The 54927-nt window shown below is 70.6% G+C and carries 54 protein-coding genes and 1 pseudogene (1 of these 55 only partly in view); 16 read left to right on the top strand and 39 right to left on the bottom strand.

Annotated features, from left to right (window positions below; genetic code table 11):
• Positions 1–119: 119 nt before the first annotated feature.
• From rlmM to PIQ37_RS13220, 7 genes are all read right to left on the bottom strand, one after another.
• The gene (rlmM, locus tag PIQ37_RS13190; protein ID WP_342073828.1) at positions 120–1184 is read right to left on the bottom strand and encodes a 23S rRNA (cytidine(2498)-2'-O)-methyltransferase RlmM; all 1065 of its coding nucleotides are present in this window, start codon (positions 1182–1184) and stop codon (positions 120–122) included.
• Between the two features lie 20 nt (positions 1185–1204).
• A complete protein-coding gene (locus PIQ37_RS13195) occupies positions 1205–1765 on the bottom strand; it encodes a nucleoside deaminase (RefSeq protein WP_010340017.1) in 561 nt (186 codons plus the stop codon).
• The gene (locus PIQ37_RS13200) at positions 1765–2178 is read right to left on the bottom strand and encodes a hypothetical protein (protein WP_342073829.1); all 414 of its coding nucleotides are present in this window, start codon (positions 2176–2178) and stop codon (positions 1765–1767) included. Before PIQ37_RS13200 ends, PIQ37_RS13195 begins: the two co-directional genes overlap by 1 nt.
• Before the next feature lie 59 nt (positions 2179–2237).
• Positions 2238–2621: an STN domain-containing protein gene (locus tag PIQ37_RS13205; protein WP_342073830.1), complete on the bottom strand. Its 384-nt coding sequence runs from the start codon at positions 2619–2621 to the stop codon at positions 2238–2240.
• A gap of 47 nt (positions 2622–2668) precedes the next feature.
• Positions 2669–3628: a DMT family transporter gene (locus tag PIQ37_RS13210; protein ID WP_342073831.1), complete on the bottom strand. Its 960-nt coding sequence runs from the start codon at positions 3626–3628 to the stop codon at positions 2669–2671.
• Between the two features lie 39 nt (positions 3629–3667).
• Entirely contained in the window at positions 3668–4444 is a 777-nt protein-coding gene (locus tag PIQ37_RS13215) for a helix-turn-helix transcriptional regulator (protein WP_342073832.1), read from the bottom strand.
• Positions 4445–4733: 289 nt separating this feature from the next.
• Complete coding sequence (locus PIQ37_RS13220) at positions 4734–6488, bottom strand: glutamine--tRNA ligase/YqeY domain fusion protein (RefSeq protein WP_342073833.1); 1755 nt, start codon at positions 6486–6488, stop codon at positions 4734–4736.
• A 256-nt stretch (positions 6489–6744) separates the two neighbouring features.
• Here PIQ37_RS13220 and PIQ37_RS13225 point away from each other — a divergent pair, with 256 nt between their 5' ends.
• Positions 6745–6972, top strand: a complete 228-nt coding sequence (locus PIQ37_RS13225; protein WP_017912582.1) for a putative signal transducing protein — start codon at positions 6745–6747, stop codon at positions 6970–6972.
• Between the two features lie 83 nt (positions 6973–7055).
• Here PIQ37_RS13225 and PIQ37_RS13230 read toward each other — a convergent pair whose 3' ends face one another.
• The 3 genes from PIQ37_RS13230 to PIQ37_RS13240 are packed head-to-tail and all read right to left on the bottom strand — an operon-like array spanning position 7056 to position 10134.
• Positions 7056–7529 (bottom strand): response regulator, encoded by a 474-nt coding sequence (locus tag PIQ37_RS13230; protein WP_342073834.1) that lies wholly within the window; start codon positions 7527–7529, stop codon positions 7056–7058.
• Complete coding sequence (locus PIQ37_RS13235; protein ID WP_342073835.1) at positions 7526–9436, bottom strand: ATP-binding protein; 1911 nt, start codon at positions 9434–9436, stop codon at positions 7526–7528. The genes PIQ37_RS13230 and PIQ37_RS13235 overlap by 4 nt, the downstream gene beginning before the upstream one ends.
• The gene (locus PIQ37_RS13240) at positions 9433–10134 is read right to left on the bottom strand and encodes a helix-turn-helix transcriptional regulator (RefSeq protein WP_342073836.1); all 702 of its coding nucleotides are present in this window, start codon (positions 10132–10134) and stop codon (positions 9433–9435) included. The genes PIQ37_RS13235 and PIQ37_RS13240 overlap by 4 nt, the downstream gene beginning before the upstream one ends.
• 126 nt (positions 10135–10260) lie before the next feature.
• Here PIQ37_RS13240 and PIQ37_RS13245 point away from each other — a divergent pair, with 126 nt between their 5' ends.
• Together PIQ37_RS13245 and msrA are read left to right on the top strand one after the other, a co-directional pair.
• Entirely contained in the window at positions 10261–10782 is a 522-nt protein-coding gene (locus PIQ37_RS13245) for an SgcJ/EcaC family oxidoreductase (RefSeq protein ID WP_017915099.1), read from the top strand.
• Positions 10783–10885: 103 nt separating this feature from the next.
• Positions 10886–11536, top strand: coding sequence for a peptide-methionine (S)-S-oxide reductase MsrA (msrA, locus tag PIQ37_RS13250; protein WP_342073837.1), 651 nt, complete (start codon positions 10886–10888; stop codon positions 11534–11536).
• Here msrA and PIQ37_RS13255 read toward each other — a convergent pair.
• The 8 genes from PIQ37_RS13255 to ahpC all read right to left on the bottom strand — a co-directional run bounded on the left by PIQ37_RS13255 (position 11482) and on the right by ahpC (position 19574).
• Positions 11482–12222 (bottom strand): hypothetical protein, encoded by a 741-nt coding sequence (locus PIQ37_RS13255; RefSeq protein ID WP_342073838.1) that lies wholly within the window; start codon positions 12220–12222, stop codon positions 11482–11484. The two genes, msrA and PIQ37_RS13255, sit on opposite strands and share 55 nt — an antisense overlap.
• A 108-nt stretch (positions 12223–12330) precedes the next feature.
• On the bottom strand, positions 12331–13545 hold the full coding sequence (locus tag PIQ37_RS13260) for a hypothetical protein (protein ID WP_342073839.1): 1215 nt from the start codon (positions 13543–13545) through the stop codon (positions 12331–12333).
• Between the two features lie 190 nt (positions 13546–13735).
• Complete coding sequence (locus tag PIQ37_RS13265; RefSeq protein WP_342073840.1) at positions 13736–14305, bottom strand: type 1 glutamine amidotransferase family protein; 570 nt, start codon at positions 14303–14305, stop codon at positions 13736–13738.
• Between the two features lie 289 nt (positions 14306–14594).
• Complete coding sequence (gene tal, locus PIQ37_RS13270) at positions 14595–15563, bottom strand: transaldolase (RefSeq protein ID WP_342073841.1); 969 nt, start codon at positions 15561–15563, stop codon at positions 14595–14597.
• A 46-nt stretch (positions 15564–15609) separates the two neighbouring features.
• Complete coding sequence (gene rnk, locus PIQ37_RS13275; protein WP_048490010.1) at positions 15610–16041, bottom strand: nucleoside diphosphate kinase regulator; 432 nt, start codon at positions 16039–16041, stop codon at positions 15610–15612.
• Between the two features lie 110 nt (positions 16042–16151).
• The gene (locus PIQ37_RS13280) at positions 16152–17105 is read right to left on the bottom strand and encodes a LysR substrate-binding domain-containing protein (RefSeq protein WP_267095773.1); all 954 of its coding nucleotides are present in this window, start codon (positions 17103–17105) and stop codon (positions 16152–16154) included.
• Between the two features lie 149 nt (positions 17106–17254).
• Positions 17255–18847 carry an alkyl hydroperoxide reductase subunit F gene (gene ahpF / locus PIQ37_RS13285; RefSeq protein ID WP_342073842.1) on the bottom strand — a complete coding sequence of 531 codons (1593 nt, stop codon included), beginning with the start codon at positions 18845–18847 and terminating at the stop codon, positions 17255–17257.
• A 160-nt stretch (positions 18848–19007) separates the two neighbouring features.
• Positions 19008–19574 (bottom strand): alkyl hydroperoxide reductase subunit C, encoded by a 567-nt coding sequence (gene ahpC, locus PIQ37_RS13290; protein WP_010341941.1) that lies wholly within the window; start codon positions 19572–19574, stop codon positions 19008–19010.
• A 237-nt stretch (positions 19575–19811) separates the two neighbouring features.
• Here ahpC and prmC point away from each other — a divergent pair, with 237 nt between their 5' ends.
• Positions 19812–20645, top strand: a complete 834-nt coding sequence (gene prmC, locus PIQ37_RS13295; RefSeq protein ID WP_342073843.1) for a peptide chain release factor N(5)-glutamine methyltransferase — start codon at positions 19812–19814, stop codon at positions 20643–20645.
• 132 nt (positions 20646–20777) lie between these two features.
• Entirely contained in the window at positions 20778–21719 is a 942-nt protein-coding gene (gene pip, locus PIQ37_RS13300; protein ID WP_342073844.1) for a prolyl aminopeptidase, read from the top strand.
• Positions 21720–21792: 73 nt separating this feature from the next.
• Here pip and PIQ37_RS13305 read toward each other — a convergent pair.
• From PIQ37_RS13305 to PIQ37_RS13325, 5 genes and pseudogenes are all read right to left on the bottom strand, one after another.
• A pseudogene (locus PIQ37_RS13305) lies at positions 21793–22683 on the bottom strand (transglutaminase-like domain-containing protein).
• A 469-nt stretch (positions 22684–23152) separates the two neighbouring features.
• A complete protein-coding gene (locus PIQ37_RS13310) occupies positions 23153–23950 on the bottom strand; it encodes an N-formylglutamate amidohydrolase (RefSeq protein WP_342073845.1) in 798 nt (265 codons plus the stop codon).
• On the bottom strand, positions 23943–24494 hold the full coding sequence (locus PIQ37_RS13315) for an NUDIX hydrolase (protein ID WP_017909232.1): 552 nt from the start codon (positions 24492–24494) through the stop codon (positions 23943–23945). The genes PIQ37_RS13310 and PIQ37_RS13315 overlap by 8 nt, the downstream gene beginning before the upstream one ends.
• A 268-nt stretch (positions 24495–24762) precedes the next feature.
• A complete protein-coding gene (locus PIQ37_RS13320) occupies positions 24763–25686 on the bottom strand; it encodes a 5'-3' exonuclease (protein WP_342073846.1) in 924 nt (307 codons plus the stop codon).
• The gene (locus tag PIQ37_RS13325; RefSeq protein ID WP_342073847.1) at positions 25683–26258 is read right to left on the bottom strand and encodes a nitroreductase family protein; all 576 of its coding nucleotides are present in this window, start codon (positions 26256–26258) and stop codon (positions 25683–25685) included. Before PIQ37_RS13325 ends, PIQ37_RS13320 begins: the two co-directional genes overlap by 4 nt.
• A 155-nt stretch (positions 26259–26413) precedes the next feature.
• On the opposite strand from PIQ37_RS13325, the gene PIQ37_RS13330 reads away from it, so the two are divergent.
• The 3 genes from PIQ37_RS13330 (at position 26414) to PIQ37_RS13340 (ending at position 32807) form a co-directional block, all read left to right on the top strand.
• On the top strand, positions 26414–28645 hold the full coding sequence (locus PIQ37_RS13330) for a DUF1631 family protein (protein ID WP_342073848.1): 2232 nt from the start codon (positions 26414–26416) through the stop codon (positions 28643–28645).
• Positions 28646–28868: 223 nt separating this feature from the next.
• Entirely contained in the window at positions 28869–31184 is a 2316-nt protein-coding gene (locus PIQ37_RS13335) for a DUF1631 domain-containing protein (RefSeq protein WP_342073849.1), read from the top strand.
• Between the two features lie 543 nt (positions 31185–31727).
• A complete protein-coding gene (locus tag PIQ37_RS13340; RefSeq protein WP_342073850.1) occupies positions 31728–32807 on the top strand; it encodes an NAD(P) transhydrogenase subunit alpha in 1080 nt (359 codons plus the stop codon).
• Between the two features lie 301 nt (positions 32808–33108).
• Here the strand turns inward: PIQ37_RS13340 and PIQ37_RS13345 are convergent, their stop codons facing one another.
• Genes PIQ37_RS13345 through PIQ37_RS13355 form a run of 3 tightly spaced genes read right to left on the bottom strand, consistent with a single transcriptional unit; the run spans position 33109 to position 34594 of the window.
• Positions 33109–33609: a DUF3106 domain-containing protein gene (locus tag PIQ37_RS13345; RefSeq protein ID WP_342073851.1), complete on the bottom strand. Its 501-nt coding sequence runs from the start codon at positions 33607–33609 to the stop codon at positions 33109–33111.
• Positions 33610–33614: 5 nt separating this feature from the next.
• Positions 33615–34022 (bottom strand): hypothetical protein, encoded by a 408-nt coding sequence (locus PIQ37_RS13350; RefSeq protein WP_342073852.1) that lies wholly within the window; start codon positions 34020–34022, stop codon positions 33615–33617.
• A complete protein-coding gene (locus PIQ37_RS13355; RefSeq protein WP_017909518.1) occupies positions 34019–34594 on the bottom strand; it encodes an RNA polymerase sigma factor in 576 nt (191 codons plus the stop codon). Before PIQ37_RS13355 ends, PIQ37_RS13350 begins: the two co-directional genes overlap by 4 nt.
• Before the next feature lie 164 nt (positions 34595–34758).
• Here PIQ37_RS13355 and PIQ37_RS13360 point away from each other — a divergent pair, with 164 nt between their 5' ends.
• Positions 34759–35070, top strand: a complete 312-nt coding sequence (locus PIQ37_RS13360; RefSeq protein ID WP_017909519.1) for an NAD(P) transhydrogenase subunit alpha — start codon at positions 34759–34761, stop codon at positions 35068–35070.
• A gap of 131 nt (positions 35071–35201) precedes the next feature.
• On the top strand, positions 35202–36644 hold the full coding sequence (locus tag PIQ37_RS13365) for an NAD(P)(+) transhydrogenase (Re/Si-specific) subunit beta (RefSeq protein WP_087963684.1): 1443 nt from the start codon (positions 35202–35204) through the stop codon (positions 36642–36644).
• A gap of 137 nt (positions 36645–36781) precedes the next feature.
• On the opposite strand, the gene PIQ37_RS13370 is transcribed toward PIQ37_RS13365, so the two are convergent.
• Positions 36782–37201, bottom strand: a complete 420-nt coding sequence (locus PIQ37_RS13370; protein ID WP_342073853.1) for a hypothetical protein — start codon at positions 37199–37201, stop codon at positions 36782–36784.
• 105 nt (positions 37202–37306) lie between these two features.
• Between PIQ37_RS13370 and sufT the strand changes: the two genes are divergently transcribed.
• The 4 genes from sufT to PIQ37_RS13390 all read left to right on the top strand — a co-directional run bounded on the left by sufT (position 37307) and on the right by PIQ37_RS13390 (position 43501).
• Positions 37307–37858, top strand: coding sequence for a putative Fe-S cluster assembly protein SufT (gene sufT / locus PIQ37_RS13375; RefSeq protein ID WP_017909071.1), 552 nt, complete (start codon positions 37307–37309; stop codon positions 37856–37858).
• 109 nt (positions 37859–37967) lie between these two features.
• Positions 37968–39068 carry a branched-chain amino acid aminotransferase gene (locus tag PIQ37_RS13380; RefSeq protein ID WP_010341242.1) on the top strand — a complete coding sequence of 367 codons (1101 nt, stop codon included), beginning with the start codon at positions 37968–37970 and terminating at the stop codon, positions 39066–39068.
• A 589-nt stretch (positions 39069–39657) separates the two neighbouring features.
• Positions 39658–41430: a S8 family peptidase gene (locus tag PIQ37_RS13385; protein ID WP_342073923.1), complete on the top strand. Its 1773-nt coding sequence runs from the start codon at positions 39658–39660 to the stop codon at positions 41428–41430.
• 379 nt (positions 41431–41809) lie between these two features.
• Positions 41810–43501: a S8 family peptidase gene (locus tag PIQ37_RS13390; RefSeq protein WP_342073854.1), complete on the top strand. Its 1692-nt coding sequence runs from the start codon at positions 41810–41812 to the stop codon at positions 43499–43501.
• Positions 43502–43507: 6 nt separating this feature from the next.
• On the opposite strand, the gene ybaK is transcribed toward PIQ37_RS13390, so the two are convergent.
• From ybaK to wrbA, 4 genes are all read right to left on the bottom strand, one after another.
• Positions 43508–43981, bottom strand: a complete 474-nt coding sequence (ybaK, locus tag PIQ37_RS13395) for a Cys-tRNA(Pro) deacylase (RefSeq protein WP_342073855.1) — start codon at positions 43979–43981, stop codon at positions 43508–43510.
• A 9-nt stretch (positions 43982–43990) separates the two neighbouring features.
• On the bottom strand, positions 43991–44476 hold the full coding sequence (locus PIQ37_RS13400) for an asparaginase domain-containing protein (protein WP_017909075.1): 486 nt from the start codon (positions 44474–44476) through the stop codon (positions 43991–43993).
• A 79-nt stretch (positions 44477–44555) separates the two neighbouring features.
• Positions 44556–44915: a DUF2069 domain-containing protein gene (locus PIQ37_RS13405; protein ID WP_342073856.1), complete on the bottom strand. Its 360-nt coding sequence runs from the start codon at positions 44913–44915 to the stop codon at positions 44556–44558.
• On the bottom strand, positions 44912–45508 hold the full coding sequence (gene wrbA, locus PIQ37_RS13410) for an NAD(P)H:quinone oxidoreductase (protein WP_342073857.1): 597 nt from the start codon (positions 45506–45508) through the stop codon (positions 44912–44914). Before wrbA ends, PIQ37_RS13405 begins: the two co-directional genes overlap by 4 nt.
• 76 nt (positions 45509–45584) lie before the next feature.
• Between wrbA and PIQ37_RS13415 the strand changes: the two genes are divergently transcribed.
• Both PIQ37_RS13415 and PIQ37_RS13420 read left to right on the top strand, forming a co-directional pair.
• Positions 45585–46859: a YihY family inner membrane protein gene (locus PIQ37_RS13415; RefSeq protein WP_342073924.1), complete on the top strand. Its 1275-nt coding sequence runs from the start codon at positions 45585–45587 to the stop codon at positions 46857–46859.
• Entirely contained in the window at positions 46856–47497 is a 642-nt protein-coding gene (locus tag PIQ37_RS13420; protein ID WP_342073858.1) for a TlpA family protein disulfide reductase, read from the top strand. Before PIQ37_RS13415 ends, PIQ37_RS13420 begins: the two co-directional genes overlap by 4 nt.
• A gap of 492 nt (positions 47498–47989) precedes the next feature.
• Here PIQ37_RS13420 and ppk2 read toward each other — a convergent pair whose 3' ends face one another.
• The 8 genes from ppk2 to hemA all read right to left on the bottom strand — a co-directional run.
• Positions 47990–48778: a polyphosphate kinase 2 gene (ppk2, locus tag PIQ37_RS13425; protein ID WP_342073859.1), complete on the bottom strand. Its 789-nt coding sequence runs from the start codon at positions 48776–48778 to the stop codon at positions 47990–47992.
• Entirely contained in the window at positions 48775–49119 is a 345-nt protein-coding gene (locus PIQ37_RS13430) for a helix-turn-helix domain-containing protein (protein WP_017911650.1), read from the bottom strand. Before PIQ37_RS13430 ends, ppk2 begins: the two co-directional genes overlap by 4 nt.
• A gap of 13 nt (positions 49120–49132) precedes the next feature.
• Entirely contained in the window at positions 49133–49651 is a 519-nt protein-coding gene (moaB, locus tag PIQ37_RS13435) for a molybdenum cofactor biosynthesis protein B (protein WP_342073860.1), read from the bottom strand.
• A gap of 214 nt (positions 49652–49865) precedes the next feature.
• A complete protein-coding gene (locus tag PIQ37_RS13440; protein ID WP_342073861.1) occupies positions 49866–50474 on the bottom strand; it encodes a hypothetical protein in 609 nt (202 codons plus the stop codon).
• Positions 50475–50813: 339 nt separating this feature from the next.
• Positions 50814–52529, bottom strand: coding sequence for an O-linked N-acetylglucosamine transferase, SPINDLY family protein (locus PIQ37_RS13445; protein WP_342073862.1), 1716 nt, complete (start codon positions 52527–52529; stop codon positions 50814–50816).
• Positions 52530–52569: 40 nt separating this feature from the next.
• On the bottom strand, positions 52570–53022 hold the full coding sequence (locus PIQ37_RS13450; protein ID WP_342073863.1) for a GNAT family N-acetyltransferase: 453 nt from the start codon (positions 53020–53022) through the stop codon (positions 52570–52572).
• The gene (prfA, locus tag PIQ37_RS13455) at positions 53019–54104 is read right to left on the bottom strand and encodes a peptide chain release factor 1 (RefSeq protein ID WP_342073864.1); all 1086 of its coding nucleotides are present in this window, start codon (positions 54102–54104) and stop codon (positions 53019–53021) included. Before prfA ends, PIQ37_RS13450 begins: the two co-directional genes overlap by 4 nt.
• A protein-coding gene (hemA, locus tag PIQ37_RS13460) for a glutamyl-tRNA reductase (protein WP_342073865.1) crosses the window boundary here: on the bottom strand, positions 54082–54927 show its 3' portion. 438 nt of this gene lie beyond the right edge of the window; 846 of the gene's 1284 nt are visible here — the last part of the coding sequence; the start codon falls outside the window, past its right edge — the gene reads right to left on this strand; the stop codon is at positions 54082–54084. The genes prfA and hemA overlap by 23 nt, the downstream gene beginning before the upstream one ends.

Here is a 54927-nt window from a genome sequence, read left to right on the forward strand (position 1 = left end):
GGGGGGGGCGACGCCAAGGCGCTGTGGTTTGTGGGGCATCCCGCGGGTTTGGGTTCCCTTGAAACCACTGGGGGGCTCACCCCGCCCCTACGAAACACCGGATGTGGACGCGCGACCGCTCAGCCCGGGATCGCCAGCACCGTGATCTCTTCGCGGTCGTGGTAGAGCTGCTTGGCGCGCAACTGCAGCGGGCGCTCGGCACGCTCGGCGAACAGGTCCAGGCACAGCCGGGTCTCGTCCCAGCGCTTCTTCATCGGCAGCTTCAAATTGAAGATCGCGTGCCGGCACCAGCCCTCGCGGAACCAGGTGGCCATGCGCTCGGCGACGCGGCGCGGTTGCTCGACCATGTCGCAGACCATCCAGTCCAGCGGCTGCGGCGGTTTCCAGTGGAAGCCGTCGGCGCGCAGGTGGTCGACCAGGCCGCTGTCGAGCACGTGCTGGCGCAGCGGGCCGTTGTCCACGCTGGTCACGTGCAGGTGCTGGCGGGTCAGCACCCAGGTCCAGCCGCCCGGGGCGGCGCCGAGGTCGGCGGCGCGCATGCCCGGGCGCAGCAGCGTCTCGCGCTCGTGCGGGGTCAGCAGCGCCAGCAGCGCTTCTTCCAGTTTCAGGGCCGAGCGCGAGGGCGCCTCCGGCAACAATTTGAGGCGCGGGATGCCCAGCGGCCACGGCGCGCTGTCCTCGCCGTCGGCCACCGCCAGCAGGGCGTGGGTGCCGGTCACGAAGCACACGTGCAGGCGCGGCAGCCGCGGCTGCGGCTTGTCGCTGAGCAGGCCGGCCTTGCGCAGCGCCGGGCGCAGCGCGTTGCCGAAGCTGCGCGCCAGCCCCGACAGCGGTTTGCCGGCATCCGAGTCCGGATGTTCGACCCACAGGTCGCCGAAGCGCGGCTGCCCGGTCAGGGCCTGCAGGATCGGCGCGATGCGGTCGCTGGCCGGCAGCTCGCGCAGTTCGGCCAGCAACTGCAGCTTCTGCCGGGCGAAGATCAGCCCGCGCCAGGGCAGCGCCTGCGCCGGCACCGCCGTGTCGCTGAGCAGCAGCGCGTAGCCGCTGTTGCGCTCGGTGCGGGCGTAGGCGGCCAGCCCGGCATCGCCGGCGCGGGCGTTGAGTTCGGCCGCGAGCTCGGGTTCGAAGCCGGGCCGGCAGTAGCACAGCAGGCCATGGACCAGCGGGCCGTTCTCGAAGGACATGGGCAAGCCTTCCGGCGGGGTCAGTAGCGGGGGCTGTCGAGTTCGCCGTAGCGGCGCAGCACCGCGCAGGCGGCGTCGCGGTGCAGGCCGCGCACCACCTCGATGCCGCGGCGCTGCAGCTCGCCGACCCAGTCCGCCGGCAGCGGGCCTTCGTCGAACGGGGTCAGCGCCATCACGTCCTCGGCGCTGGCGCCGATCAGCAGACGGTCGATCCCGGCCCAGATGGTGGCGCCGTAGCACTGGCAGCATGGCTGCGAGGAGGTGGCCAGGGTCACCGGCGACAGCACCGCGTTCAGCCGCGGGGTCTGCAGGCGCTGCTGGGCCAGCATGTAGGCCATGTTCTCGGCATGCGCCAGCGAGGTGGTCTGCGGCACCACGCGATTCACGCCGACGGCGATGATGCGGTGGTCCGGGCCGAACACCGCCGCGCCGAACGGGCCGCCGCTGCCGGCGTCCACGTTCAGCCGCGACAGTTCCACCGCCAGCGCGACCTTGTCGGCGTCGCTGGCGTAGACGGCCTGCGGATCGACCGCGTCGTGGATCCAGGCGGGCAGGGTGAGGTGGACTTGCGCGTAGAGCATCAGCGGACGGTTTCGGCAGGCTGGGGGGCGCGCAGTGTATCGGCTTGCGCGGGGCGCGCGCTGCATTGTCCGGCCACGCAGGAGCAGCCGGCGATCGCGCGCGAGCCGCACACGCTCATGCGCCCGCTGGCCTGGCACTGCGCCATCACCCCCTGCGGATCGGTGGGGCTGTCGCGATTGACGCAGGCCGGCATCGCCCCGCAGCAGTTGCCGACGTTCTTGACCGTGCAGTCGGCATCGGTGCGGCAACTGCTGTCGACCTTCACCGGCAGGCCGGGCGCGGATGCCGTGGGTGCCGGCGCCGGTGTCGGCTCCGACGGCTTGGCGGTTTCGCTGCGCGCGCAGGCGCTGGACAGCAGCATGCCGGCGAGCAGGCACAGGGAGCACAGCAACGACGCGAAATGGCGGGGCATGGCGATCTTCCGTGCTATGGAGTGCGGCCATGGTAGCAACCCACCGCGCCGCCGCCGGGTCAGCGGCGCACGATGGTCATCGCATCGGCGTCGTCCTGCGCGATCCGCAGCGCCGTGCCGTCCAGCGCCTGATGCAGCGCCTGGCGGATGCTGACCTGTCCCTTCACCGCGTTGACCGGCAACGACGCGAGGCCGGGATCGCGGTACACGACCATGCAGCCGGTGGCGTGGGCCAGTTGCTGCGACACCTCATCGAAGCGCCCGGCCGGCAGGTCGTAGGGATGGTCGGGGACGGCGTCGCACTTGCCGGTCGCCACCGGCGCGCTCGTGGCGGCGGCCGAATCCGGTGTCGCGTCGGACGGTGCGGTGGAGGCGTTGCTGCAGCCGGCGAATGCGATGACCAGCGCGAGAGCGGGGCAGCAACGGCGCAGGACGCTGTGCATGGCGCGATTCCCGTGAGGAGGATCTGCGCCAGTCTAGGCAGCGCGGCTTAACCGGGCTTGGCTTCGTGCGCAGCGGGCTGCGGCCGCGCGTGCACCAGGGTGCACCACAAGACGCCGCCGAGCAGGCAGGCGATCGCCAGCAGTTCCAGCGCGGTCGGCCAGCGCTGCTCCCAGAGGAAGCCGTACAGCAGCGCGAACACGGTCTCGAACACGATCATCTGCCCGACCAGGGTCAGCGGCAGCAACCGGCTGGCGTGGTTCCAACAGGCGTTGCCGATGACCGAGGCGAACAGCGCCAGCACCAGCGCCATGCCCCAGAAGCGCATCCAGTCGGCGCCGGCATGGACCGTGCCGGCCAGGGCGAAGGCCGGCAGCGCCAGGGTCAGGGCCAGCGCGCCGGTGACCACGCCGGTCAGCAGCGACCAGTCGCGGCCGGACAGGTCCGCGCGCCGCCGCAGCCAGCGCGCGTTCTTGATCGAATAGGCGGTCCAGCACGCCAGCGCGCCGACCGCACAGGCCAGGCCGGCTGCGCGCAGGCCGAGGCTGGCCGGAATGTGCGGCCGCGCCACGGCCAGGGTCTGCACCGCGACCAGCGCCACCCCGAGCACGCACAGCGCGCAGGGCGCGGCCAGCCGGCGCAACCGCACCGCGCCGGCCGCGCGCGAGCCGATCACGGTGACCGCCGCCGGCAACAGGCCGATGATCAGCGCGGTGGCGGCGCCGCCGGCCCACTGCACGGCGCTGCCCAGCAGCACGTAGTAGACGATGTTGCCGAGCAGGCTCAGGCGCACCAGCGCCCACCATTCGGCGGCGCCCAACGGCGTGGTCGCGGCGCGCCAGCGCGGCAGCAGCACCACCGCGGCGATGGCGCCATAGGCCAGGTAGCGCGAGACCGCCAGTTGCAGCGGCGAGAAGGCGCTGAGCAATTGCGGCGCCAGGAACACCAGGCCCCACAGCGCGCCCGCGGCCATGCCGCTGCCGACCCCTGCCCATAGACGTTCGCGCATGCGGTTCGTTTCCGTATCGGTCGTGTCAGCCGTGACGGCTCAGCATGCCGGCGCCTGCGGGCGCCGGCTTGTCCCAGACTCCTGTCCTGGCGCCGGGCGATGGCGGCGGCGGTAGGCGGCCGGGGTCTGCCCGGTGCTGCGCTTCAGCGCGCGGGTCAGCGCGCTCTGGTCGGCATAGCCGCTGTCCTGGGCCAGCGATGAGATCGGTCGGTCGCCGTGCGCCAGTTGCCGGCGCACCCAGTCCAGCCGCCGTGCGGCGACCCAGTCCTGCGGCGTGCGCCCCAGCGCGGCGCGAAACAGCGCGTGCAGGCGGCTCGGGCTCAGGTGCGCCAGCTGCGCCATGCGCCGCACCGGCCAGTCCTGGCCGGGCGCGGCTTCGATGCATCGGCACAGCGCCTGCAGTCGCTGCCAGCCGCGCGGCGCGGTGTCTGCCTGCAGCCAGGCCAGCACGGCGGCGCCGGCCTGGGCATGGGCCATCGCGAGGTTGGGATGCGGAGCCTGCGCGGCGAGCAGCTGCTGCAAGGGTGGGGGCAGGTCGAGGAAGGGCCGCCGCCGCAGGCGCTCCAGCGCGTCGTCGCCGAAGGCATCGGTGGGGCAATCGACGACCAGGAAGCGGTTGGCGTCCAGCGCGGATTGCGCATGCCGCGTCTGCGGCGCGACCACCGCGGCGCGGAAACGGTCCAGATAGCCGCCGCGGCCGTCCACTTCCAGTTCCAGCGTGCCGTGCAGCGGCAGCACCAGTTGCACGTGGCCATGCTGATGGGCGGCGCCATCGCGGCCGTAGCTGCGCAGGCTGAAGGACGGGGCGGGGGACATGCCCGTTACGCTAGCGCGCGGCTGGTGGCGGGGGAAGGGCCGGGATTGGGGATTCGGAATTCGAGATTCGCAACAGGCGGATGGGGTGCTGTCGTCGTAGGAGCGGCTTCAGCCGCGACCCTGGGTTCCCGGTAAGGCCCCTCGCGGCTGAAGCCGCTCCTACAGACGCTTCAAGCGTTTCATCGAGGCGGGTGCCGGCGATGCGGTGCGGAGACCTGGTGCCGTATCGGCCGGCGCTGGCCAACGGGGCGCTGGCGCGTGCGGCCGCAAGGACCGCACGCGCACTGCGTCAGGCGCCGCCCTGGCCGCCGCTCCACGTATCGCGCAGGGTCACGCTGCGGTTGAACACAGGCGCGTCGGCGCGGTGGTCGTAGCGGTCGGCGACGAAATAGCCGGTGCGCTCGAACTGGAACGCCTGCTCCGGCGCGGCCTGTGCGGCGGCGGGTTCGACGTAGCCGCGCACGCTGCGCTTGGAGTCGGGGTTGAGGTGGTCGCGGTAGGTCTTGCCGTCGGACTCGTCGTCGGGCTTTTCCACCGAGAACAGGCGGTCGTACAGGCGAATCTCGGCCTCCACCGCGTGCGCGGCGCTGACCCAATGGATGGTGCCCTTGACCTTGCGGTTGGCGCCTTCCATGCCCGGACGCGATTCCGGGTCTAGCCAGCCGCGCAGTTCCACGATCTGCCCGGCGTCGTTCTTGATCACCTCGTCGACGCGGGCGATGCCGGCGCCGCGCAGGCGTACTTCGCCGCCCGGCACCAGCCGCTTCCAGCCCTTGGGCGGGACTTCGGCGAAATCCTCGCGCTCGATCCACAGTTCGCGCGAGAACGGCACTTCGCGCGTGCCGAAGCTCTCGTCCTTGGGATGGTTGGAGAAGGTCAGCGTTTCGCTGTGGCCTTCCGGCAGGTTGCTCAGCACCAGCTTCAGCGGCTCGATCACCGCCATGCGCCGCGCGGCGTGCGCGTCCAGGTCTTCGCGCAGGCAGCCTTCGAGCACCGAGAAATCGATCACCGAGTTCTGCTTGCTGATGCCGACGCGGTCGACCAGCAGGCGCAGTGCGGCCGGCGTGTAGCCGCGGCGGCGCAGGCCCTGCAGCGTGTACATGCGCGGGTCGTCCCAGCCGTCGACCAGGCCTTCGGTCACCAGTTGGGTCAGCTTGCGCTTGCTCATCACCGTGTAGTTGATGTTGAGCCGCGAGAACTCGATCTGCCGCGGCTTGGCCGCTTCGCGCGGCAGGCCCTTGTCCAGCAGCGGCTGCAGCAGCTCCGGGTGGCCGGCCAGGTCGACCTTGTCCACGCACCAGTCGTACAGCGGGCGGTGGTCCTCGAACTCCAGCGTGCACAGCGAGTGGGTGATGCCTTCCACGGCATCGCCCAGCGAGTGCGCGAAGTCGTACATCGGGTAGATCGGCCAGGCGTTGCCGGTGTTCTGGTGCTCGACGTGCTTGATCCGGTACAGCGCCGGGTCGCGCAGGTTGATGTTGCCGCTGCTCATGTCGATCTTGGCGCGCAGGGTGCGTGCACCGTCCGGGAACTCGCCGGCGCGCATGCGCCGGAACAGGTCCAGGTTCTCCTCGACGCTGCGGGTGCGGTAGGGCGAGTCGCGGCCCGGCTCGGTGAGGGTGCCGCGGTACTCGCGCACCTGCTCGGCGGAGAGGTCGCAGACGAAGGCGTGGCCGTCGCGGATCAGCTTCTTGGCGGCCAGGTAGTACACCTCGAAATAGTCCGAGGCGTGGCGCAGCTCGGCCCAGTCGAAGCCCAGCCAGCGCACGTCGTCCTGGATCGCGGCGACGAATTCGGGATCTTCCTTGGCCGGGTTGGTGTCGTCGAAGCGCAGGTTGCAGCGCCCGCCGAACTCGGCGGCGATGCCGAAGTCCAGGCAGATCGCCTTGGCGTGGCCGATGTGCAGGTAGCCGTTGGGCTCGGGCGGGAAGCGGGTGCGGATGGCCGTGTGCTTGCCGCTGGCCAGGTCCTCGCGGACGATCTGGCGGATGAAGTCTTTCTTCTCGGCCGGGGCGGAGGCGTCGGTGGCGGGGGTGTCGGACATGCGCGCGTCGGAGACTAAGTAAAGCGCAAGTTTATAGTAAGTAAAGCGCTGCTTTAGCTTGGCCGGGCTGGTCGGCGGCCGTCCTGGCGCGTAGGCTGCGGAACAATTCACCCAAGAGAAGCCCGCATGCCGGCGTTCCGTCTTGCCCTTGGCGTCATGCGTCCTTCTCGGTCGGCGTACCCGTATACGGGCCTGTTTTGCTTGTCTTCGCTCCAGGTCATGCCTGGGGCCGCGGCTCACGGTTGAGAGACCGACCATGCAGATCGCCTACCGCGCCCAGCACCTGATCGATGCGCACCTGGCCAAGCACGCGCTGGAGGATGCCGGCATCACCGCCTTCGTGTTCGGCGAGGCCCTGCTCGGCGGCGCCGGCGAACTGCCGTTCGGCGTGGTCCAGGTCTGCGTGGCCGACGAACTGCTGGAAAAGGCCCAGGAAGTGCTGATGACGCTGGGCCTGGGCGGGCAGGTGACGCGGGCGATGTAGTTTGGGGGGCTGGGATTGGGGAGTCGGGATTGGGGATTGGCAAAAGCGGGGGGCTGCCGTTGCGAATCCCCAATCCCCAATCCCTAATCCCCAATCCCGGCTGTCAGCCACCCCGGCGGCGCGGCATCCGCCACGGCCAACGCGCGCAGGCGCTTGAACAGCACCACGGTCTCGGCCACGTTCCAGACGCGCAGGGCCACTTCGAAGGTGTCCAGCGGCTTGGTCAGGAAATCCTTGGCGCCCAGGCCGAGGGCGCGGTGGCGGGCGCTGCGGCTGGGGTCGGCGGTGAGCACGATCACCGGCAGGAAGCTGGACGGGCTGGCCAGCCGCGCCAGTTGCTCCAGGATCGCGTAGCCGTCCAGCTCCGGCATCATCAGGTCGAGCAGGATCAGGTCCGGTGCAAACGCCGCGACCAGGCCCAGCACCCGTTGCGGGTCGGTGGTCGCCACCACCTGGCGGAAGCCTTCGCGCTGCAGCAGTTCTTCCAGCAGGCGCACGTTGGCCGGTTCGTCGTCGACGATCAGGATGCGCGCGGCGAGGACATCGTTGCGGGTCATGCGAGGTGTCGGTCCAGAACGGAGAAGAAGTCGGCCACGTCCAGCGGCTTGGTCAGGTAGGCGCGCACCGGCTCGCCTTGCACGCGCGCCAGCGTGGTCGCGGTGGCATCGGCGCTGATCACCACCACCGGGATCGCCGCGGTGTGCGGCTGCGCGCGCAGCGCCTGCAGCAGATCCTCGCCGTTGCCGTCGCTCAGGTGCAGGTCGAGCAGGATCAGGTCGGGCGTGGCCTGCTGCAGATGCGCGTGCGCCTGGGCCAGGCTGGCGGCCTCGTGCAGGCGCCAGTGCGGGCGGCGTTCGACCAGGGTGCGGATCAGCGCCTGGTTGGACGGGTTGTCCTCCACGCTCAGCAACTGGCGCTGGATCCCGCTCGCCGTCGTCGCCATCACGGCCGGGTCAGGCAGTGCCGCTGCCTGTGGGCGGTCCAGCGGTAACGCGATGGTGAAACGCGATCCGTCCGGGCCGCTGTCCACGGCGATGCGCCCGCCCATCGCCTCGGTCAGGCGCTTGCTCAGCGCCAGGCCCAGACCGGTGCCCTCGATCGCCGAGCGCTCGGCGCCGAGCCGCTCGAACGGCGTGAACAATCGTTGCACCTGCGCCGGCGTCAGACCGTGCCCCTGATCGTGCACGCTCAGCGCCAGGGACTGGCCTTCGGGCGTCGCGCTCACCCACACCGCGCCACCCGGACGGTTGAACTTGATCGCGTTGGACAGCAGGTTGATCAGCACCTGGCGCAGCCGCTGCGGGTCGGCGCGCACGGTCCACTCCGGCGGCAACTGCGGCGGCCGCAGCACGATGCCGCGCGCCTGCGCCTCCGGTGCGACCAGGCCCAGCGCCTCTTCCAGTGCGGCATGTACCGGCACCGGCCGCGGGCTCAGGTCGAGTTGGTCGGCCTCGATGCGGGCGATGTCCAGCAGTTCGGTGATCAGTCCCAGCAGGTGCCGGCCGGCGCCGAGGATGTGCTGCAGGTGGTCGCGCTGCGCCGCGCCCGGCAGGTCCATCTCCAGCACCTGCGCGTAGCCGAGGATGGCGTTGAGCGGCGTACGCAGTTCGTGGCTGCTGCGCGAGAGGAATTCGGTCTTGGCGCGGTTGGCGCTCTCGGCCTCGCGGCGCGCCGACTGCGCTTCCTCGGCGCGCGCGGCGAGCAGGGTGCTGGCCTGCTGCAGGCGTTGCGCGACCTGGCCCAGTTCGTCGCCGGCCGGCGGCTGTGGCGCCAGCGGCCGGCCGTCGCCGAGGCGGTCGGCATTGGCCGAGAGCTGGCGCAGGCGCCGCGACAGCGACGAGGCGAACCAGGCCACCGCGAGCACCGCGCCGAGCCCGCCCAGCATGGCCGCGCACAGGGTGATCAGCAGGTTGCGCTGGCGCAGCGCCTGCGCCTTGGCCGTGCGCACCTGCAACTGCGCGGTCTCGTAGTTGCGCAGTTCGCGCAGTTCCGCACGCAGGATGTCGAGGGTGACCTTGCCCTCGCGCAACTGGCGGATCTCTTCTTCGCGGCTCAGGTCGGGCGCCAGCAGCCGCCGCCAGCCCTGCATCTTCTCCTCGAACAGCGGCTGGATGCGGGCGAAGCGCTGCGCCTGGCGCGGGTCGGTGATGCGTTGCGACAGGCGCTGCACCACGGTCTTCAGCCGCGGCTCGGCGTCGCGGTACGGGGTCAGGAACGCGTCCTGGCGCACCAGCCGGTAGCCGCGCACGCCGGCGGCGGTCTCGGCCAGCAACGCATGCGCTTCATGCAGGTCGCTGAGCAACTGCAGGGTGCGGCGCACGTCGTTCTCGGCGGCGATGTTCTGCCGCTCCACGCTGTAGATCGCCACCAGCGCCGCCACCAGCAGCAACAGCGGCAGCGCCACCAGCGCCAGGCTCTTGCGGGTCAGCGGCCAGTCGTTCCAGCGCCGCGCCAGCGCCCTCACAGCGCCACCCCCGCCTGCACCGCGACCACCGCGGCCTGGGTGCGGTCGGCCACCTGCAGCTTGTGCAGGATGCGCTCGACGTGGACCTTGGCGGTGCCGGCGCTGATGCCCAGTTCGGCGCCGAGCGCGGCGTTGGTCAGCCCGCGCGACAGCAGCGCCAGCACCTGCCGCTCGCGCGCGCTGAGCACGGCCAGGCGGTCGGCCTGCGCCGGTTTGCGCCGCCGCGGCGCACGCGGCGGTTCGGCCGCCAGCGGCGCCAGCAACCCTGCGATCGCGGACAGCGCCTGCACGTCCTCCGGCGCCGGCACGGTGCGGGCGTCCCAGCCCAGGCACAGCGTGCCCAGCGGCACGCCCAGCGTGGCGATCGGCAGGCACAGTTCGCCGGCTTCGGTGGCGGGATTGCCGCGCAGGCGCCAGGCATGGGCCGGCGCCTCGATGGCGACGCTGGCACCGGGCGGCAAGGCATCGCCCTGGCTGGCCAGCACCAGGCAGCGCTCGCCGCGCACCGCCAGCACCGCGGCGTGCGGTGCCGCGACCAGGGCGCTGGCGGGTATCAGGACGTGTGCAGCGGCCTGCGCGGCATCGCCGGCTTCGCGCAGCGCCGTGGCGGCGGCGGCCACGGCCTGCCAGCGCGCGGCGTCGGCGGCGTCGCGGCGCAGTGCCTCACGCCACTGGCCTGCATTGGAAGGACTGTGCACGGGCGCGTCTCCGTATGCCGAACGGCATATTCGAGGATATGCCGCCCAGCGGATTTTGCGCAAGCCGCCGCTGCCGATACTCGCTTCGCCCCGAGACGGCATTCCCTCAGCAAGCGGAGACTTCCCATGCGTCGCATCCTGTTCGCCCTGGCACTGGGCCTGACCACCACCTCCACCGCGCTGGCCGCGCCGGCGATGCACTACGACGGCCAGCCGGCGACACCGGCCAGCAGTGCCGAGCGCGAGATCGCCGGTCTGTTCGACCGCTGGAACGCGGCGCTGGCCACCGGCAATCCGCAGCGGGTGGCCGACCTGTACGCCCGCGACGGCGTGCTGCTGCCCACGGTGTCCAACCAGGTCCGCGCCAGCCGCGCCGAGATCGAGGACTACTTCAGCCACTTCCTCGCCGCCAAGCCGCGCGGCGCCATCAACTACCGCCAGGTGCGGCTGCTCGACGACGACAGCGCGGTCGACGCCGGCGTCTACACCTTCACCCTCAACAATCCCGACGGCAGCACCCGCCAGGTGCAGGCGCGCTACACCTTCGTCTACGAAAAGCGCGACGGTCGCTGGCTGATCATCAACCACCACAGCTCGGCGATGCCGGAACCGGTCGCCGCCGCCACGGCCAGCGCCGCAGCGAAGTGAACGCCGCGTCAGTCACCGCCGCCGCGGTGGTCGGGCGCACTTGAAAGCGGACTCCGGCAGCGCCATCCACAAGGCATCGCCGTCGCTGCCAGGAGTCCATGCCATGTTGGGAATCGGTGCCTTCAAGCAGCGCCTGCCGCGCCCGGGCGAGAGCCTGCCGGGACGCGCGCAGCCGCTGCCGCTGCACAACCGCCACTTCGTCAACGGCCATCCCTTGCGCGATGCCTTCGCCGGCCTGGAGCAGGTGCAGTTCGGCCTGGGCTGTTTCTGGGGCGCCGAACGCAAGTTCTGGTCGCTGCCCGGCGTGTTCAGCACGGCGGTCGGCTACGCCGGCGGCGTGACGCCCAATGCCACCTATCGCGAAGTGTGCTCCGGCCAGACCGGCCACACCGAGGCGGTGCTGGTGGCGTTCGACCCGCAGACCGTGCCCTTCGAGCAGTTGCTGCAGACCTTCTGGGAAAGCCACGACCCGACCCAGGGCATGCGCCAGGGCAACGACACCGGCACCCAGTACCGCTCGGCGATCTACTGCACCACCCAGGCGCAGTACGACGCCGCGCTGGCCAGCCGCGACGCTTATCAGCAGCGCCTGGACGCCGCCGGCTATGGCCCCATCACCACCGAGATCCGCTTCCCGGCGCCGCCGTTCTACTACGCCGAGGACGAGCACCAGCAGTACCTGGCCAAGAACCCGGGTGGCTACTGCGGGCTGGGCGGGACCGGGGTGAGTTGTCCGATCGGGCTGGAGGCCTGAGTCTCAACGCGGAGATTGCGCCGCGGCCGACCCGCGCTCGGCTGCGGCGCGCCTGCACGCTTCTTGCGCGCTGCCCTCGTCCGTCCTTTGCTGGCTGGGAGCGGCTGGAGCCTGGGGTATCTCCGATCAAAGTCGCTCGTGAGACGGTAAGCGGCTTCCGCACACGCGGAGAGCCATGCCAGGACGAGGGTCGATAGCAACATCGCCAGCGCAATCCCACCAGCACTTTGGTTGGATGGCGCAAAGAGATTGAAGGCGGCCGGTGCAAGCAACCAGGGGACGAATGCGGCCGCGTATAGCGCAATGGCTCCTTTTCGATAGCTCCCGGCTGATTTCCAGATCCCTCTGGGCACGAAGTGCGACTTGTCGTCCGACACCCCGATCATGCCTTTGGCCATCTTGCAGTAAGTCAGCACCTTCGCCGCATTGCTGCGTTCCAACGCGATCCTGATTTCGTCGCCGTCGAGATTGCCGCCGATGGCATTGCCGACCGCGATTTGCAACGCAGCCGCATCCGCAGTGCGCCAGGCACCATCCAGGGAAAGCGCGTAAAGGCGTTGCGTGCGTTTCACGGAGAGACTGAGAAAGCCGGTCCTCCATTTCAGAAAAAACATGGGAAGGGCTCCGGCTGCTGCGATGACGCCGGCGAGGTTGCTGTAGCGGCTTGCGAACTCGACGAGTGACATGGCGCGCCTCTGGACTGAACTCGGCCGCATGAAGCCACGGCACGCTCTCAAGAAACGAGACTGAACCGCGCCGGGACGCAGCAGCGTCCATCGGCCGGCGCCCCCTGCCTACTTGGCGATGCCCGTGTCGGGTTTGTCGGGGGCCGGCCGCAGCCGTGCCGCATAGCCGGACAACTGCAGCGCCTTGCGTGGCGACAGCTCGGCCTTGAGCCGTTCGATCGCCGCGTCGCCGTGACGGCTGCGGCCGAGCGCATAGTCGGTCCGTGCCAGTTCCAGCGTCGCGCGCTGGCGGACCGTCAGGTTGCCGAAGGGATCGAAGAACGAATCCACGCGGGTGCGGTCCTGCACGCCGGTCCAGCCGAGTGCCAGCTCGGCCGGCGTGTCCTCGGCGAGCTGCGCGTAGCGGCGCCGCGCTTCGGCCGGCGCGATCTGGCCGCTCAGCAGGGCCAGGCGAGTTCGCAACAGCGCCGTTTCGGCGGCCGGCGCCTCGGTCGCGTACGTCTCCAGGACGCGGCGCATCCATGCCCAGTCGACGTTGCCGGTCTCGGCCTGGGTGCCGAGCAGGTTGAAGGCCAGGATCGCAGCGCGCTGTGACGCGGTGCTGGCGCGCGCGACCGCGTCCGCGGCGGGGCGTCCCAGCGTCGACGGCTGCACCAGCGCGATCGCCGGATCGTGCGCGAGGATCGCCTCCAGGTCCGGTTTGTGGAAGTAGCCGACCACGACCAGCACGGTCTTGCCCGGGTGCGCCAGCGCCGCGGCGCGGATGCGCTGGGCCTGCAGGAAGGTGCGGTACAGATACAGGCGCCGCGGCAGGTCCTGGTCGGCGCGCGGCGCCGGGGTTTGCGCCCACTTCCGCACCGCGGCCACGTTCTCGGCCGCGTCCGCCGCGAAGAAATCGCGCTGCAGGGCGGCCTTGTCGGGGAACGACAGGAAGCCCTGGAACCCCTGCTCGCGGCGCAGTTCCAGTGGCGTGTCCAGATCCATGCCGAAGCCGAGTCTGGCGTCCTCCACCGGCGGCATCCAGTCGATCGGACAGAGGGCGACGGGACGCGCGGCGGCGTACGGCAGGATCACGCCCTGCACCTCGTAGGTGTATTCGTAGTAGTCACCGCGCGCCGCCTGCTCCGGCGGGCGTTCGATACAGATCGCGTCCGGCGCGAGTTGCTCCAGGAACGCCGCGAGCACGCCCGGCTGGTCGCGTTCGGAGACCAGTTGCGCCGCGTGCTCCACTCCCAGGATCGCGACCCGGGTCGGTGCCGGCGTGGCGGCCATGCCGGTGGCACTGGCGGCGGCCAGCGCCAGCGAAAACAAACGACGCGTCATCCATCCGCGCATGCGCCTTCTCCTGTCGAAGTCGTGGAAGCACCCTGCTGGGGCACCTGGGAGCGGGACGCCCGAGTCACGGGGCGACCGCGACGCCGCGCTCAGCCGCCGGTGGCGTACTTCACGGCGTGACGACAAGTGTAGGCATGCGGCGCCGCCGCCGTCTGCATGACAGGTGGCACTGGTCGCGCTAGACGAACTCGGCCGCGAACATCTGCCGCATCTGCGCGATCTGCTCCTCGCGTTCGGGGTGCAGCAGCCGCAGGCATTCCTCGGCGAAGCTGACCGGGCTGGTGCCGGGAGCGGTGATCAGACCGCTAGCGCTGACCACGCGGCGTTCCTGGTAATACGCGCTGCCGGCATAGACGCCGGCGTGCTCGCGCAGGAAGGCTTCGGAATTGCTGGTGTGCGGACGGGTATCGAGCAGGCCGGCGTAGGCCAGCGCCAGGGTTGCACCGCAGATCGCCGCCACGCCGCGGCCCGCCTCCAGGCGCTGCTGCAGCAGTGCGCTCAGTCCTGGGATCTCGCCGGCCTGCCAGCGATCGCTGCCGGGCAGCAGCCACAGGTCGGCGTCCAACGGCGCCAGGTCCGACAGCGCATAGGTGGGGTGCAGCTCCAGGCCGCCGATCGAGGTGATGGGCTTGCCGTCGATGCTGGCGATCTGGATCGTGTCGCCGAACCAGGCCCGCGCCGCCGGCAGGATGGTGCCGATCTCCCAGTCCGCCACGCCGTCCACCATCACCACTGCGATCGTTGCCATTGCCTTGCCTCTGCACTCGGGCGCGCAGCATAGCCCGGGAAAAGTTGTGGCCGCGCCAACGTGGTGTCGAAAGCGCCGCAGGTGATGTCCGCTGCACCTACGTCTGTTTTCGGCGTTTGTGGCGCGTGCGCCTTCGCGCTCGCGCAGTGCGGCCGCGTGCAGACGTCATCGAATCGATCGGGAGACGGCAGAGAAACGGGGACTCGCTTTTCCCGTTTCCCTATTCCCGTTTCCCTATTCCCGGCACCCCAAGCGCAGCGTCACCGCGCTTGGGGTGCAGGCACAACGCTCAGCTGATCAGCTTGTGCCGGATCGTGTCGCGCAGGGCCTGCAGGTCCTTGGCGAAGGTGTCGATGCCGCCGGCCAGCTTCTCGGTGGCCATCGGGTCGGCGGCCAGGTCGGCGGCGAAGCGTTTGGCGTCGATCGGCTCGATCTTGGCGCCGTCGGCCTGGCCGGGCGAGAGCTTGCGCGGCAGCGGGCCGTGGTCGGCGTCGAGCTTCTCCAGCAGGTCCGGCGAGATGGTCAGGCGGTCGCAGCCGGCCAGCGCCTCGATCTGCGCGGTGGAACGGAACGAGGCGCCCATCACCACGGTCGCCGAACCGCGGCGCTTGAACTCATCGTAGACGCCGCGCACGAACTGCACGCCCGGGTCCTCGTCGATGGTCGCCGGGGTCTGGCCCTTGGCAACGTACCAGTCGAGGATGCGGCCGACGAACGGCGAGATCAGGAACACCCCGGCCTCTGCGCAGGCCAGCGCCTGGGTGCGGTTGAAGATCAGGGTCAGGTTGCAGTCGATGCCATCCTGCTGCAGCTGCCGCGCCGCCTCGATGCCTTCCCAGGTCGCGGCGACCTTGATCAGGATGCGGTCCTTGGGGATGCCGCGCTCGGCGTACATGGCGATGAACTTGTGCGCCTTGGCGATGGTGGCGGCGGTGTCGTGGGCCAGGTCGGCATCCACCTCGGTGGACACGCGGCCGGGCACCAGCGCGCTGAGCTTGGCGCCGACGCCGATGGTCAGGCGGTCGGCGATCTCGTCGACCAGGGCGGCGTGGTCGCCGTCCTGGCCGCGCGCCCAGGCCAGCGCCTCGTCGATCAGATCGGCGTAGACCGGCAGGTCCAGCGCCTTCTTCACCAGGGTCGGATTGGTGGTGCAGTCCACCGGCTTGAGCCGCTTGATCGCGTCATAGTCGCCGGTATCGGCCACGACCACGGACAACTCGCGCAACTGGGCGAGCTTGGAGGGGACGGAAGAGGTCATCGGTATCTCTCGGAAACGAGTGGGGACAAGGATAGGGCCGCGCACGTTAACGCGCTGCGGGCGCGTTGTCGTCGTCGGTGCGCTGCACCGCGGTCACGCGCAGGCGCAGCGGGCGTCCGCCGGGCGCCTGCCAGTCGATGGACTGGCCCACGGCCAGGCCGAGCAGGGCGCTGCCGACCGGGGCCAGCACCGAGATGCGCGCATGCGCGGCATCGGCTTCGTGCGGATAGACCAGGGTCAGCTGATGGCGTTCGCCGTGCAGTTCGTCTTCGCACTCCACGCGGGAATGCATGGTGACGATGCCGGGGGGAATCTGGTCGGGCGCCATCACGGTGGCGCGGTCGAGTTCTGCGCCCAGCGCTTGTGCGGCCGGGTGCTGGTGCAAGGCAGGGGAATCGAGCAGGGCTTCCAGGCGCGCGAGGTCGCGGCTGGAGACGATCAACGATGGCGGCAGGCCGCTGTGATGTTGCGAGGTCATGGACAGGCTCCGGTTGAATGACACAACGAACGGGGGCGGCACCGCGCCGCCCCCGTTCCCATTGTGCAAGCAAGCCGGCGCCGATGCGACGCTGCGGCCGGTCGGCCTGTTCAGGCCACTTGGCGCGGCGCCTGGTCCGGCAGCGACGCCTGCGCCGGCAGCGTGAACAGCTCCTCGGGCAGTGCACCGAACAGGTGCGCCAGTTGCTGCAGGAACGCGCCCATCGCCGAACTGCGCCGCCACAGCATGGCGATGCGCCGGCTCGGCCCGCCGTCGGGCGCGAATGGCAGCAGGCGCAGGTTCGGCGGATTGGCCACCGGCGGCTGCACCGCCAGCAGCGGCAGCAGGGTCACGCCGACGTTGGCGGCGACCATCTGCCGCAGCGTCTCAAGGCTGGTGGCCTGGAACTCGGCCTTCTCCAGCGCGCCGGACAGGTGGCACACGTCCAGCGCCTGGTCGCGCAGGCAGTGCCCGTCCTCGAGCAGCAGCAGGCGTTGCGCGTGCAGTTCCTCCATGGTCAGCGGGGTCGGCCGCCGCGCCAGCGGATGCTGCTCGGGCACCGCCAGCACGAACGGTTCCTCGAACAGGAATTCGGCATGCAATTGCTCGTCGTGCAGCGGCAGCGCCAGCAGCGCCGCGTCCAGCCGACCTTCGCGCAGGCGGGTCAGCAGCACGTCGCTCTTCTCTTCGATCAGCAGCAGTTCCAGCTGCGGGAAGCGCGCGCGGATGCGTGGGATCACATGCGGCAGCAGGTATGGGCCGAGCGTGGGAAAGATGCCCAGGCGCACGGTGCCGGCTTCCGGATCCTGGCTGCGCCGCGCCGCCTCCTTCATCTGCTCGATCTCGGCGACGATGCCGCGCGCGCGGCTGGCCGCCTCGCGCCCGGCCGGGGTCAGCATGACCTTGCGCGGCGCGCGCTCCACCAGCGGCACGCCCAGTTCGTCCTCGAGCTTCTTGATCTGCGTGGACAGCGTCGGCTGGCTGACGAAGCAGGCCGCGGCGGCGCGCCCGAAATGCTTGTGATCGGCCAGCGCCACCAGGTATTTCAGATCACGCAGGTTCATCAGCGGGTTCCTCGGAACGCAGCGGCGGGAGGTGACGCAGGGTCACAGCATAGAGCGTGTGGCGCACATGGCGGCGAGACAGATGGGCGCGCGGTGGAGACCGCACGCCCTGGTCCCGCGCCGGCGAAGCGGCGCGGGACGGGTGCGCGTCAGGCCGCTTCGGCCACGCTGCCGCTGGCGACCGGTGCGCTGTGCCGGATCAGGTGGTCGAACGCGCTCAGCGCCGCCTTGGAACCTTCGCCCATGGCGATGATGATCTGCTTGTACGGCACCGTGGTCGCGTCGCCGGCGGCGAACACGCCGGGCAGCGAGGTCTGGCCGCGGTCGTCGACCACGATCTCGCCGCGCGGCGACAGCGCCACCGTGCCCTGCAGCCACTCGGTGTTCGGCAGCAGCCCGATCTGCACGAAGATGCCTTCCAGCGCCACGCGATGCACATCGCCGCCGACGCGGTCCTTGTACACCAGGCCGGTGACCTTCTGGCCGTCGCCCAGCACCTCGGTGCTCTGCGCGTTGACCAGGATGTCGACGTTGCCCAGGCTGCGCAGCTTGCGCTGCAGGACTTCGTCGGCGCGCAGCTTGCTGTCGAACTCGACCAGGGTGACATGGCTGACGATGCCGGCCAGGTCGATCGCCGCTTCCACGCCGGAGTTGCCGCCGCCGATCACCGCCACGCGCTTGCCCTTGAACAGCGGGCCGTCGCAGTGCGGGCAATAGGCCACGCCCTTGTTGCGATACTGGTCTTCGCCGGGCACGTTCATCTGCCGCCAGCGCGCGCCGGTGGACAGGATCACCGTGCGGCTCTTCATCGAGGCGCCATTGGCCAGCTTGACCTCGACCAGGCCATCGGCACCGGCCGGCACCAGTTGTTCGGCGCGCTGCAGGTTCATGATGTCCACGTCGTACTGGCGCACGTGCTGCTCCAGCGCCGCGGCCATCTTCGGGCCTTCGGTCTCCTGCACGGAGATGAAGTTCTCGATCGCCATGGTGTCCAGCACCTGGCCGCCGAAGCGCTCGGCCGCCACGCCGGTGCGGATGCCCTTGCGCGCAGCGTAGATCGCCGCCGCCGCGCCGGCCGGACCGCCGCCGACCACCAGCACGTCGAACGGCGCCTTGGCCGCGATCGCCGCCGCATCGCGCTTGGCCGCGCCGGTGTCGAGCCGGGCCACGATCTGCTCCAGGGTCATGCGGCCCTGGTCGAACACTTCGCCATTGAGGTACACGGTGGGCACCGACATGATCTGCCGCGCCTCGACCTCGTCCTGGAACAGCGCACCGTCGATCGCCACGTGCTGGATGTTCGGGTTCAGCACCGCGGCCAGGTTCAGCGCCTGCACCACGTCCGGGCAGTTCTGGCAGGACAGCGAGAAATAGGTTTCGAAGCGGTACTCGCCGGGCAGGTTGCGCACCTGCTCGATCAGTTCGGCGGTGGCCTTGGACGGGTGGCCGCCGACCTGCAGCAGCGCCAGCACCAGCGAGGTGAACTCGTGGCCCATCGGCAGGCCGGCGAAGCGCAGGTGGATGTCCTGGCCGGGGCTGTTCAGCGCGAACGAGGGCGCGCGCTCGCCGCTGTCGCGGTGCACGTCCAACGTGATCTTGTCCGACAGCAGCACCAGGTCCTCGAGCAGGTCGAGCATCTCGCGCGACTTGGCGCCATCGTCCACCGACGCGGTGATGTGGATGGGCCGGACGACCCGCTCCAGGTAGGCCTTCAACTGGGTTTTCAGATCGGCATCCAACATGGCGGACTCCTGACGTTGGGCAAAGCGAGGGGGAGGCACGCTGCCGGGGCAGCACGCCGCGAATGGGAGGAGGGATGAACCGCAGCCGGCGCCGGCGGACGATGCCGGCTGCGGTTCACCCCCACCCCCGCCGCAAGGCGGAGATGGGAGCGCGGGCGGCTTAGATCTTGCCGACCAGGTCCAGCGACGGCTTCAGGGTCTTCTCGCCTTCCTTCCACTTGGCCGGGCACACCTCGCCCGGGTGCGAGGCGACGAACTGCGCGGCCTTGAGCTTGCGCAGGGTCTCGGTGACGTCGCGGGCGATCGCGTTGTCGTGGATCTCGAGGGTCTTGATCACGCCTTCCGGGTTGATCACGAAGGTGCCGCGCAGGGCCAGGCCTTCTTCCTCGATGTGCACGCCGAAGGCGCGGGTCAGCTGGTGGGTCGGGTCGCCGACCAGCGGGAACTGGGCCTTGCCCACCGCCGGGGAGGTCTCGTGCCACACCTTGTGCGAGAAATGGGTGTCGGTGGTGACGATGTAGACCTCGGCGCCGATTTTCTGGAACTCGGCGTAATGCTCGGCGGCGTCTTCCACTTCGGTCGGGCAGTTGAAGGTGAAGGCGGCCGGCATGAAGATCAGCACCGACCACTTGCCCTTCAGGTCCGCGTCGGTGACTTCGATGAATTCGCCGTTGCGGTAGGCGTTGGCCTTGAACGGCTGGACCTGAGTGTTGATCAAAGACGACATGGAGTTTCCTCGTGGTTGCAATAGGGGTCGGGGGATGGAACGAGGCTCATGATAGGGGGCGCCGATAGATCCCTCAAATCGATTGATGGAATTGAATAGATAGGTTTCCTCTATCGATTCCCAAGCCTGGCTCTTTGCTGCACTGCCGCGCGGCGGCGCCAGTCGCCCATGGCGCATGGGCGTCGGTCCGTTCTACCACGTTGGCTTTTCCAGACTCGCTGCGTCATCGTGACAGCGATGAATGCGCCTACTCCCGAATCCCTGCTGCGCGACGCCTGCACCCAGGTCGAGCGCGGCGATGCCGAAGCCCTGCTGCTGCACGCTCTGCAGCGCGACCGCGCGTGGCTGTTCGCGCATGCCCGCGAGTCGCTGCCGGACGGCGTGGTCGCTGGGTTCCAGGCGCTGCTGGCGCGGCGTGCACAGGGCGAGCCGGTGGCCTACCTGACCGGCCGGCGCGGCTTCTGGACCCTGGACCTGGCGGTCGGGCCGGCCACGCTGATCCCGCGCGCGGACACCGAGCGGCTGGTGGAACTGGCGCTGGAGCGGCTGGACACGGCGCCGGGCCGGCGCGTCGCCGACCTCGGCACCGGCAGCGGCGCCATCGCCCTGGCCCTGGCCAGCGAGCGCCCGCGGGCGCAGGTGACGGCCACCGACCTCAGTGCAGAGGCACTGGCGATGGCGCAGGCCAATGCGCACGCACATGGCCTGGGCAACGTCGCCTTCGCGCATGGGCCGTGGCTGGCGCCGCTGGCCGGCCAGCGCTTCGACCTGATCGCCAGCAACCCGCCGTACATCGCCGCCGGCGACCCGCACCTGCAGCAGGGCGACCTACGCTACGAACCGGCCAGCGCGCTGGCGTCCGGCCCGGACGGTCTGGACGATCTGCGCCGGATCGTCGCCGGTGCGCCGGCGCACCTGCTGCCGGGTGGCTGGCTGCTGCTGGAACATGGCTGGGACCAGGGCGCGGCGGTGCGCGCGCTGCTGGAGGCGGCCGGCTTCGCGGAGGTGGCGACCTATCAGGACCTGGAGGCGCGCGACCGGGTCACGCTGGGCTGCATTCCGCGCGGCTGAGCCTCCGTGGCCGGCCCCGCATTGCCGCCGCGGGCCGAACCCGACTGGCGGCGGCGCAGCAGCATGGGGAGCATGCGATCCCGCCGCCAAGCGGTCGATGGGTAGAATCGCGGTTTTCCTGCAGGAGTCGCCATGCGCACGCTGTATCCCGAGATCGAGCCGTTCGACAGCGGCATGTTGCCGGTGGACGCACGGCATACCCTGTCCTACGAACAGTGCGGCAATCCGCACGGCAAGCCGGTGGTGTTGCTGCATGGCGGTCCCGGCGGCGGCTGCAACGCCAAGATGCGCCGCTTCCACGATCCGGCCAAGTACCGCATCGTGCTGTTCGACCAACGCGGCTCCGGCCGTTCCACGCCGCATGCCGACCTGGTCGACAACACCACCTGGGACCTGGTCGCCGACATCGAGCGGCTGCGCACGCACCTGGGCATCGACCGCTGGCAGGTGTTCGGCGGCAGCTGGGGCTCGACCCTGGCGCTGGCCTACGCGCAGACGCATCCGGAGCGCGTCACCGAGCTGGTGCTGCGCGGCATCTTCATGCTGCGTCGCTGGGAACTGGAGTGGTTCTACCAGGAAGGCGCCAGCCGCCTGTTCCCGGACGCGTGGGAGCACTACGTCGCGGCGATTCCGCCGGTGGAGCGCGCCGACCTGATCTCGGCCTTCCACCGGCGCCTGACCAGCGACGACGAGGCCACTCGCCTGGCCGCGGCCAAGGCCTGGAGCGTGTGGGAAGGCGCGACCAGCTTCCTGCATGTGGATGCCGATTTCGTCGACAGCCACGAGGACCCGCACTTCGCGCTGGCCTTCGCCCGCATCGAGAACCACTACTTCGTCAACGGCGGCTTCTTCGAGGTCGAGGACCAGTTGCTGCGCGACGCGCACCGCATCGCCGACATCCCGGGCGTGATTGTGCACGGTCGCTACGACGTGGTCTGCCCGCTGGCCAACGCCTGGGACCTGGCCAAGGCCTGGCCGAAGGCGACGCTGCAGATCACGCCGGCTTCCGGCCACTCCGCGTTCGAGCCGGAGAACGTCGACGCGCTGGTGCGCGCGACCGACGGCTTCGCCTGAGTCCGCGCAGGGCTGGGTCGCGGGTTCACGGAAGGACGGTGCTGCGCATGGCGGCACCGTCCACTGCAATGATTCAGCAGGCCAGCGCGTCGCCCGGTTCGCATCCGGCGGCGGTGATGGCAGCGGCCGCCGCGGAGGGGCGCGTGTCGAGCTGTGCCTGCGTGGTCTCGTCGGTCCACACCACGAACGATTCGAGCACGTTGTCGCCGAAGGTGGTGCTGATCGCCACGTCGGCGGCGTCGCGGCCGCGCGCGATCAGCACCCGGCCGATGCGCGGCACGTTGTGGCGTGCATCGAAGGTGTACCAGCGCCCGTCGAGGAAGGCCTCGAACCAGCCGGAAAAATCCATCGGTGCGTCCGAGACCGGGACGCCGATGTCGCCCAGATAGCCGGTGCAGTAGCGCGCCGGGATGTTCATGCAGCGGCACAGCGCGATGGCCGCATGGGCAAAGTCGCGGCATACCCCGCGCCCTTCCTGCAGCGCCTGCGCGGCGCTCTTGGTGGCGCAGGCATGGGCATAGCCGAAGGCGATGCGCGTATGCACGTAGTCGCAGATCGCCTGTACCCGTGCCCAGCCGGGCGGCGTGCCGCCGAACAGTTCCCAGGCCATGCCACTGAGCAGGTCGGTCTCGCAGTAGCGGCTGCCGAGCAGGTACACCAGGGTGTCGTCGGGCAACGCCTCCACCGGGGTCTGTGCCGCGTCGTAGCGGTATTAGTCCGGCAGCCCGCTGTCGCGCACCACCGCGTCGGCACGCAGGGTCAGCGCGCCGGCGGGCACCTGCAGGCGCGTGCAGCGGTTGCCGAAGCCATCGCGATAACGGTGCAACGGCAGCGCCGGCACGCTGTGCAACGCGGTGGCGGCAACGATGTCGTCGCGGCGACTGTCGTGGATGTCCAGCATCGCCAGCATCGGCGTCGCCTGCGCGAAACGGTAGCGGATCTCGTAACCGAGGCGGATGAGCATGTGGGGTCCGATGCGGGGCGGGTTTCCGGTGCGGACCGGTCCAGCCCGAGCGTGCGCACGAGCCGCTCAGCTTGGCGTGAAGGAAGGCGGTAGCCGCTTCAGCATGCTGAGTGGCGCGACGGCCAGCGCATGCCGGATGGCCGCAGTGACGATTGGCGGTGCGGACCGCATCTGCGGCGGGCGCCAGGTCGTGCGCCGCAGTCTCCGCGACGCATCACGCTGATGGCTGCGAAGCGCTGACGCGCGTTTATTCGTCTTTGCGACCCAGCGAGTCGCCCTGCGTAGATAGGTAGGAGCGGCTTCAGCCGCGACAGCGTTCCCGATAACACCCGGTCGCGGCTGAAGCCGACCCTACAGCTGCGCCTGCCGTGGTGATGGAGGCCGTTCCAGCGCAGCGGTACCAAGGTGGCGCTGGACTGCGCCGGCATCGCCGCTGGCGGCGCACGCTGGCTTTCGCTTGCGCCTCGGCTCAGGCCAAGGCCAGCAACTGCGGCTGCAGCGCGGTGAAGATCCGCGCCAGGCGCTGCGCCCAGGCCTGCTGGCCGGCGGCGTCGGCGATCAGGTCCTGGCGGATCTCCAGTTCCACGTGCGGCAGGCCGCGGCCTTCGCCGTGCACGGGCACCGCGTAGTCGCTGCTGTCGCTGACCGCGTATGGCGCGTTGTCGCCGACCAGCAGATCGTCTTCCGCGCGCAGCGTCTGCAGCAGCGCGTGGGCGAAGCGGGTGTCGCGGTGGTACAGCACGCCGGCATGCCAGGGCCGCGGCACGCCGTCCATCACCGGGGTGAAGCTGTGCATCATCACCAGTACGGTGGGCCGGGCGGCGTCGCGTCGCGCATCCAGTTCGGCGGCGATGCGTGCATGGTAGGGCGCATGCACGGCGTCGATGCGCTGCTGCCGCTGCGCCGCCGTCAATGCGGCGTTGCCCGGCACCATGGTGCGGTCGCTGACGGACGGGATCAGCGTCGGCGAGGCGAACGGGCGGTTGCAGTCGATCAGCAGCCGCGAGTAGGTCTGTTCGATCGCCCAGGCGTCGAGCAGCGCGGACAGCGCGCGGGTGGTGCCGGCGATCCCGATGTCCCAGCCGATGTGCCGGTCCAGTTCCGCCTGCGCCAGGCCGAGGCCGTGCAACGCGCGCGGGACCGCCTGGCCGGCGTGGTCCGCCAGCAGTACGAACGGGGAGGTGCCGTGTGGGCGATGGACGCTGAACACCGCCGGGTCGTCCGCGCCCAGCAGCGGCGGCAATGCGTGGCCGAGACCCTCAGCCACGCGGCGTGCCGTCGAGTTCGTGCTCGATCATCCACAGCCCCGCCCACAGCTTCGCATCCAGTGCGTAGCCTTCGCCCATCTTCTGCACCAGCCACGCGGCAGCACGCGTGCGCGGCACCGAATGCACGGTGATGTCCTCGCTGGCGTCGCCGCCGCCGTTGCCGACCTTGCGCAGGCCGCTGGCGCGGACGAAGGCGATCTTCTCGTTGCTGGCGCCGGCCGAGGTCGGGCCGATCAGCAGCACCTCGGCGTGCTCGGCGGTCCAGCCGGTTTCCTCTTCCAGTTCGCGCACCGCCGACACTTCGATCGATTCGCCGGCATCGATGTCGCCGACCAGCCCGGCCGGCATCTCGATGGTGCGCGCCTGCAGCGGCACGCGGAACTGTTCGACGAACAGCACCTCGTCGTCCGGCGTGACCGCCACGATGATCGCGGCCAGGCCGCCGGCATGCACGCGTTCGGAATACTCCCAGGTGCCGCGCACGACCATGCGCTGGTATTTGCCTTCGTAGACGACGCGGGGCGGGGAATCGTGGCGGGGCATGGGCATCTCGCAGGTAGCGGAGGAAGAAGGCGCGGTCGCGCGCGGCGCGGTCCGGCGATGCGGTGCAGTGTAGAGCGTGCGTTGTCGTTTTGATGTGCGCCACGCGCCCGCGGTTGGCGGTTGGCGAGCGCGACGTGGAGTCGGCGCCGCGCGGTTTGCGTGGACACCGCGGCCGGGGCGGCACGGTGCGCAGCCGCTGCATCTCGCCTTGACGGGGCGGGCTCCTGATCGACGGCAGCGCTGGCCCGCCGCGGTGGGGGGGCGGTGCTCAGCCGGCCACAAACTCCAGGCCGGCCGCCTGCAGCAGCCGGCGTCGGGTCAGCGGCCCGAAGCGCAGCACCTCACACAGGCCGTGCAGCATGTCGGCATCGGCCGCGCCGCGGGCGAACCCCGGCGCGGCCGTGTGCAGCGGCGCGTCCAGGGCGATGGTGGTCAGCTGCCGCCACAGCAGCGCGTGCTCGCGCTGCTCGCGCAGGCGCACGGCCATCTGCGCGGCGCCGCGCAGGCGCAGGAACGCCACTTCGTCGACCCGCGCCAGCAGCGTGTCCAGGTCGCCGAAATGCGCCAGCAGGATCGCCGCCGACTTGGCGCCGATGCCGGTGACGCCGGGAATGTTGTCGATCGCGTCGCCGGTCAGTGCCAGATAGTCGGCGATCTGGTGCGCATGCACGCCGTGGCGCGCCTTGACCCCGGCCGCGCCCCAGCGCTGGCCGCGGCCGTAGTCCCACTGTTCGTCGAACTCCAGCAGCAACTGCGACAGATCCTTGTCGGCGGAAACGATCACGCCGTGGAAACCGTCGCCGCGCGCACTGTGCAGGGCGCTGCCGATCAGGTCGTCGGCCTCGTAGTCGTGGTGCGCCAGCACGCCCAGGCCCAGCGCCGCGCACAGCGCCTTGCAGTGCGCGAACTGGCGGCGCAGCGCGTCCGGCGCCGGCGCGCGGTTGGCCTTGTAGGCGGCGTACAGGCGATGCCGGAAGCAGCTGTCCAGCGCTTCGTCGAAGGCGATCACGATGTGCTGCGGGCGTTCGCGCTCGAGCAGGTCGAGCAGGAAGCGGGCGAAGCCGTGCACCGCGTTGGTCGGCCAGCCCTGTGCGTCCTGGAATTCATCGGGAATCGAATGCCAGGCGCGGAACACGTACAGGCTGGCGTCGACCAGGTACAGCGGCCGCGACAGGGGCAACCCTGCGTTCACGGCGTCCAGTCGCTGAGCAGGGCGCGGGGATCCGGCCGCTCGCGCTCGGGTGCGTCGAGGCGGGCGGTGCCGATGTGGATGAAGCCGGCGACGTGCTCGTGCTCGGCCAGGCCCAGCCGCGCTGACACCGTTTCGTCGTACGCCATCCAGCCGGTCAGCCATTGCGCGCCGAAGCCGTAGGCCTGCGCGGCCTGCAGCAGCGCGAAGCACACCGAACCGGCCGTCATCCACTGTTCGATTTCCGGCACCTTGTGTCCGCGCTGCAGGCAGGCGATCACCGCGATCACCACCGGCGCATGCGCGAAGCGTTCGCGATCCTTCTCCACCGCTGCCGGCGCCGCGCCGGGATCGCGCTGCTGGGTGCGCGCGGCGAGGATGTCGCCCAGGGCCTGGCGCGCCGGGCCGGCGATGCGCAGGAAGCGGAACGGCACCAGCTTTCCGTGATCGGGGACACGGACCGCCGACTGCAGCATGGCCAGCAGCGTCTCCGCGTCCGGTCCCGGCTCGCCCAACTGCTTGGATGGCACTGAACGGCGCGCATCCAGCGCTTGCAGCGAATGAATTGTGCGCATAGTCTCGATTCCGTGGGGCGGGCGCGGAATTATAGTCGGGCGCTCGCAGGCGGCAGCGGATGCCGCAGTTACACGGACAATCGCGTTGTGTTGCTGATCTGCCGCTAGCTTCCGAATTGACGTCGGTCTCACTGCTGCCTGCGTATCACACTGCCATGACCCTTGCTGAATACGCTGAAGAGTTGTCGCCCAGCCGCAACGCGGATCTGCTCGATCAGGTCCGGGATGTGGTGTCGGTTCCGCTCGCCGGCGCCTTCGGCGAGGTGCTGGACGTGCTGGCCGAAGCGCTGTTCCGCATGGCCGAGCGCGCCGGACCGACCCAGAACGATTATTTCGAGGCGATCCAGCTGCTGCGCCAGCAGCGCGAGCCGATCGCCGCGCGCTTCCGCGCGCACCTGGCCCAGGCCTGGCAGGCGCTGGAAGCCGGCCGTCCGCTGTCGGTGGAGCGCAGCCTGGCGCGCGAGCGTGGCGACCTCAGCCTGGTCTCGGAACAGGAACTGGACGTGCGCCTGGCGGTGCGCAACCTGGCCGGCGCGATCCAGCACCGCTGGCGGCCGGAGCTGATGCGGCTGAACCGGTTCCTCGGCTTCATCGCCGGCGGCCAGCGCATCGATGCCGACAACAACCCGTTCGGCCCCGAGCACGTGGGCGCGGCGGTGTACGCGGCGCTGCACGGGCTGGTGCTGGCGCCGCAGGTGCAACTGGCGATCGTCAAGATCTGCGAGCAGGAACTGCAGGAACGCGTCGGAGAGCTGTATGCGCAACTGGAGCAGCGCCTGAACCAGGTCGCGCGCGCCCGCGCGCTGCCGAGCGGACGCCCGCGCCGCCGTGCCATCCCGCGCCTGGGCGCGAGCGAGGACGAGGCGGCGCCGGACTGGATCAGCCGCTTCTTCGAGAACTGGGACACCGCCGCGCCGCTGTCGGCGGCGCAGCGTCGCGCCGCGCGCGCCCTGGACGCGCACGCGCGCAACGAACAGGAGGTGCTGCCGCCGGCGCTGCGCGCGCTGCTGCACGAGGCGCAGCCGGAGGCGGGCCCGGGCGACGGCCGGCGCTGCCTGTCGCCGCGCGAGCTGCTGTCGGTGCTGTCGTTGCTGCAGACCATGCCGTTGGCCGGATTCGCCGTCGTCGGCGAACACGGCGGCCCGCTGGCGCTGGGCCTGCGCCGGCAGATCGCCGGTATCGGCGCCTCGCTCGGCCTGGACCCGGCCAGCACCTGCCTGGATCCGGCCGATGCCGACACCCTCGATCTGGTCGGCCTGCTGTTCGACGTGATGCTGGAGGAATGCGTGCTGCAGCCGGCGCAGCGCGAGCTGCTGGGGCAGATGCTGGTGCCGATGGCCAAGGTGGCCCTGATCGACGGGCGCCTGTTCGTGCGCGACGGGCATCCGGCGCGGCGCCTGCTGAACCTGCTGGCCGATGCCTGCGACGGCAATGCCGGCAGCACCGGCCCGGAGCAGGCGCTGCTGGCGCAGGCGCAGGCGGCGGTGGAGCGGGTGGTGCGCGATTTCGACGAGCATCTGGCGGTGTTCCTGGCGCTGGAGGCCGAGTTCGGCAGCGCCTACGAGCAGTACCGACGCCGGGTGGAGATCGCCGAGCGCCGCGCGGCCGAACTGCAACGGGCGGAGGAGCGCCGCGAGGTCGCCCGGCAGCGCGCCGCGCAGGCGCTGCACGATCTGCTGCAACAGGCCGGCGACGACCTGACCGTGCCGCTTCCCATCGAGGCCTTCCTGCGCCAGTCCTGGTGCCAGTACGTGCAGCAATCGGCTTTGCGCGACGACGGTCAGGGCAGCGCGCTCGCCGCGGCGCTGGCGCTGGGCGACGCGGTGCTGGCGCAGTGCCGCCAGGCCCAGAGCGGTGCGGTACCGGCGGAGGGGTGGCTGCAGCCGCAGCATGCCGAGCTGACCCGGCTGTGGACCAGCATCGGCCTGGACGCCGCGGCGGCCGAAGCCGCCTGGCAGGCCCTGCACACCGCGCTGGACGACCTGGCGCACGCGCGGCCGCTGCAGGCCGCGCTGCCCGCGACGGGCGTGGACGTGCCCGAGCCGCCCGCCGCCGAGACCGTGCCGGCACTGCCGGAACCGGCCCAGGCGACCGATTTCGACCACATCACCGCCGATTACTTCCGCACCCTGCCGCTGGGCACCTGGCTGGACTTCGTCGACCGCGAAGGCCGTGTGCAGCCCGGCAAACTGACCTGGGTGAGCCCGATCTCGGCGCGCCTGCTGTTCGTCAACCGCCGCGGCGGGCGGCTGTGCGTCGCCTCGGCCGAGGCGCTGGCAGTGATGGCGCGGCTGGACCGGCTGCGCCTGCATCGCGACGACGATGCCTTCTACAGCGCCATGCAGGGCGTGGTCGACCGCCTGGAACGGGTGGCGGTGGCGGCCTGAACCTCGACGGGCGTGCCGTATTCATGCCGCATTGCCGCCGTAGTGACGCCTTCCATGCCTACGATCCTGCACGAGGTCACGTTCTGGAGCCGGAAATGCGCAGCGCATCACGGTCGCTGTTCAGACACCTTGCCTACCATGCAGGAGCGGAAACAGGGGCCGCGTCCGATCGTCTTCCACCTTCCTTCTATCTGGCGCCGTCCATGGCGCGGAGCCGTCGCGCATGAGTTTCAGCCCCAGCCCGCACGCACACCCGGCGCGTGACCCGCGCCTGTTGACGCAGGCGCGCGAGGGCATGCTGCCGGTGCTGGGCCAGGCCTTCGCCGCGGCGCTGGCGCATTTCGACGACGTGCTGTTCGACCGCGCCGAGAGCGCTGGCGCGTCGCAGTTGCTGTTCCTGGACGGCATGCGCGAGCTGCGCCGTCGTCGCGACGAGATCGCCGCGCGCTTCCGCGCCCAGCTGCATACCGCCTGGGAGGCGCTGGAGGCCGGCGCGCCGCTCTCGGCCGAAGTCGCCCTGGCCGGCTATGGGCAGGGCCTGAGCCTGATCTCCGAACACGAGCTGGAATCGCGGCTGGCGGTACGCAACCTCGCCAGCGTGCTGCTGCGCGAATGGAAGCCGGTGCTGACCCGTATCGACCGGCGCCTGGGCTGGATCGCCGGCGGCCTGGAGCTGGATGCGGACACCAACCCGATCGGCCCCGAACACATCGGCGTGGCCGTGCATGCCGCGTTTTCCACCAGCGACCTGGCCCCGGAAGTGCGGCTGGTGCTGATCAAGCTGTGCGAACGCGACTTCACCGCCGGGGTCGGCAAGCTCTACCAGGACCTGGACGACAGCCTCGCCCAGGCCGGGATCATGCCGGAGATTTCGCGGCCGCGACCGCCGCCGCCGCCGCGGCGCGCACCGCCGCCGGAGCAGCGCCCGCCGCGCGAGGCCGGCGCTGCCGCCGATGGCGTCGGTGCCGAGCTGGGCGAGGAGGAAGAACACTACGCGCCGGCCTGGGCCAACCGCTTCGTCAACCGCTGGGCCGAGCGCCGCGGCAGCCTGCAGGCCGGCGAGCGCTACGACGACGGCGAGGCGCGTTTGCCCGGCGGTAGCCAGGGCGTGCTGCTGGAGGCGCTGCACGAACTGCTGCAGCAGACCCGCAACGCGCGCGAGAGCGCCACCTCCGCGGCGACCGCGGCGGTCGGCCAGCAACGCCCGCTGAGCCAGCGCGAGATGATGTCGGTGCTGTCGCTGCTGCAGGCCACGCCCAGCGCGACGCTGCGCGCGGCGATCGGCGACGACAGCGAATCGCTGGCGCAGCGGCTCAAGAGCGAGGTGCTGTCCAACGCCACCCAGTTCGGCGTGGATCCGGCGCATGCGCGGCTGGATCCGGTCGACGAGGACGCGATCGACCTGGTCGGCATGCTGTTCGACGTGATGCTCGACGAGCGCGACCTGGAGGGCCGCTCGCGCGAACTGATCGGCCGGCTGGTGGTGCCGTTCGTCAAGGTCGCATTGCTGGACCGGCGCATGTTCGTGCAGAAGACCCATCCGGCGCGGCGCCTGCTCAACTCGCTGGCGGAGGCCTGCGAGGGCAACACCGGCGAGAGCCAGGCCGAGCGCGTGCTGATGGGCAAGGTCGAGGAGATCATCGACCGGCTGGTGGCCGAGTTCAACGAGAACCTGGCGATCTTCCTGACCCTGGAAGAGGAATTCCGCGATTTCCTGGTGCAGCACCGCCGCCGCATCGAGATCGCCGAGCGCCGCGCGGCCGAGACCCAGCGCGGCCAGGAGAAGCTGGAACTGGCGCGGCAGCGCGCCGAGGCCGAGCTGCAGATGCGCCTGCAGGGCCGGCAATTGCCGCAGGCGCTGCAGGATTTCCTGCGCCAGCCGTGGCAGCACCACCTGACCATGGCGATGCTGCGCGAAGGCGAGGGCGGGCCCGGCGTGCGCGATGCGCTGGCGCTGGCCGACGGTCTGCTCGAGGAAGCCGCCGAGGCGCAGCGGCACATCGTCGGCAAGCCCTGGCTGCAGGCCTGGCAGGGCGCGCTGCAGCGGGTCTTCGCCAGCGTCGGCCTGCATGCCGAGGCGGCCACGGCCGCGATCGATGCGCTGCACGACACGCTGCAGGCGGTGGCCGAGCTGCGCCCGGAACTGGAGCGGCCGCTGCCGGAACTGCCGCAGGTGGCGCTGCCGCAGCCGCCGGTGCAGGAGGCACAACCGGTGGACGTGGCGCCGCCGCAGACCATGGACGATTTCGACAACGCCGATGCCGACCGCTTCCGCACGATGCAGATCGGCACCTGGCTGGATTTCGTCGACCGCGACGGCAAGATGCAGGCGGGCAAGCTGTCGTGGGTGAGCCCGATCTCGTCGCGGCTGCTGTTCGTCAACCGGCGCGGCGTGCGCTTCTGCGTGGCCTCGCCGGAAGAACTGGCGGTGATGGTGCGGCTGGGCCGGCTGCGCGCGCACGTCGACGACGGCGCCTTCGACAGCGCCATGCAGGGCGTCATCGACCGTCTCGATCCGCATAGCGCGACCTTGCACTGAGAGCACCGCGGCGGCGCCGACGATCGCTGCCGTGGCGTTGCGCGTGTCACGTGTTGCTCGGCTGCGCGTACTGGCGGCGTCAGCGCATCACCAACGACGCGTTCTGGCGGCCGTTGGTCGCCATGCCATCGCGACCGTAGGAGCGGCTTCAGCCGCAAGGGGCGTTACTCGGAGCCCCCGTCCCGGCTGACGCCGTTTCCGGTCTGTGGGCCTTGGCTGGATCAGGAGGTTTCCTCCGCCGCGGCGCGGTTTCCTCGGACTGCCGGTCCCGGCTGAAGCCGCTCCTATGCATGACCCGCGTTGGCAAGCGCTTTCCGGCGATGCAGGTGTTCCTCGCAAGCCATGTCCTTCCCGACCTGGCCATGCCCCTGGTCGCCCCGGCGGAGAACACGCCTTCGCCGACGCGGCGTGCGGCGGGCGCCCTCGGGTCGGGGGCGCCGACGCGCCCGGTCGCCGACGCGCACTTGGCGTGCGCGACGCCTCCACCTGGCGTGCGGACGCTGTAGGATCGGCGCGGACGACAGGCAAGGCACGGGGAATCGCATGGCAGTGCAGGTGCTGGTGGTGAAGGAATCGGCGCAGGGCGAACGCCGCGTGGCGGCGACGCCGGAGACGGTCAAGAAATTGGTCGCCCTGGGCGCGCAGGTGCGGGTCGAGCCGCAGGCCGGCGTGTCGGCCGGCTTCGTCGATGCGGCCTACCTGGCCGCCGGCGCCAGCCTGGCCGATGCCGACAGCCCGGCGCAGGCGGATCTGGTGCTGTGCGTGCAGCCGCTGCCGGCGGTGGCGCTGCAGCAGCTCAAGGAGGGCGCCGGCGTGGTCGGCATCCTGCAGCCGCAGGCCGATCCGGCGCGCGCGGCGGCGCTGCAGGCGCGGCAACTGGTCGCCTTCCCGCTGGAACGGCTGCCGCGCACCACCCGCGCGCAGGCGATGGACGTGCTCAGCTCGCAGGCCGGCATGGCCGGCTACAAGGCGACCCTGATCGCCGCGCAGCTGGCGCCACGTTTCTTCCCGATGCTGACCACCGCGGCCGGCACCATCCGTCCCTCCAAGGTGCTGATCGTCGGCGCCGGCGTGGCCGGCCTGCAGGCCATCGCCACCGCCAAGCGCCTGGGTGCGCAGGTGGAGGGCTTCGACGTGCGCCCGGAAACCCGCGAGCAGATCGAATCGCTGGGCGGCAAGTTCCTCGATCTCGGGGTCAGCGCCGCCGGCGAGGGCGGCTACGCGCGGCAACTCACCGACGACGAACGCGCGGAGCAGCAGCGTCGCCTGGCCGAACACCTGAAGGGCATCGACGTGGTGGTGTGCACCGCCGCCGTGCCGGGACGGCCGGCACCGAAGATCCTCAGCGCGGCGATGGTCGCCGGCATGAAGCCTGGCAGCGTGGTGGTGGACCTGGCCGCCGAGACCGGCGGCAACTGCGAACTGACCCGCCCGGGCGAGACCATCGAACACGCCGGCGTGACCATCGCCGGGCCGCTGGATCTGGCCAGCATGGGCGCGGTGCATGCCAGCGAAATGTACGCGCGCAACGTCTACAACTTCGTCGCCCTGTTCCTGAAGGGCGGCGCGATCGCCTACGACTGGAACGACGAATTGCTGGCGAAGACGCGCTGGACGGCGTGAGTGCGGCCGCGATGGTTGGACGCCAACTGGGTCGGCGCGAGCTGCGCGCACGGTAGCCCGTGTAGGAGCGGCTTCAGCCGCGACGGGCGCTACCCAAAACGCCGCGTCGCCACTGGAGGGCGACTTCGGAAGTGCCGCGTAGGAGCGGCTTCAGCCGCGACCGGGTTTACCGGGAACGCCGTCGCGGCTGAAGCCGCTCCTACGAGGTGATTTCCGCGGCGCTGGACTCCATGCGCAGCACCCGACGACGCGAGGACGCGCGCGCCATGCGCATCAGGCTTGAACCGGCGCCGCGTTTCGCCTACCTGGCAGCATCCGGCGGCGGCAGGTTGTCCGGGCCGGCATTGGCGCGGATCCAGGCGGCGCGTTGCGCCGGCGTCATCGCTTCCCAGCGGTCGCGCAGTGCCTTGCGCTGGTCCGGCGGCAGCGTGCGCATGCGCTCGAACAGCACTCGCGCCTCCTCGCGCTGCTGCGGGGTCATGTCCTCGTAGCGGCGGGCGCCCTTGCGTGCGCGGTCGCGTTGCTCGGGGGTCATCGACTGCCAGCGCTGCGCGTGCTCGAACATGCGTCGGCGTTGCTGCGGGGCATCGTTCCAGCGCTGGCGCAGGGGCGCGATCAGCAGCTCGCGCTGCTGTGGGCTCAGGTGTTCCCAGTCGGGCAGCGGCGGCCCGGAGTCGTCGTCGCGGTCGGCCGCGCTCGGCGGTGGCGGCGGCCCGGGCGGGGGCGGGGCGGCGAAGGCCGCCGGGACGGCAGTGCCGGCCAGCAGCGCCAGCGCCAGGGAAAGATGGATCAGGCGAGTCATCGGGTTCATTCCATTGCCAGCGAGGTATCGGAGCCCAGCCACAGGTACAGGTCGGGATTTTCGTCGAGCATCGCGGTCGCGGCCTGGTCGCTGTCGGCGGTCGCGCCGGCGCGCGCCGAGGCGGTCGTGGCCACGGTCGTGGCAGTGGCGGTGGCGACGCTGGCGGTGGTGGTCGGCATCGACGGTGCGGGGCGCAGCAGCAGGTGCACGCCCAGCGCCGCGCCGAGCAGCGCCGGGACCGCCGCCAGCAGCCAGCCCCAGCGCCGGCTTGGCGCCGCGTGCGCATGGCTGGCCTGCTGGCGTGCGGCGCGCAGCCGCGCCAGGGTCGGCGCGGGCAGGGCCTGCAAGCCGGCCTGGTGGACGGCGCGCATCTGCGCGTCGAAATCCGCCGGGCGGGTGGGTTCGGATGTCATCGGACGTCCTCCAGATGTTTCTGCAGCGCCTCGCGGGCGCGCGACAGATGGGTTTTTACCGAGCCTTCCGAGCAGCCCATCGCGCGTGCGGTGGTGGCCACGTCCAGCTCTTCCAGTACGCGCAGGGTGAAGGCCTCGCGCTGCCGGGCCGGCAAGGCGCGCAGCGCCGTCACCAGCCGCGCATGGGTCTGCCGACGCTCGTGCTGCTCGGACGGATTGGGGCCGTCGTCGGCCCAGTCCGGCGGGCTGTCCGCGTCACGCTCGCTGGTCGGCGCCCAGAAGCGCAGGCGGAAGGTGCGGCGGCGCTGCAGGTCGATGATGCGCCGGCGCAGGATGCTCCAGAACAGCGGCGTCCATTCCTGCGCCGGGCGCTCGCGGTAGGCCAGCAGCTTGATCATCGCGTCCTGCACCGCGTCCAGCGCGTCCTCGCGCTGACGCAGTCCGGCTTCGGCGAAGCGGAACGCGCGCGGCCCGATCTCGGCCAGGAATGCGTCCAGCGACGCCGGCAGCGGGCGCTGTTCGGTGTCGGCATCGGTCGATGGCGGTGCGAGGGCGGGCGTGCTCACCAGCACAGCTTAGCTTCCGGCAGGGGGATGCCGTGGTTAACGCGCGATGGCGGGCGTGGTTGACCGGCCGGGCCTCGCGCCCGCCGCGCAACCGCATGGCGGCATCGCACAGCGGTTCAGCACGCGGTTATGATGCGGCGGACGGGCGCGGCGCCCGGGAGAACGGTGCGATGAGCGACGGGTTCGTGGCCTTGTACATCTTCATGCTGGCGGCCATCGCCGGGCATGTGATCATCTCGCGGGTGCCGGTGATCCTGCACACCCCGCTGATGTCCGGTTCCAACTTCATCCACGGCATCGTCCTGATCGGCGCGATGGTGGTGCTGGGGCATGCCGACACCACCCTGGAAAAAGCCATCGGCTTCGTCGCGGTGCTGCTCGGCGCCGGCAATGCCGCCGGCGGCTATGTGGTGACCGAGCGCATGCTGGACATGTTCAAGTCCAGCAAGCCGGACGCTTCCAAGACCAAGGCGAAGGATTGAATGCGCGGCCTCGGCGCACCGCCGCGGCGCTGGCCGTGGCCGTCCTGCTCGCACTGCCCGGCCTCGCGCCGGGCGTCCTCTCGTAGTTGCTGCCGCTCGGGCAGATGTCCTTTTTCGGAGCACGCGTGCTGATGGAACTGTTGCCGATCCTGATCAAGAGCAGCTATCTGGTCGCCGCCACCCTGTTCCTGCTCGGCCTGCAGCGCATGGCCTCGCCCAGGACCGCGCGCAGCGGCATTCGCTGGGCCGGTTTCGGCATGCTGCTGGCGACTGCCGCCACCTTCCTGCTGCCGGGCCTGCACAACCTGCCGCTGATCGTGCTGGCGATCGTGCTCGGCACCGCCGCGGCGTGGATCTCCGCCAAGAAGGTGGCGATCACCGACATGCCGCAGATGGTCGCGCTGTACAACGGCATGGGCGGCGGCTCGGCGGCGGCGATCGGTGCGGTGGAACTGCTGCGCTTCTCGTTCCTGATGCGCCGCGATACCACGCACTGGAGCGAGGCCGCGATCGCCGCGCTGGCCGCGCGCCAGCCGGATGCGACCACGCTGGCGCTGGCGGTGATCGGCTCGGCGATCGGTGCGGTGTCGCTGTCCGGCTCGATCATCGCCTGGGCCAAGCTCGACGGGCGCCTGGACAAGCGCGTCACGTTCCCCGCGCAGCAGGCGTTCAACCTGCTGGTGTGCGTGGCGATGCTGGGCGTGGGCGCTTGGGCCGCGATCAGCCTGAGTCCGCTGGCGATCGTGCTGTTCTTCGTGCTGGCGCTGGCCCTGGGCGTGCTGATGACGCTGCCGATCGGCGGCGCCGACATGCCGGTGGTGATCTCGCTGTACAACGCCTTCACCGGCCTGGCGGTGGCCTTCGAGGGCTACGTGCTCGGCAACGAGGCGCTGATCATCGCCGGCATGATGGTCGGCGCGGCCGGCATCCTGCTGACCCGGCTGATGGCCAAGGCGATGAACCGGCCGATCCGCGGCGTGCTGTTCTCCAACTTCGGCGGCGGCGGCCAGGCGCAGGCGATCGCTGGCAGCCAGAAGCCGATCGAGGCCGGCGACGTGGCGGCGATGATGGCCTACGCCGAACGGGTGGTGATCGTGCCCGGTTACGGCATGGCGGTGGCGCAGGCGCAGCACAAGATCTGGGAGTTGGCGCAGCGGCTGATCGAGCGCGGGGTCAAGGTCAAGTTCGCGATCCATCCGGTGGCCGGGCGCATGCCCGGGCACATGAACGTGCTGCTGGCCGAGGCCGGCGTGCCCTACGACCTGATCGCCGACATGGACGACATCAACCCCGAGTTCGCCAGCACCGACGTGTCGCTGGTGATCGGTGCCAATGACGTGGTCAACCCGGTCGCCAAGACCGACCCGGCCAGCCCGATCTACGGCATGCCGATCCTGGACGTGGTCAATTCCAGGAACGTCATCGTCATCAAGCGCGGCAAGGGCACTGGCTTTGCCGGCATCGAGAACGCGCTGTTCTATGCCGACAACACCCGCATGCTGTACGGCGACGGCGCCGAGGCGGCCGGCGCCCTGGTCAGCGAGCTGAAGGCGCTGGATGGCGGCGGGCATTGAGCCGTTGCGACCTGGGGCGGGGCAGGGGTGACGTCGCAAGAGCAGGCGTCGTAGGAGCGGCTTCAGCGCGAGGGCGGATGATCGGGATGCCCTCAGGCCGCGCCACGCCAGCGGCGTCCGCCGCGCTCGCGCCGTGCTCAGCGCGCGCTGAAATACGCCGAGGCCACGCCGATGCCCAGCCACAGCAGGTCGCCGGGACTGTTGGCCAGCAGGGTCAGGGTCCAGGCGTAGTAGGCGCCCATCTTCAGCGACGAATCCCACACGTTCAGGCCCAGCCCCGCGCCCATCTGCGCGGCGGCGATGCCCCAGTTGGCGGCGACGATCACCAGCACCGTGGCGCTCATCGCCACCGCGATGCGCAGCGGGCCGCGCGGCAGGTTGCCCAGGCGCAGCATCCAGGCGATCTCCAGCGCCACCACCACGGCCATCCAGCCGGCCTGGCGACCCAGCGACAGCGCCACCAGCAACCAGGCGATCAACGCGGTGAAACAGCCCATGGCGAGCAACAGAGGCCACAGCCAGTGCGAGGGCCTGGCCGGCGTGGAGGAAGGCGGCATTCGATGTTCCTGGAGAAGGCGTACAGGATACTTCCGGCGCGCGCGCCGCGCACTCGGATAAACTGCACGACTTGCACCGGCGGGGCCTGTCCCCATATCGCCCCCATGTACTCACGCAGCAGCGAACCTGTCCAATTCGAACGCGATTGCGCCGCGGTGATGGTGCCGCAGGGCGACGCGGTGACCCTGCCCGCCGGCAGCTACGGCTATATCACCCAGGCTCTGGGCGGCAGCTACACGGTGTTCGTGGAGGGCAATCTGTTCCGCATCGCCGGCAAGGACGGCGACGCCATCGGCAAGGAGCCGCCGCCGGGGCTGGAACTGCCCGAGGACGCCGGCGACGAGCAGGTCGAAGCCCTGATCTGGCAGCAGTTGCGCACCTGCTTCGATCCCGAGATCCCGTTCAACATCGTCGATCTGGGCCTGATCTACGACGTGACCATGCACGCGCGCGAGGATGGCCAGCGCACCGTCGAGGTCAAGATGACGCTGACCGCGCCCGGCTGCGGCATGGGCGAGATCCTGGTCGACGACGTGCGCAGCAAGCTGGAGATGATCCCGACCATCGCCGAGGCCGACGTCGAGCTGGTGTTCGATCCGCCGTGGGGCCGGCATATGATGTCCGAGGCCGCGCGCCTGGAAACCGGCATGCTCTGACCCGCGCGCGACGCCTCGAGCGTCGCGACGGAGCCCGATCGGGCGCCGCCGCTGCCGTCGCCACGACGCTGCGGCCCTGGCCATCCCTCGACTACCACAGGAATTCCCGGTGTCCGCTACCGAGCCGTCCACGCAGTTCCGCCTGACCCCGTCCACCGCCGCGCGCAGCGCCGAGGCGCGCGCGCAGATCCTTGCCGCGCCGGGCTTCGGCAACTATTTCACCGACCACATGGTCGCCATCGAATGGAGCCGCGAGCAGGGCTGGCACGACGCCGAAGTGCGCGCCTACGGTCCGCTGGCGCTGGACCCGGCCGCCTCGGTGCTGCATTACGGCCAGGAGATCTTCGAAGGCATCAAGGCCTACCGCCATGCCGACGGCTCGATCTGGACCTTCCGCCCTGAGGCCAACGGCAAGCGCCTGCAGCGCTCGGCGCAGCGCCTGGCGCTGCCGGAGCTGCCGGTGGAGCTGTTCGTGGAGTCGCTGCGGCAGCTGATCGCGGTGGATGCGGCGTGGGTGCCGTCGGCGCCGGAGACCAGCCTGTATTTCCGTCCGTTCATGATTGCCAACGAGGCGTTCCTGGGCGTGCGTGCCGCGCAGAAGGCCGGCTACTACGTCATCGCCAGCCCGGCCGGTGCCTATTTCGCCAAGGGCGTGGCGCCGGTGGCGATCTGGCTGTCCACCGACTACGCGCGCGCCGCCAAGGGCGGCACCGGCGCGGCCAAGTGCGGCGGCAACTACGCCGCCTCGCTGCTGCCGCAGCAGCAGGCGCAGGCGCAGGGCTGCTCGCAGGTGCTGTTCCTCGATCCGGTCGAGGGCAAGTACATCGAGGAACTGGGCGGCATGAACGTGTTCCTGGTGATGCGTGACGGCAGCCTGGTCACCCCGGCGCTGTCGGGCAGCATCCTGGAAGGCATCACCCGCGACAGCATCCTGCAACTGGCCCGCGACCGCGGCATGCAGGTGGTGGAGCGGCAGGTGAGCATCGACGAGTGGCGCGACGGCGTGGCCTCGGGCGAGATCGCCGAGGTGTTCGCCTGCGGCACCGCCGCGGTGGTGACCCCGATCGGCCAGCTCAAGGGTAAGGACTTCGCGGTCGGCGACCTGACCGCGCCCGCCGGTCCGGTGACGCTGTCGCTGCGCCAGGAACTCACCGATATCCAGTACGGCCGCGTGGCCGACCGCCACGGCTGGCTGGTGCGGCTGGGCTGAGCCGAACGCCCAACGCTGGGGCGGCTGTCGGCCGCCCTGGCGAATGGACCTCATGCCCGGTGGGTATGGTCCGACATGGTGGCGTCGGCCATTGCAGGCGACGTCCGCGCTGGTGCGCCGGGGCGTGCGATGTGTCGCCGCCCCTTCTCCGCGCCGCGCCTTCCCGACTTCCGGGAGTCCGCTCCCCGGACATTCCGTGTCCGTTCCGATGTGTGGCGCCGCCTTACAGGCGACCTTTGTCGTCTGTATCCACTGTCTCCTTTTCTTGTCCCGAGTGTCGCGCGGGAGCCAAAAATCTGCCCCTGATTTGCCAAGTCTGGCGTCTTTCCATGCTGCATTGCAGCAAAAATGAGGTGCAGTTCTCTATGTGACATCGACGTTCATTGCATTTCGTCGTTTTGTACAACGGATTTCCGTCACACCCTGCTCCATACGCGCTTGTACTGAGCTAGCGTCGATGAATGGTCGGTAACACGCCATCCGACCGGGCTCGCAATGCACGCCAGGTTCAGGTTTCGACCGGACCGGTGCGGCGCGGAACACCGCCATCAGGCGGCTACTCAACCGAAAGGAAGTCCGAATGTCCGAAATGTCGCATCGTGGGTCGCGCCAGCGTCCGTGGCTGGTCGTGCTTGGCGCCTCCGCTCTCACCTCGCTGCTGTTGGCCACCCCAGCCTTCGCCGGTGACGTGAACCTCTCCGGTCTGTCTTCCGAACCGACCGTGCAGCGCTTCATCGTCAAGACCCGCGATGCCGCGCCGGTCAGCATCTCCAGCGCGTCCGCCGCCGCTGCGGCGCCCTCGGCGGCGCTGCGCGCGACGCTGCAGTCGGCCGCCGCCGTGCTGCCGGCCAAGAACGGCCGCGCGCTCGGCCTGACAAGCCTGCGCCGCCTGGCGGTGGGTCCGGAAGTGGTCAAGGCCAGCCGTCCGCTGGACCGCGCCGAGGCCGAGACGCTGATGCGGCAGATCGCCGCCGACCCGAACGTCGAGTACGTCGAGGTCGACCAGCGCATGACCATCGCGCTGACGCCGAACGATCCGCGCCTGGGCGACCAGTGGGCCTTCGGCACCACCAACGCCGGCATCAACGTGCGCTCGGCCTGGGACAAGGCCAGCGGCGACGGCGTGGTCGTGGCGGTGATCGACACCGGCATCACCAGCCACCCGGACCTCAACGCCAACGTCCTGCAGGGCTACGACTTCATCAGCGACGCGGATTCGGCGCGCGACGGCAACGGCCGCGACAGCAACCCGGCCGACGAAGGCGACTGGGCCGCTGCCGGCGAGTGCTACTCCGGTTCGCCCGCCTCCAATTCCAGCTGGCACGGCACCCATGTGGCCGGCACCATCGCCGCGGTCACCAACAACGGCACCGGCGTGGCCGGCACCGCGTTCAAGGCCAAGATCCTGCCGGTGCGCGTGCTCGGCAAGTGCGGCGGCTACACCTCCGACATCGCCGATGCGATCACCTGGGCCTCCGGCGGCACCGTCAGCGGCGTGCCGACCAACACCACCCCGGCCGAAGTGATCAACATGTCGCTGGGCGGCAGCGGCACCTGCTCGAGCACCTACCAGAACGCCATCAACGGCGCGGTCAGCCGCGGCACCACGGTGGTGGTGGCGGCGGGCAACAGCTCGACCAACGTGTCCAGCTCGGTGCCGGCCAACTGCAACAACGTGATCGCGGTGGCGGCGACCACCTCGTCGCGGGCCAAGGCCAGCTACTCGAACTACGGCGCGGGCATCGACATCTCCGCGCCGGGCTCGAACATCCTGTCCACGCTCAACGACGGCACCACCACCCCGGGCAACCCGAGCTACGCCTCGTACAACGGCACCTCGATGGCGACCCCGCACGTGGCCGGCGTGGTCGCGCTGATGCAGTCGGTGGCGCCGACCGCGCTGACCCCGGCGCAGGTGGAAAGCACCATCAAGAACACCGCCGCCAGCTTCTCCTGCTCGCAGGGTTGCGGCGCCGGCCTGCTCGATGCCAACGCGGCGGTCACCGCGGCGTTGAACGGCGGCAGCAGCGGTGGTGGCGGTGGCGGCGGCAGCAGCAACGAACTGCAGGACGGCGTGGCGGTCACCAACCTCAGCGCCAATAGCGGTTCCTCGCTGAACTACACGGTCAAGGTGCCGTCCGGCGCCAGCAGCCTGGTGGTCACCACCTCCGGCGGCAGCGGCGATGCCGACCTGTACGTGCGTTTCGGCAGCGCGCCGACCGATTCGGCCTACGACTGCCGTCCGTACAAGAACGGCAACAACGAGAGCTGCACCTTCAACTCCCCGCAGGCCGGCACCTACTACGTGCGGGTGAAGGCGTACAGCACGTTCTCCGGCGTCAGCCTGAAGGCCGACTACTGAGGCACTCCGTCGCGGCGGCCGCGCCATGGCCGCCGCGCACCTCCCGGTGCCGGATCGCAGCGGTCGGCCAGGACGCCGCCGCCGCCACTCTCGGTCGCCCCGCGCTTCGGCGCGGGGCTTTTTTGTTGGTGCCGCGTCCGCGTCCGGCTGCCCTGGCCCGGTCGTCTTGATGCACTCCGCAGCCGGGCTCGTTGCCGATCACAGATCTGCACATTGCGCCGCTCGCGCCCTCTCCCCGACCCGCGCCTTGCCGCTATCCGCAGTGCAGGACCGTCCTGCGGCTGTCGCGTACGCGGTGGCCGTGGCCTGCACCGCCAGGTTCGACCCTGCGCGGTGGACGGCCGACTGCGCCATGTGTACAGCCCGGGGGGGGAGTCTCATGTTCAAGTACAGCGTGCTTCGGCGCCGCAGCGCCGCGTGCCTTTTGCTGCTGGCGGCCGCCGGCACCGCCGCTGCCGGCGAGATCGGACTGCAGGCGCTGGCGACGACGCCGAATCCACAGCGTTTCATCGTCACCTATCGCGATGGCGCCGCGCCTGCGCTGGCCTCGCGCGCGGCACCGCTGGTGGAGGCTGCGCGCATGTTGCCGGCCCGGCGCGGCCGTGCCCTCGGCCTGGCATCGTTGCGGCGCCTGGCGACCGGTGCCGACGTCATCGCCGCCGATCGCAGCCTGGATCGCGTCGAGGCGGAAACGCTGATGCGGCGCCTGGCCGCCGATCCGGCCGTCGCGCGCGTGGAGGTCGATATGCTGTTGCGCCCCCTGCTGGTCCCGAACGATCCTGGCCTGTCCCAACAATGGGCGTTCGGAACCGGTACGGCGGCGATCAATGTGCGCCCGGCCTGGGATCTGGCAACTGGCAAGGGCGTGGTGGTCGCAGTGCTCGATACCGGCATCACCGCACATCCGGATCTGGCCGCGAACGTGTTGCCGGGCTACGACTTCATCAGCGATCCCCTGGTGGCCGGCGATGGCGGCGGCCGCGACCGTGACGCCGCCGATCCGGGCGATGGCTATCCCGCCAATACCTGCGGTGCCGGTACGCCGGCGGCGAGTTCGAGTTGGCACGGCACGCATGTGGCCGGCACCATCGCCGCGGTCACCAATAATGCCGCCGGTGTCGCCGGCGTCGCCTTCAACGCGAAGCTGCTGCCGGTGCGCGTGCTGGGTAAATGCGGTGGTTATCTCTCCGATGTCGCCGACGCCATCGTCTGGGCGTCCGGCGGCGCCATCGCCGGCGTTCCCGCCAACCCGACGCCGGCGCAGGTCATCAATCTGTCGCTGGGTGCCGCCGGAAGCTGTTCGCCGACGATGGCAGGGGCGATCGCGAGTGCGGTTGCGCGCGGGACCAGCGTCGTCGTCGCTGCGGGCAACAGCAGCAGCGATGTCGCCGGCAGCGTGCCCGCCAACTGTCCGAACGTGATCGCGGTGGCCGCGACCACTTCCGCCGGCGCCCGTGCCAGTTTTTCCAACTATGGGGCGGGCGTGGACATTGCCGCTCCCGGACAGGGCATCCTGTCCACCCTCAATACCGGCACGCTGGGGCCGGGGGCGCCGGCGTATGCGTCCTACAGCGGCACCTCGATGGCGGCGCCGCACGTGGCCGGCGTCGCCGCGCTGGTGCTGTCGGCAGCGCTGAATCCGCTGACGCCGGCGGTACTGGAGGCGCGGCTGAAGGCCACCGCCAGCCCGCTGCCGGTGGCGTGCACCGCCGGCTGCGGTGCAGGGCTGGTCAACGCGGGGGCGGCGGTGATGGCGACAGTGAAGGCGCAGACGCTGGTGCGTGGCGTGCCGCTGGGAAACCTGTCGCTCAAGGCGGGAACGTCGCTGTACTACCAGATCACCGTGCCCGCCGGCACGTCGGCGCTGACGCTGGCCCTGAGCGGCGGCAGCGGCAATGCCGATCTGTACCTGCGCGCGGGCGGCCTGCCGACCGATACCGCGTACGGTTGCCGCTCGGTCGCCGCCGGGACCACCGAGCGCTGCACGCTGACCTTGCCGGCCGGGCTCTATTACGTGCGCATCAAGGCGGTCACCGCGGTGGCGGGCGTGAGTGCGACCGCGAGTTACTGACGCGCCTCACTCGCACAGATCGCAGGCGCGCGCCTGCAGCGCGTCGAGCACCTGCGCGGTCTCCATTTCCAGCAGCAGGCCGCGCTGCCCGGCGTTGAACCAGACGCTGCCTGCGCCCAGTGCCGTTTGCTCGATCAGCACCGGCGCCGGCCGCTGCTGGCCCAGCGGACTGATGCCGCCGACCTTGTAGCCGGTGCGGCGCTCGGCCTCGGCGGCCTCCATCATCCGCGCCGCCTTGCCGCCCGCGGCGGCGGCCAGTTTCTTCAACTGCACGCGGCGGTCGGACGGGACCACCACGCAGACCGCGCGCGTGTCGACCCAGGCCATCAGGCTCTTCAGCACCCGCTCCGGCGGCAGGCCCAGCGCCTGTGCGGCCTGCAGGCCCTTGGCGCCGGCCTCGGCTTCGTAGTCGTAGGGATGCAGCCGGTAGACGATGCCGGCCGCATCCAGCGCCTTGGTTGCGCGCGTGGCCTTGGACATCGTCGCTGCTCAGGCCGCTTCGAAGCGGTTCGCCGCCACGTTCTTGCGCACCTTCTGCGGGTCCCAGATGCGCCCGTTCATGGCGATGTAGACGCCGGCCGGCAGCGACTGCACCGCGCCGACCGCACAGCCGATGTTGAACTCGGCGTCGGAGCCGCGGAAGCGCGCCGGGTTCAGCGCACCGGTCATCACGATGGTCTTGCCCTCGATCGCCTGCAGCACCTTGCCGGTCTGCACCATCGAGTCGGTGCCGTGGGTGATCAGCACGTGGCGCGCGGACTGCGCGGCGATGGTGGCGCGGATCAGCTCGCGGTCTTCGTCGGTGATGTGCAGCGAATCCTTGCGGATGATCGGGATCACCGTGAAGCGGAAGGTCACGCCCAGTTCCTTGAGGATCTGGCCGATCTGCGGGTCGCCGATCTGGTAGTCGGACTTGTCGTCGAAGTAGATCTTGTCGATCGTGCCGCCGGTGGTGACGATCAGGAGTTCTTCCATTGCCGTTCCTAGAAGCATGTCGGGACGCGGCCGTGGCCGCGCAGGCCGTCCATGATACCGGGCGCGGCGGGATGGCCGCTCAGTCGCGGCCGGCCGCGCCGCGGCGACGGGCGAAGCGTGCGCGGATGCCCGGGGCGCTGGACAGGCCCACCACCAGCAGCGCTAGCAGCAGTTCCGCCCAGCCGTAGCCACGCTGTGGCGGGTGGCTCCAGGCGGTCATCACGCCGTGGCTGAACCACAGCAGCGCGCCGACGCCGCTCCAGAATCGTGCCACTGCCGAGCCGCGCAGCACGCCTACGGCGAGCAGCAGCGGCGGCAGCGCGAACACCAGCAGGGCGGCGAGACGGTGGCGATCGTCGTGGAACCAGGCCGCGAACAGCGCCGCCAGCGCCAGCAGCGTCGCCCCCAGCGCCACCCGCAGGCGCCCGCCGCCGCTCATGGCGCCGCCAGTCGCTGCGCGATGTCGGCCAGGCGCCGGCCGAGCGCGCGCGCCAGGTGCGCTTCTTCCTCGCTGGGCTGCGGATCATCTTCCGCGCCGGCGACGTGGCTGGCGCCGTACGGCGTGCCGCCGCTGCGGGTGCTGCTGAGCAGCGGTTCGGTGTAGGGAATGCCGACGATCAGGCAGCCGTGGTGCAGCAGCGGCAGGTGCATCGAAAGCAGGGTGGCTTCCTGGCCGCCGTGCAGCGACGCGGTGGAGGTGAACACCGCCGCCGGCTTGCCGGCCAGCGTGCCGCTGGCCCAGTCGGTGCCGAGCCCGTCGATGAAGTGCTTGACCGGCGCGGCCATGTTGCCGAAGCGGGTCGGGCTGCCCAGCGCCAGGCCCACGCACTCGCGCAGGTCGCTGGCGTCCACGTACGGCGCGCCGCTGTCGGGCACCGGCGGTGCGCTGGTCTGGGTGACCGCCGCCACCGGCGGCACGGTGCGCAGGCGCGCGGCCATGCCCGGCACCTCGCCGACGCCGCGCGCGATCTGCCGCGCCAGGCGCGCCACCGAGCCGCCACGGCTGTAGTACAGGACCAGAATCTCGGCCATGCGGCCCTCTCGTGGATCGAAACGACCGCCAGTATCGACGATGCCGGCGTCCATGCGCATCGGGTACCCTTGCCCGATGCAGCCGCTGGACACCGTCAATCTCTGGGCCGATCGCCTGCGCGACCGCGCGCGCATGCGCAGCTTCGCCGGCTTCCTGTGGCGGCGCTTCCTCGACGACCGCCTGTTCCAGGCCGCGGCCTCGCTGGCCTACACCACCATCTTCGCGCTGGTGCCGCTGGCGGTGGTGGTGTTCGGGGTGCTGTCGGCGTTCCCGGTGTTCGACAAGTGGAGCGACCAGCTCAGCGACTACATCTTCTCCAACTTCGTGCCGGCCGCGGCGCGCTCGGTGGAGGCCTACCTGCGGCAGTTCTCGGCCAGCGCCGGACAACTGACCACCGCCGGCGTGATCGCGCTGGTGGTCTCGCTGCTGATCACCCTCAACAGCGTCGAGCAGACCTTCAACCAGATCTGGCGGGTGGTGTCGGCGCGGCCGCAGCTGACCCGCTTCCTGGTGTACTGGACCGTGCTGACCCTCGGCGCGCTGCTGGCCGCGGCCTCGCTGGCGGTGTCGGCGCGGTTCTTCGCGCTGCCGCTGTTCAAGACCAGCGAGGGCCGGCTGCTGGCACAGGTGGTGCTGAGCGTGGCGCCGGTGCTGATCGAATTCGTCTGCATCACCCTGGTGTACCGGGTGGTGCCGCACCACACGGTCAAGCTGCGCCATGCGGTGCCGGGTGCACTGCTGGCGGTGCTGCTGCTGGAACTGGTGAAGTGGGGCCTGAGCCTGTACCTGGGCAGCTTCCAGTCGTACCAGCGCATCTATGGCACGGTCGCGTTTGTGCCGATCTTCCTGCTGTGGATCTACCTGAGCTGGATCGCGATTTTGCTCGGCGCCTCGGTGTCCTCGTCGATCGCCGCCTTCCGCTACCAGCCGGCCTCGATGCGCCTGCCGGCGGGCTATGAGATCTACGGCCTGCTGCGCCTGCTCGGCCGCTTCGCGCAGGCGCGCAGGCAGGGCAGGGGGCTGCAGGAGGACCAACTCCTGGAACTGGAGCCGATGCTGACCGATTCGCTGGTGCAGGAACTGCTGTGCGAGTTGGAACGCATCCGCCTGCTCAGCCGAACCGAGCAGGGCGACTGGATGCTGGCCCGCGACCTGAGCGACGTGCCGGTGGCCGAGTTGTACGAGAATTGCCAGCTGCGCATCCCTGTCGTCGAGACCTATCTGCCGTGCCGCGACGACGCCCTGGGCCAGGCGGCGTGCCGCGCGCTGGACGAACTGCGCCTGCCGTTGCGCGACGTGCTCAAGCGTCGCGTTGGCGACCTCTACACCGAGATTGGAGACCTTGCATGACCGCCATGCGCCTGCTGTTCCCGCTGTTCGCCGCTGCCGCCTTGCTGGCCGGGTGCGATCGCCAGCCCACGCCCAAGCCGGCCGACGGCGCCGCGACCCCGGCGTCGTCCACCGCGCCCAAGGCGCCGCCCGCCCCGGCAGCGCCGGAGGCGCCCGCCGCGCCGGCGGCCGGGCCGTCCGTGGTGCAGGAGACCCGCCCCGAGCCGACCCTGAAGATGAAGGCGGTGGACGGCCGCGAGTACGATCTGGCCGCGCACCGCGGGCAGTGGGTGGTGGTGAACTTCTGGGCCACCTGGTGCGCGCCGTGCCTGAAGGAGATGCCGGAACTGTCGGCGCTGCACGTGATGCGTGACAACATCGAAGTAGTGGGCCTGGCCTACGAGGACATCGAGCCGGCGGAGATGCAGGCGTTCCTCAAGCAGCATCCGGTCGCCTACCCGATCGTCATCGTCGACACCTATGCCCCGCCTGCCGACTTCGCCACCCCGCGCGGCCTGCCGATGACCTACCTGATCGCGCCCGACGGCAAGCTCGCCAAGCAGTTCCTGGGGCCGGTCACCGCCCACGACATCGAAACCGCGATCGCCGCCGCCGGTGGCCCGGCGCCCGGGCAGGGCAAGGGGAAGGCGGCGGGGTGAGGGTTCGGGCTAGGCGGCGTGGCCGCCGCCTGGGATTGGGCATTCGGGATTGGCGATTGGGGATTGGAAGGCGCGCTTCCGTGCGTGCGGAAGCGCCATCAGGTCGCCATCAGGTCGCCATCAGATCGCCGTCGAATCGCTATCGAATCGCCGTAGGAGCGGCTTCAGCCGCGACCCGGAAGGCTGACGATGATGGTGCCGCGGCTAAACCCGACCTCCATCCGATGCGTCCGGAACGGCGCGCAGTCCTTGTGGGAGGGACTTCAGTCCCGACGCCTTGCGCGACGGGAGGAGGGGATGGCTTCGCTCGTCGCGGCTGAAGCCGCTCCTACGATGGTCTCGGCTCGTACACCAACAAACAGGCGTCTTTCGCTGTAGGAGCGGCTTCAGCCGCGAAGCACTATCCCTGGAATGGGTGTGGGTACCGCGCCCAGCGAGGCGCGGTCGCAAGGCGACGACTGCGCGCCCCAGGCTTCACCCAATCCCCACTCCCTAATCCCCACTCCCCGCCTCATACGACGGAATCGGCTGCAGCAGTCCGAACTTTTCCTTGTGCAGCTTCTGCTTCAGCGGCGGCAGCTCCAGGTCCGGTTCGTGCAGGCGGGTTTCCGGCAATTGGTCGAGCAGGTGCCGGATCAGGGTCAGGCGGCCGCGCTTCTGGTCGTTGAAGTCGACCAGGGTCCACGGCGCATAGTCGCGGTGGGTGGCTTCCAGCATCGCCTCACGGGCGCGGGTGTAGTCGGCGTACTGGCTGCGCGACTTCAGGTCCACCGGCGACAGCTTCCAGCCCTTCAACGGGTCGTGCAGGCGCTCGGCGAAGCGCTTTTCCTGCTGCGCCTGGTCCACGCACAGCCAGTACTTGAACAGGCGGATGCCATCGTCCACCAGCAACTGCTCGAATAGCGGAGTCTGGCGCAGGAAGGCGTGGTACTCGGCATCGCTGCAGTAGCCCATGACCCGCTCCACGCCGGCGCGGTTGTACCAGCTGCGGTCCATCAGCACGATCTCGCCGGCGGCCGGCAGATGCGCGATGTGACGCTGGAAATACCACTGCGTGGCTTCGCGGTCGGTCGGCTTGGGCAGGGCGACCACGCGGCACTGGCGCGGGTTCAGATGTTCGGCGATGGCCTGGATCGCGCCGCCCTTGCCGGCGGTGTCGCGGCCTTCGAACAGCACCAGCACGCGCTCGCCGCTGTGCTGCACCGCCTGCGCCATCGCGGTCAGTTCCAGTTGCAGCGGCTGCATCAGGGCCTTGTACTGCTTGCGCTTGAGATGGCTCATTTGCTGCTCCGCTTGCGGGTGCCGGTGCCGGCCATGCTGCGCGCCACTTCCAGCAGCGCGCCCTGCTGGCGGGTGTCGAGGGCGCGGTAGGCCTGCAGCAGATCGTGTTCGCCGCGGGTGCGTGCCGGGTCCAGTTGGCTGGCCAGTTCGCCGAGCAGCGCGCCGGCGGGCACGCCGAAGGTGCGTGCCAGGGCGGTGAGCTGGGCGCGTCCGGGCAGCTTTTCGCCCGCCATCCAGGCCTTGACCGTGGCCGCGCCGGCGCGCGGGATGGCCGCGGCGATGTCCGCGGCGCTCATGCCGCTGGCCTTGGCCAGCAGGCGCAACGTGGTGTCCAGGGGCATGCGGGAGTCCAGGTCATTCCTTCAGCCGCGGGCGCAGCGTGGCCAGATTGCAGGGGCGGGTGCGGGCGTCCAGCTGCGCAGCGATGATCCGCTCCCAGGCCGTGCGGCAGGCCGAGGTGGAGCCGGGCAGGCAGAACAGGAAGGTGGCGTTGGCCAGGCCGGCGAAGGCGCGCGACTGCAGCGAGGAGGTGCCGATCTCCTCGACGCTGATCGCGCGGAACAGTTCGCCGAACCCCGGCATCTGCTTGTCCAGCAGCGGCAGCAGCGCCTCGGGCGTGGAATCGCGGCCGGTGAAGCCGGTGCCGCCGGTGACCAGGATGCCGTCCACCTCCGGATCGGCGATCCAGGCCGAGACCGTGGCGCGCATCCGGTAGCGGTCGTCCGGCAGCAGTTCCCGTGCGTGCAGGCGATGGCCGACGCCGCCGAGCGCGGCGACCAGATAGTCGCCGGAGCTGTCCTGGTCGAGGGTACGCGTGTCCGAGACGGTCAGCACGCACAGGTTCAAGGCAATGAAGTCGGCGTTGGCGGTCATGCCGGCAGCCTAGCGGCTCGCCCGGTCGGCGTACAGCCTGGGCGTGTTGGCGCTTCAGCCGCGGCTACGGCGGGGTTAGCGCGTTGTCGCGGACGACGGCAATCGGGGCGCTTCGGGCCGCCGAAGTGTGCGCCTGGGCGTGTTGGTCGCGCGCTGAAACCGCCGCCCTGCGGGGAGTTGCGTCCGCGCACGTTGCTGGCGCGCGACTGTCGATTCAGGCGTGGAGGTGGGCCGGGGTCGCGCCGTCGCATGGCAGGACCAGGGTACGTGGCCGGAAGCGGCGGACGCTGGCGGCACGATCGGCGGCCAGCGGCAGGCGCTCGGGTTCGCGCTGCAGGGCGCGTCGCTGTGCCTCCGCACTCTGCCACTCGGTGCATTCGAGCAGGGTGCGGCCGTCGTCGGACAGGTACAGGTGCGCGGCGATCAGGCCGCGCAGCGCATGCGCGCCATCCTGCAGGGCGGCGAAGGCGGCATCGGCGCGGTCCTGCGCCTGCGCGCCATTGCGGGTCGGGACGCGCGTCATCACCACGCAGGACGCTGCCCGGTGCGGATCGGATACGCCGCTGCGGATGCGCCGGTAGCGCCGCAGCGTCCGCCGCAGCGCCGGCAGGCGTGCGCGCAGCAGTCCATGCAGCGCTGGCGCCGCGTCGCAGCAGCAGCGCGCGTACAGCAGGTCGGGGGCATCGCCCAGCGATTCCATCCAAGTCAGGGCAGGCAGCCGGTGGTCGCACAGGCCGCGCATGCAGTCGAGCAGCGCGGCGCGATCCGGAAGGGGGGATTCGGCGAGCAGCATGCTGCGCACGGGGGCGGAAGGAGCGGGCATCGGAATCGGGAGCGGCAGCGACATTGCGGGGTCTGCACGAGGAGCGTGCGCGCAGTGTCTGACCTCAAGTTCACTTGAGGTCAAGCGCTTCGGGAGCTCGACTTGCACGCTGGTGACTGTGCAGATGCGCCTCACGGGCGGCCGTTGGCTGCGTCGCTGCGCCGCTGCGACCTGCAGCCACCACTGTGCGCCATGACATGAGCGCGCTCGGCGACGGCAGACGGCGATGCGGGTGTACGTGCGCTGATGCCGATGGCGACGTTGACTGGCGATACCTCGCCACGCCGTCCGTTGCTCGATGTGCCGCCACGGACTTGTGGCACATCCGCAAGTGATCGATCAGGTCGGGGCCGCGCCTTCCCAGCCATGGCGCGAAGCGGTGTCGCGCAGCAGCGCGGCGAAGTCGTCGGCGAAGCCTTGCATGTCGAACAGGCCGCTGTCCGCGCGCCGCGCCTGCAGCCGCTCGCGCAGCGCCTGCAGCGCCGCGGGATCGCGCCCCAGGCGCACCGCGGTGGCGACGAACGCTGCGTCGTCGGCGGCATTCATGTCATCCAGGCCGAGATGATGGTTGAGGCTGCCGGCCACGCGTGCGGCGAAGGTGCTGCCGGGGCAGGTCAGCACCGGGCAGCCGGCCCACAAGGCATCGGAGGCGGTGGTGTGGGCGTTGTACGGATGCGTGTCCAGGAATAGGTCGGCATGTCGGTAGCGCGCCAGATAGTCTGGGTGCGCCAGCTTGGGCATGAAGCGCAGGCGCGTCGGTGCCACGTCGGCCGCGGCGGCGGCGGCGCGCAGTCGGTCATCGGCCTGGCCCGGGCCGGACAGCAGCCACAGCACGCTGTCCGGCACCTGTCGCAGCACCTCCAGCATCCGCGCCATGCTGCGCGGGCCGAGCTTGTAGCTGTTGTTGAAGCAGCAGAACACGGTGCCGTGCTCGGGCAGGCCGCAGTCGCGGCGCGTGGGCGGGGTGCCGATAGGGCGGGTGTCGTCGGACGGCTGGAACGCGCGCGGCAGCCGCAGCACCCGCTCGCTGTAGTGCGCGGCCAGCGCCGGCGGCAACGCGTAGGCATCGCCGACCACGTAGTCGATCCAGGGGGCGCCGGAGGTGCCGGGGTAGGCCAGCCAGTTCACCTGCACCGGCGCCGGGCGCAGCGCCAGCACTTCCGGCGTGCCGCCGCCGCCCCAGCCGCGCAGATCGAACAGCAGGTCGATGCCGGTATCGCGGATGCGCTGGGCGATCTGCCGATGCGGCTGCCCGGCCACGTCGTGCCAGGCACGTGTAGCCGCCTGCAGGCGCGCGCGGAGCGCGCTGCGGTCGTCGCCGTTGAGCGCGAACAGGTGCACCTGCAGGTCGGCATGCGCGCGCAAGTGCTCGAACAGGGCGACGGTCAGCAGGCCGGTCGGATGCGCGCCGAAGCCGTTGGACAGGAAGCCGACGCGCAGCGGGCCATCGCCGCGCACCTGCGCAGCGGGCAGTGGTGCGAGGGAGCGCGCCAGCGCCTGGGCGCGGTTGCGTGCGCAGCGCAGTTGTTCTTCCGCGCCCGCGTCCTCGTTGAGAAAGGCGAACGGTTCGATCGCCGGGTGTCCCTGTCGCACCGCGCTGCGCACCTGCTGCGACAGCGCGTCCAGTCCGCGCCAGTCGCACAGCTTGCGGCGCCAGTTCAGCAGGTAGGCGGCGATCGACGGTTCCTGCGGCAGCAAGGCGTGCGCATGCGCATAGGCCTGTGCCGCGGCTTCCGCCTCGCCATTGTCTTCCAGGGCGTGGCCCAGCCACACCGCGATGCCCGGGTGCTGCGGCGCTTGCCGAAGTGCCTCGCGCAATGCCTGCGCTGCGTCGGCATGACGACCCTGGGTCCAGCGCACCCGGCCCAGCCGCGCCAGCGCCTCCGGATGCCCCGGGCGCAACTGCAGCGCTCGCACGGCGGCCTGTTCGCCGGCCGCCACCGCGCCAGCGCCGAGTTCGGCGTCGGCGAGCATCACCCAGGCCAGGAAATCCTGCGGATCGCGCCGCACCGCGGCCTGCAGTTGCAGGCGTTCGTCGGCGCCGCCGCCGTTCATGCGGCCGTGGCGGCCGCGACCGATCGCGGGCGGTGCACGTTCACGGCACCAGCGCCTTGACGTAGTGCTGCGCGCCTAGGTCCTGCTGCCAGCCACAGGCGCGGTAAAGAGCCTGCGCGGAGAGGTTGTCCTGCGCCGTCTCCAGCACGATGCGCGCTGCGCCATCGTCCGCGGCGTAGCGTTCGGCGGCATGCAGCAGCGCCTGCGCCACGCCGTGGCGGCGGTGCGCAGGCGCCACGTACAGATCGTTGAGGATCCACAGCCGCGCCGCCCGCACCGAGGAGAAGGACGGATACAACTGCACGAAGCCGGCGGCCTGCGCATCGCGCTCGGCCAGCAGCACCACCGACTCGGCGTTGGCCAGGCGCGCGGCCAGGAACGCGTACGCGGTCGCCGCGTCCGGCGCCTGCCCATAGAACTGCCGGTAGGCATCGAACAGGGTTGCCAGCGCCGGCAGGTCGTGCGCATCGGCCTGGCGCACGCGCACGCTCATGGGCTGTCGCTCAGGCGCGCCAGTTCGTCGACCTGATGCTCGTGGCTCAGGCGTCCGATCAGCGCATCCAGGTCGCCCTCGATCACGTTCGGCAGGTCGTACAGCGTCAGGCCCTCGACGCGGTGATCGGTGATGCGGCCCTGCGGGAAGTTGTAGGTGCGGATGCGCTGGCTGCGGTCGCCGCTGCCGACCTGCAGCTTGCGGTCCTGCGCCTCGGCCGCAGCCTGCTTGCTGCGCTCGGCCTCCAGCAACTGCGCCTTGAGCCGCTTCAGCGCCTTGTCGCGGTTGGCATGCTGGCTGCGCTCGGTCTGGCACTCCACCACCACGCCGCTGGGCACATGGGTGATGCGGATCGCCGACTCGGTCTTGTTGACGTGCTGGCCGCCGGCGCCGGAGGAGCGGAAGGTGTCGATCTTCAGGTCGGCCGGGTTGATCGCGATCTCCTCCACGTCGTCGGCCTCGGGAATGATCGCCACCGTCGCGGCGGAGGTGTGGATGCGGCCCTGCGACTCGGTCGCCGGCACGCGCTGCACGCGGTGCGTGCCGGATTCGAACTTGAGCTTGGAGTAGGCGCCGCGGCCGACGATGCGCGCCACGACCTCCTTGTAGCCGCCGTGCTCGCCGGGGCTGTCCGATTCCACCTCCACCTTCCAGCCCTGGCGTTCGGCGTAGCGCGCATACATGCGGAACAGGTCGCCGGCGAAGATCGCCGCCTCGTCGCCGCCGGTGCCGGCACGCACTTCCAGGAACAGGTTGCCGTCGTCGCGCGGGTCGCGCGGCACCAGCAGCAGCGCCAGTTCCGCGTCCAGTTCGGCCAGGCGCGCCTGCGCGGCGGCGATTTCCTCCTCGCCCAGTTCGCGCAGTTCCGGATCGGCGCGCATCGCCTCGGCCGAGGCCAGGTCGGCCTTGGCCGCGGCCTCGGCGGCCAGCGCGGCGGCGACCGGCTCCAGTTGCGCGAACTCGCGCGAGTAATCGCGGAAGCGGGTGTTGTCGCTCACCACCTCGGGGTCGGACAGCAGGCGTTCGAGTTCTTCGCGACGCTCGGCCAGCGCCTCCAGCTTACGGCGCAGGGTCGGTGTCATCGGTCTTCAGGATCGGGTGGAAATAGCCCGGCTTTTCCGGGAACAGGCGCTCGGCGGCGCGGGCCAGGTCGGCGTCGCCGCGCAGCGCCGCCTCGCGCAGCGCGGCGGTGGGCGGATGCAGCAGGCGGTTGGTCAGGGTGTTGGCGAGAAATTCCAGCACCTCGTCGGCAGGCTTGCCGTGCGCCAACTGCTGCCGCGCCTTGGCCAGCACGTCGTCGCGGGTGCTGTCGCCGTGCGCGCGCAGACGCTTGAGCGGCGCCTGCCGGGTGCTGGCCTGCAGTGCCTCCATGTAGCGCACGACCTGCAGGTCGATGATCGCCTCGGCCGCCTCGGCGGCCTCGCGGCGGCCGCGGCGGTTGTCCTCGACCGCGCGCTCCAGGTCGTCGACGGTGTACAGGTAGGCGTCGGCCAGGTCGGCCACGCCGGCCTCGATGTCGCGCGGCACCGCCAGGTCGAACAGCAGCATCGGCTTGTGCTTGCGTGCGCGCAGCGCCTGCTCGACCTGCGCCCGCGTCACCACCGGCTCGCGCGCGGCGGTGGCCGAGAACACCACGTCGGCCTCGTGCAGGTGGCGCTCCAGCTCGCTCAGCGGCAGCGCCACGCCGCCGTGGCGGCTGGCCAGTTCCTGCGCATGGGTGAGTGTGCGGTTGGCGATCAGCAGGCGCCGCACGCGGCCCTCGCTGAGATGCTTGGCGGCCAGCTCGATGGTCTCGCCGGCGCCGACCAGCAGCACGGTGGATTCGCTGAGCCGGGCGAAGGAGCTCTGCGCCAGGCGTACCGCGGTGGAGGCGACCGAGACCGGATTGGCCCCGACCCGGGTGTC

The organism is Xanthomonas protegens (assembly GCF_038442435.1).
Taxonomy (GTDB): Bacteria; Pseudomonadota; Gammaproteobacteria; order Xanthomonadales; family Xanthomonadaceae; genus Xanthomonas_A; species Xanthomonas_A sontii.

Coding starts and splice junctions, on each gene's coding strand:
- rlmM (WP_342073828.1), bottom strand. CDS start 1,184: ATGTCCTTCGAGAACGGCCCGCTGGTCCATGGCCTGCTGTGCTACTGC.
- PIQ37_RS13195 (WP_010340017.1), bottom strand. CDS start 1,765: ATGCTCTACGCGCAAGTCCACCTCACCCTGCCCGCCTGGATCCACGAC.
- PIQ37_RS13200 (WP_342073829.1), bottom strand. CDS start 2,178: ATGCCCCGCCATTTCGCGTCGTTGCTGTGCTCCCTGTGCCTGCTCGCC.
- PIQ37_RS13205 (WP_342073830.1), bottom strand. CDS start 2,621: ATGCACAGCGTCCTGCGCCGTTGCTGCCCCGCTCTCGCGCTGGTCATC.
- PIQ37_RS13210 (WP_342073831.1), bottom strand. CDS start 3,628: ATGCGCGAACGTCTATGGGCAGGGGTCGGCAGCGGCATGGCCGCGGGC.
- PIQ37_RS13215 (WP_342073832.1), bottom strand. CDS start 4,444: ATGTCCCCCGCCCCGTCCTTCAGCCTGCGCAGCTACGGCCGCGATGGC.
- PIQ37_RS13220 (WP_342073833.1), bottom strand. CDS start 6,488: ATGTCCGACACCCCCGCCACCGACGCCTCCGCCCCGGCCGAGAAGAAA.
- PIQ37_RS13225 (WP_017912582.1), top strand. CDS start 6,745: ATGCAGATCGCCTACCGCGCCCAGCACCTGATCGATGCGCACCTGGCC.
- PIQ37_RS13230 (WP_342073834.1), bottom strand. CDS start 7,529: ATGACCCGCAACGATGTCCTCGCCGCGCGCATCCTGATCGTCGACGAC.
- PIQ37_RS13245 (WP_017915099.1), top strand. CDS start 10,261: ATGCGTCGCATCCTGTTCGCCCTGGCACTGGGCCTGACCACCACCTCC.
- msrA (WP_342073837.1), top strand. CDS start 10,886: ATGTTGGGAATCGGTGCCTTCAAGCAGCGCCTGCCGCGCCCGGGCGAG.
- PIQ37_RS13255 (WP_342073838.1), bottom strand. CDS start 12,222: ATGTCACTCGTCGAGTTCGCAAGCCGCTACAGCAACCTCGCCGGCGTC.
- PIQ37_RS13260 (WP_342073839.1), bottom strand. CDS start 13,545: ATGACGCGTCGTTTGTTTTCGCTGGCGCTGGCCGCCGCCAGTGCCACC.
- PIQ37_RS13265 (WP_342073840.1), bottom strand. CDS start 14,305: ATGGCAACGATCGCAGTGGTGATGGTGGACGGCGTGGCGGACTGGGAG.
- tal (WP_342073841.1), bottom strand. CDS start 15,563: ATGACCTCTTCCGTCCCCTCCAAGCTCGCCCAGTTGCGCGAGTTGTCC.
- rnk (WP_048490010.1), bottom strand. CDS start 16,041: ATGACCTCGCAACATCACAGCGGCCTGCCGCCATCGTTGATCGTCTCC.
- PIQ37_RS13280 (WP_267095773.1), bottom strand. CDS start 17,105: ATGAACCTGCGTGATCTGAAATACCTGGTGGCGCTGGCCGATCACAAG.
- ahpF (WP_342073842.1), bottom strand. CDS start 18,847: ATGTTGGATGCCGATCTGAAAACCCAGTTGAAGGCCTACCTGGAGCGG.
- ahpC (WP_010341941.1), bottom strand. CDS start 19,574: ATGTCGTCTTTGATCAACACTCAGGTCCAGCCGTTCAAGGCCAACGCC.
- prmC (WP_342073843.1), top strand. CDS start 19,812: ATGAATGCGCCTACTCCCGAATCCCTGCTGCGCGACGCCTGCACCCAG.
- pip (WP_342073844.1), top strand. CDS start 20,778: ATGCGCACGCTGTATCCCGAGATCGAGCCGTTCGACAGCGGCATGTTG.
- PIQ37_RS13315 (WP_017909232.1), bottom strand. CDS start 24,494: ATGCCCCGCCACGATTCCCCGCCCCGCGTCGTCTACGAAGGCAAATAC.
- PIQ37_RS13325 (WP_342073847.1), bottom strand. CDS start 26,258: ATGCGCACAATTCATTCGCTGCAAGCGCTGGATGCGCGCCGTTCAGTG.
- PIQ37_RS13330 (WP_342073848.1), top strand. CDS start 26,414: ATGACCCTTGCTGAATACGCTGAAGAGTTGTCGCCCAGCCGCAACGCG.
- PIQ37_RS13335 (WP_342073849.1), top strand. CDS start 28,869: ATGAGTTTCAGCCCCAGCCCGCACGCACACCCGGCGCGTGACCCGCGC.
- PIQ37_RS13340 (WP_342073850.1), top strand. CDS start 31,728: ATGGCAGTGCAGGTGCTGGTGGTGAAGGAATCGGCGCAGGGCGAACGC.
- PIQ37_RS13345 (WP_342073851.1), bottom strand. CDS start 33,609: ATGACTCGCCTGATCCATCTTTCCCTGGCGCTGGCGCTGCTGGCCGGC.
- PIQ37_RS13350 (WP_342073852.1), bottom strand. CDS start 34,022: ATGACATCCGAACCCACCCGCCCGGCGGATTTCGACGCGCAGATGCGC.
- PIQ37_RS13360 (WP_017909519.1), top strand. CDS start 34,759: ATGAGCGACGGGTTCGTGGCCTTGTACATCTTCATGCTGGCGGCCATC.
- PIQ37_RS13365 (WP_087963684.1), top strand. CDS start 35,202: ATGGAACTGTTGCCGATCCTGATCAAGAGCAGCTATCTGGTCGCCGCC.
- PIQ37_RS13370 (WP_342073853.1), bottom strand. CDS start 37,201: ATGCCGCCTTCCTCCACGCCGGCCAGGCCCTCGCACTGGCTGTGGCCT.
- sufT (WP_017909071.1), top strand. CDS start 37,307: ATGTACTCACGCAGCAGCGAACCTGTCCAATTCGAACGCGATTGCGCC.
- PIQ37_RS13385 (WP_342073923.1), top strand. CDS start 39,658: ATGTCGCATCGTGGGTCGCGCCAGCGTCCGTGGCTGGTCGTGCTTGGC.
- PIQ37_RS13390 (WP_342073854.1), top strand. CDS start 41,810: ATGTTCAAGTACAGCGTGCTTCGGCGCCGCAGCGCCGCGTGCCTTTTG.
- ybaK (WP_342073855.1), bottom strand. CDS start 43,981: ATGTCCAAGGCCACGCGCGCAACCAAGGCGCTGGATGCGGCCGGCATC.
- PIQ37_RS13400 (WP_017909075.1), bottom strand. CDS start 44,476: ATGGAAGAACTCCTGATCGTCACCACCGGCGGCACGATCGACAAGATC.
- PIQ37_RS13405 (WP_342073856.1), bottom strand. CDS start 44,915: ATGAGCGGCGGCGGGCGCCTGCGGGTGGCGCTGGGGGCGACGCTGCTG.
- wrbA (WP_342073857.1), bottom strand. CDS start 45,508: ATGGCCGAGATTCTGGTCCTGTACTACAGCCGTGGCGGCTCGGTGGCG.
- PIQ37_RS13415 (WP_342073924.1), top strand. CDS start 45,585: ATGCAGCCGCTGGACACCGTCAATCTCTGGGCCGATCGCCTGCGCGAC.
- PIQ37_RS13420 (WP_342073858.1), top strand. CDS start 46,856: ATGACCGCCATGCGCCTGCTGTTCCCGCTGTTCGCCGCTGCCGCCTTG.
- ppk2 (WP_342073859.1), bottom strand. CDS start 48,778: ATGAGCCATCTCAAGCGCAAGCAGTACAAGGCCCTGATGCAGCCGCTG.
- PIQ37_RS13430 (WP_017911650.1), bottom strand. CDS start 49,119: ATGCCCCTGGACACCACGTTGCGCCTGCTGGCCAAGGCCAGCGGCATG.
- moaB (WP_342073860.1), bottom strand. CDS start 49,651: ATGACCGCCAACGCCGACTTCATTGCCTTGAACCTGTGCGTGCTGACC.
- PIQ37_RS13440 (WP_342073861.1), bottom strand. CDS start 50,474: ATGCCCGCTCCTTCCGCCCCCGTGCGCAGCATGCTGCTCGCCGAATCC.
- PIQ37_RS13445 (WP_342073862.1), bottom strand. CDS start 52,529: ATGAACGGCGGCGGCGCCGACGAACGCCTGCAACTGCAGGCCGCGGTG.
- PIQ37_RS13450 (WP_342073863.1), bottom strand. CDS start 53,022: ATGAGCGTGCGCGTGCGCCAGGCCGATGCGCACGACCTGCCGGCGCTG.
- prfA (WP_342073864.1), bottom strand. CDS start 54,104: ATGACACCGACCCTGCGCCGTAAGCTGGAGGCGCTGGCCGAGCGTCGC.